Here is a 57,671-nt window from a genome sequence, read left to right on the forward strand (position 1 = left end):
CGGGCACAGCCGCCTGCGGCTCGTCCTCCCAGCGGACGGGGACCGACGTCGACGCCGACGCCGGCAGCGTGCCGGCGTCGACGTCGGTCTGGCGCGGGGCCGGGCTCGCGAAGGCGGCCGGTCAGGCCAGCCGGACGAAGGCGTCTGCCCACGATGTGTGGTTGTAGCTGTTGCCGGAGTCGGCGGCACGCACGACCAGGCGCAGCAGCCGGGCCCCGCGGACATCGACGTCCACCGGTTCGGGGCCGGTGGCCGCCCGCAGCACACCGCTCGTGTGGACGAGCCGGTCGTCGGCCCAGACCTCGGCGATCGTGTTGCCCCGCGAGCTCTGCCGGGCGCTGAAGTCGTCGATCCCGACGACCGCGGTGAACCGGGCGACCCGGCCGCCGAGGTGGTAGGTGACGTCGGAGTACGAGTGGACACCGAGGCCCTTGGCGTGGACGATGCCGCCGAAGGAGATCGGCGTGCCGTCCCCGGCGGCCTGCTTGCCGTTACTGGTGTCCAGCTCCACCGGGCCCCACCCGTTGACCGCGGTGACCCAGGGCAGATTGCTCACATACGAGTCGGTGGTCGGCGGAGGTGGCGGCGGGGTGTGGCGGCGCTCGGCGCGGAAGGTGAGCGGCGCGTCGCGGGCGACGGCGTAGCCCGACACGGTCAGCGGCCATTCGTTCGCGGTGGTCCCCTCGGGCACCTGGACCCGCCACGTGGTGCTCACCCGGGTGCCGGGGGCGAGGCGTCCGAGTCCCCGGCTGGTCGCCGGCTCGACGGTCCAGTCGCCGGGCGCGGAGAGCACCAGCCGAGCGCCGGTCCAGGGCACCGCCGAGCCGTTCGCGAGGGTGGCGGTGATCTCGTAGGTGACGCCGGGGAGCAGCAGGTCCGGGGTGTCGAGCTCGACGCCGTAGCCCTCGCGGGTGACCTCGTCGATCCAGGACTGCCGCAGGAGGCCGACCAGCCGGGCCGCGACGTCCGGGTGGGCGGCTGCCAGGTCGCTCGTCTCGCCGATGTCGCGGGCAAGGTCGTAGAGCTCGACCTGCCACTGGTCGTCCGGGACGGTCCGGTCCGTGCCCGGCGCCCAACGGATCGCCTTCCAGTTGCCCTCGCGTACCGCCTCGGCCGCGCGCTGCAGGCGGCCGGCATCGACCTCGCGGGCCCGCCTGGTGTTGCCGTTGTCGAGCCGCCAGAAATAGAGGTACGGCTGCTCGGCGGCCGCGGTCGGACTCGGCTCGAGCAGGGCGCTGAACGACCGGCCGTCGATGTCGCGCGGCCCGGGAACGCCGGCCAGGTCGGCCAGGGTGGGGAGCAGGTCGGTCTGCTGGGTGAGCCGGTCGGTCACGCCGGGTTGGATCCGACCCGGGGCCCAGGCGATCAACGGCACCCGGACACCACCCTCGTACAGGTTCCGCTTGTATCCGGTGAGGGGGCCGTTCGCGTCGAACCGGTCCGGGTCGAAGCCACCCTCCTCGTGCGGGCCGTTGTCGCTGGTGACCAGGACCACCGTGGACTCGAGCAGTCCCTGCGCGGCGAGTTCGTCGACCAGCTCACCGACGTACGTGTCGACCCGGGTGACCTGGGCCGCGTGGCCGCGGTCCGCCGAGGGCCAGTCCTCGCCGGTGTACGGCTCCTGGCTGGGGACGTCGCTCGGGGCGTGGGGGAGGTTCGGGGTGACCACGAGCAGGAACGGCTCGTCGCGGTGGGCGCGGATGAAGCGGAGGGCGCGGTCCTGGAAGAGGTCGGGGGCGAAGGTGGTCGTGTTGGACCCGGCGTTCTCGGGCAGCTCGAGCCGCTCTCCGTTCTGCCACAGGTACGACGGGTAGTAGTCGTGTGCGTGGCCGTGCGTGATGTAGCCGAGGAACTCGTCGAAGCCTCGGGCGTTGGGGTGGCTCGGCTGGTCGCCCCGCTCGGGGCCGAAGCCCCACTTGCCGAACAGTCCCGTGCGGTAGCCCCGGGCGCGCAGCACCTCGGCGAACGTGGTGTCGCCGTCGGCGAAGGCGATGGAGTCGGGGTCGCCCGCAGGGTTGTTGCGTACCGGCCCGTGACCCGCGTGCAGGCCGGTCAGCAGCGCCGAGCGTGAGGGCGCGCAGACGGCCGCGGCGGAGTACGCGTCGGTGAATCGCAGCCCTTCGGCGGCGAGCCGGTCCAGGCGCGGCGTCGCGATGATGCGCTGCCCGTACGCGCCGAGCTCGCCGTAGCCCAGGTCGTCGGCCAGCACGAGCACGATGTTCGGCCGGGGCCGCCCGGTGGTCCTCGGCTCGGCGGTCGCGACGGACGGGAGCGCCGCGGCTCCGAGGCCGACGGCGGCGCCGGCAAGGAGTTGACGACGGGTGATCATGGGACCTCCGGTACAAGAGAAAGAGAACAGGCAAGGGGACCAGCGCCACCGATCCGGGGGATCTGCGGCGGAAATTGGGCGTTGTTCAGGCGCAGCGGAAGCCGACGTTGGAGGCTGCGGAGTCAGGGGTGTTCCCGGAGCGGGCCGCGACCCGGTACCGGTAGCAGTAGGAGTCGTGGCACAGGAACGACCCGCCGCGCATCACCCGGCGGCCTGTGACGTCCGGTTCCGCCGGCCCGCGGGGGTCGACGACGCGGGTCCCGGCGCGCCGGGCGTAGGTGTCGGCGGCGAACCAGTCCTCGCACCACTCCCACACGTTGCCGACGGTGTTGAAGAGGCCGTAACGGTTGGGGGCGTACTGCTTCACGGGTGCGGTGCCAACGAAGCCGTCGTCCGCGGTGTTGCGGTGGGGGAACTCGCCCTGCCAGATGTTGCAGTTCCACCGGCCGCGCGGGAGCAGCTCGTTCCCCCAGGGGAACCGCGCCCCGTCGAGACCGCCCCGGGCGGCGTACTCCCACTCGGCCTCGGTGGGCAGGCGCTTGCCCGCCCACGCGGCATATGCGCGGGCGTCGTTCCAGGACACCTGGACCACCGGGTGGTTCTGCAGGTCCGCGATCGAGGAGGCCGGCCCGTAGGGGTGGCGCCAGTCGGCACCGCGGACCACGAGCCACCAGGGGGTACCGGTGGCGGCCCCGAGGACGTCGGATCGTTCGGCCTTCACCTGCAGGTGGAAGACGGCGGAGACGCCGAGCGCCTCGGCCTCGGTGACGTAGCCGGTGGCCTTGACGAAGGTCGCGAAGGCGGCGTTGGTGACCGTCGTGGCGTCGATGGTGAAGGCGCTGAGGGTGACCTCGTGCACCGGTCCTTCCCCATCGCTCGGGTAGCCCTCACCGAACGCGTCGCCCATGGCGAAGCTCCCGCCGGGGAGGCTGACCTGGCCGCGGGTGGAGCGCGACCGACCAGCCTCCCGGACGACGGGGTCCGGCTGCTGCGGCCGGCGGGCGATCTGGAGCAGCCCGCCGGCCGCCGCGGTCTGGTGCAGGCCCCCGGGTGTGCAACAGCTCGGTGTGGCGGGCCCGGCGGTGCCGTGATGATGTGCGGAGGTCATCGGATTTGCGGCGTGGAAACCCGGCCGTTTAGGGGCGGGAGGAAACGCCGCCTCCTTCCCTTGGGATGAGTGTCGTACATGGACGGTAAATTGTGAGGTGTGGGTGGGGTGGTGAAGCGGGCGTACAAGTACCGCTTCTATCCGACTCCTGAACAGGCTGAGCTGTTGAACCGGACGTTCGGGTGTGTGCGTGTGGTGTACAACCGGGCGTTGGAGGCGCGGACTCGGGCGTGGGTGGTTGACCGTCAGCGCACCACGTACGTGCAGTCGTCGGGGTGGCTGACGGAGTGGAAACGCACCGATGAGCTGGCGTTCCTGAACGAGGTGTCGTCGGTGCCGTTGCAGCAGACGCTGCGGCATCTGCAGGCCGGGTTCGTGGCGTTCTGGGACAAACGGTCCCGGTACCCGCGCTTCAAGTCCAAGCGCAAGTCGCGCGCGTCGGCGGAGTTCACCCGTTCCGCGTTTCGGTGGCGTGACGGCCGGCTCACCCTGGCCAAGATGACCGCGCCGCTGAACATCGTGTGGTCGCGGCCCCTGCCCGAAGGAGTGGAGCCGTCCACGGTCACGGTGTCTCGGGATGCTGCCGGCCGCTGGTTCGTGTCCCTGCTGGTGGAGGACCCGACGGTGAAGCCGCTGCCGCCGGTCGCGGCCGAGGTCGGTGTGGACGCGGGCATCACCAGTCTGCTCACCCTGTCCCACCCGATCCCCGGATTGAGCGACGAGCACGGCAAGGTGGCCAACCCGCGGTACGGGCAGACCGACCGGCGCAAGCTCGCGAAGGCGCAGCGGAACATGGCCCGCAAACAGAAGGACTCCGCGAACCGGGCCAAGGCCCGAATGAAGGTGGCCCGCATTCACGCCCGGATCGCCGACCGGCGTCGGGACCACCTGCACAAGCTGACCACTCGACTCGTCCGTGAGACCCAAACGGTCGCGATCGAAGACCTCAGCGTGCGCAACATGCTCCGCAACCGGCGTCTGGCCCGTGTCATCTCCGACGCGGCCTGGTCCGAGCTGCGGAGCATGCTGGAGTACAAAGCCCAGTGGTACGGGCGGAAGGTGATCCCCGTCGACCGGTGGCTGCCCACGTCCAAAACCTGCTCGGGGTGCGGTCGGATCAACACCACCCTCGCCCTCAACGAGCGCTCTTGGACGTGCCCGGGTTGCGGGGTCGTGCACGACCGGGACATCAACGCCGCCAAGAACATTCTCGCCGCCGGGCTGGCGGAGAGGTAAAACGCCTGCGGAGCTGACAGAAGACCTCAAGGGAAAAACCTCCCGGAAAGGCAGTCGGCGATGAAACAGGAAACCTCACGGGCGACCGTGAGAATCCCGGCCCTTCAGGGCCGGGAGGATGTCAACGGTCGGTGACGGCCGTGGGCAGCAACGCCGGCACCTCGTCGCCCGGCTGGAGTGTCAGCTGCGTCGGCTCGTCGTAGTGGGTGATCTTCCCGTCGGAGTACGCCGTGCCCTGGAAGGTGACGGTGATCGGTTCCTTGCCCTCGCGCAGCGTGGCCAGCGGGGCGTCGACGTCGTTGAGCCAGCGGATCAGCCGGCTGCCGAGCCGCTGGGTGACGTCCGGGTACGCGGCGGCCAGGTCGGTGGTCTCACCGATGTCGCTGTCCAGGTTGTAGAGGTCCCAGTCCTGGGTCTCGTAGCGGTAGCTGAGCTTCCACGGCCCCGACCGGATCACCGTCTCGGGGCGCTGGTCCCGCGCGCCCTCGATCAGGTATCCGGGCAGGTGCCAGAAAAGGGGCCGCGCGCCGAGCTGCGTGCTGTCGTTGCGCCAGATTCCGCTGAGGTCCACGCCGTCGGGGCGCAGGCTCTTGGGCAGCTGCGCACCGGCCAGCGACGCGAACGTTGGCAGGTAGTCGACCGCGTGGATCGGCGTCGAGTCGACCACGCCGCCGTCGACCAGGTGCGCGTTCTTGCTCCACACGATGGCCGGAACCCGCAGGCCCCCTTCCCGTACTTCACCCTTGTAGCCGCTGAGCCAGCCGTTGTCGGCGTCCGCGGTGCCACCGTTGTCGGAGGTGAACACCACGATGGTGTTGTCCGCCAACGGATGCCTCGGGTTGCGGGGATCCGGGGTGGTCTCGAGGTGGTCCACGATGCGGGTCAGCCCCTGGTCGAGGCCCTCCAGCAGCGCGGAGTACGACGCGTCTGCCGGGTGCCCGGGAACGGCCGGCTTGGCCTGGTACTTCGCGAGCAGGTCGGCGCGTGGCTGCTTGTCGCCGATCGGGGCGTGCACCGCGTAGTCGCTGACCCAGGTGAAGAACGGCTCGTCCTTGTGGCGGTCGATGAAGTCGACGGTCGCGTCCGCCACCGCGTCGGTCACGTGCTTGTCGGTGCCGACGAGGGCGTCCAGGGTCGCGTCGCCCACGCCGTGGGAGTACGGCTTGATGTTCTGGTCGACGTACTCCTGGGTGTAGTCGGCGGCGAACCTGTCCAGCGCCGGGCCGATGCTGTTGTTGAACTTCCCGTTGATGGCGTGGTACTGGCTGGCGTGCCCCGAGTTCGAGCCGCCCAGGTTCTCCTCGAACCCGAAGTCGGTGGTGATCTGTTCAGCGGTCTTGGTCACGTGGAACTTGCCGACGTACCCGGTCGCGTAGCCGGCGTCACGCAGCGCCTCGCCGACGGTGTACGCCTCGCCCGGCAGCGCGTCGTCGCCGTCTGGGAGCCCCTGCGGCGCACCGTCCAGTAGCGTGCCGTCCCCGCCGCGGTCGAGGTCGCCGACCAGGTAGAGGTTGTTCGTCGGCCGGGGCGCGTAGAGCCCGGTGAGGAGGGCGGCTCGGGTCGGCACGCAGTTGGGGCCGCCGTAGGCGTTGTCGAAGGCGACGCCTTCCTCGGCGAGACGGTCGACGGTGCGCGTTTCGTTGTAGGTGTTGCCCGACCCCTTGTTCGTGAGACCGGTGCTGACATCGGCCCACCCCAGGTCGTCGGCCAGCACGAACACGATGTTCGGCTGCCCGGGCCCGGCCTGCGTGGCCGCGGCGCCGAGCGGAGCAGCGGCGGTGCCGGTGGCGGCGAGAGCAGTGCAGCCCAGGGTGGCGGTGGCGGCAACTGCGCCCAGTCTCAGGGTCAACGGTGACATCGGGGGACGTCCTCTCGGTGTGCTGGGTAGCGCTCAGAACTTGACGAATCACCTGCGGGGGTGCGGCGTGGCGAGCGGCCGTTGGCCGGGCCACGGAAACGCCGCCGGTCGTCTCAAGCCGGCGACGCGGCGGCAGACAGATGCGGCGGTAGAGAGAAGTCAGGGACGTGCGGTCAGCGGCAGCAGCCGCACGCGGTGGTCCAGCCACGGCAACATCCCCGCGACACCGCGAGCGCGGTGCCATCGAGCGGGGCATCCTGACCGATCATGACTGCGACGCTAACCCACATCGCCTACCTGGTAAATAGGAGTTCTAACTGCTGAGACGCAAGCCACGGCAGGCGCCTTCCAGGCCCTCGCCAAGCCCGCACGCCGCCCAGGGATCGCGAACAGGACCCGCAGCTGTGGCAGAGGACACGATCGCCTGCTTGCCGCCCCAACTGCGTGATCATGTAGCCTGACCTGCGTGAACACTGCGCCGTCGTTGGACCGGACCCCGCTCGCGGTCCGTGTCGTCGCCGCGCGCCGCATCTGCTGTTGTTGACGGTCTGACACCCCCGACCCGCGCCCGTGGCAGCCACGCCACGCTGCCCGCGCGCCGTCATCAACGTCTGATCTGCCCTCACTTACGCACCTCAATCACCGCGTCCCGCGCTCGCGCGACGCCGGCTTCGTCTGCCTGGAGCAAGGACATGACCATTCACCGCAGGCCCTCGGCTGGCCTACCCTTCGCACGCCGGTTGCGCCCGCTCGGCGCGCTCGCGGCCACCACCACCCTCGCGGTCCTGCTCGCCGCCTGCGGCTCGTCGACGAGCCCCGGGGCGACCGGCGCCGCCGACCCCGACGCGACGATCACCGTCGGTTCGCTGAACGAGCCGACGACGCTCAATACGATCAAGGGCGGCAACACCGGCCACGCCCAGGTGCTGCTGCGCAACGTCGTCGAGGGGCTCACCGTGCTCACCGACGAGGGCAAGGTCGAGCCGCTGCTGGCCAAGTCGTGGGACGTGTCGCCGGACGGCACGGTGTACACGTTCCACCTGCAGCCCGGCGTGACCTTCTCCGACGGCACCCCGCTGAAGGCCAACGACGCGGTGGCCGCACTCAAGCGAGTGACGTCCGACGAGTCGACCAGCGCCCGCAAGAAGAACCTCTCGATCATGAAGACGATCGAGGCGCCGGACGATGGCACCGTCAAGGTCACCCTGTCGACGCGGTCGCAGTCGTTCCTGTTCTACCTCACCAGCACCGGCGCGGCGGTCACCAAGCCCGACGCCGGCAACCCGGAGACGACGGTGATCGGCACCGGCCCCTACACCCTGACCTCCTGGAAACAGGGTGACTCCATCACGCTGACCCGCAACGACAGGTACTGGGGCACGAAGGCCAGCAACAAGCAGGTGGTGTACCGCTTCTTCAAGGACGCCACCGCCGAGAACAACGCGCTGCTCGCCGGCCAACTCGACCTGGTGACCCAGGTGTCCTCGCCCGATGTGCTCACCCAGTTCGACAACCGGCCGCAGTTCTCCATCGTGGAAGGCACCTCGACGACGAAGGAGCTGTTCAACTTCAACGACGCCATCGCCCCGTTCAACAACCCCGACGTACGGCACGCCATCCGGCAGGCCGTCGACCGCAAGGCGCTGCTGACGGCGGTGTGGGCCGACCGGGGCCAGGTCATCGGCTCGATGGTGCCGCCCACGGACCCCTGGTACGAGGACCTGACCAGCATCGACGACCACAACGTGGCCGGCGCCAAGCAGCTGCTGGCCAAGGCCGGGTACGCGAACGGTCTCTCCTTCACCGTCGACTACGTACCGTCGGACGCGGTCACCATCATCGCGCAAGGGCTGAAGAGCCAGCTCGCCCAGGCCGGCATCACCATCACGCTGAACCCCGTCGACGACGCGACCTGGACCGACAAGGTCTACAAGAACCACAACTTCCAGGCCACCATCATGACCCACGTCAACCAGCGCGACCTGGTCTGGTACGGCGATCCGACGTTCTACTGGCAGTACGACAACCCGCAGGTGCAGCAGTGGGTCAAGGACTCCGAGACCGCGGCGACGCCCGACGAGCAGACCGTCCTGCTGAAGAAGGTGGCCCGGCAGATCTCCGAGGACGCGGCGAGCGCCTGGCTGTTCCTCGACCCCGCCATCAAGGTCGCCAGCACCTCGGTCAGCGGCTACCAGAAGAACAACACCACGGACAGCTTCTATGTCGCGTCGATCACCAAACGCTAGGCGATAAGCGGTGCTCAGCTACCTCATCCGTCGGGTCGCCTGGCTGATCGGTTCGCTGTTCGTCGCGGGCTCGGCGGTTTTCTTCCTGCTCCGGGTCCTACCGGGCGACCCGGCCGTCACGCTGCTGGCGGTCGGGTCCTCCCCGGACCAGATCGACGCGATCCGGCACCAGCTCGGCACCGACCGGCCTGTGCTGGCGCAGTACGGCCACTGGCTGGGCGACCTGGTGACCGGGAACCTCGGGGACAGCCTGTTCACCCAGCTGCCGGTGCTCGATCAGATCGCCGGCCGGCTCCCGGTCACCGTACCGCTGGCGCTGAGCGCGTTCGTGCTGTCGATCGTCGTGGCCGTACCGATCGGGGTGTTCGCGGCGGTACGGCGGCGGGGTCTGCTCGGGGTGGCGGTGTCGACGCTGGCGCAGCTGGGGATCGCGCTGCCCATCTTCTGGGTCGGGATCATGGTGGTCTGGCTGGTCGCGGTGCAGTGGCGGGCGCTGCCGCCGGGCGGCTTTCCCCGCACCGGCTGGCAGGACCCGGGAGCCGCGATCCAGTCACTGGTCCTGCCCGTGGCGACGCTGACAATCGCGCAGGGGTCGGTGCTGGTGCGCTACGTACGCTCGGCGACGCTCGACGTGCTGAGCCAGGAGTACGTGCGCACCGCCCGCTCCCTCGGGTACAGCCTGCCGGGCGCGCTGTGGCGGCACGGACCCCGCAACGGCGCCGCAACCGTGGTCCAGATCCTGGGCATCCTGCTGGCCAGCTCACTGCTGGGCACCGTGGTCATCGAGAGCGTCTTCGCCCTGCCCGGCCTGGGCTCGCTGCTGTTGGCCAGCGTGAAGGCCCGCGACCTGCCGATCGTGCAGGGCACCGTCTTCCTCATGACGGCGACCGTGCTGGTGGTGGGGCTCGTCGTCGACGTCGTGCAGCGGCTGGTCGACCCTAGACTGCGAGGTTCGGCATGAGCACACCCCTGGTCGAGGCGGTCGAAACGGTAGAGGCGCTCGACGCCCCCGCCCGCCGACGCCGAGGCTGGCGCTCGCCGTCGTTCCTGGTCGGCGCGGCGCTGCTGCTCGCGGTGCTCGCCCTGGCGCTGGTGTCGCTGGTCTGGTCCCCGTACGGGCTGGACCACACCGACCCGGCGGCCCGGCTGGCCGGCCCGTCCGCACGGCACTGGGCGGGCACCGACCGCCTCGGCCGTGACCAGTTCACCCAGCTGATGCTCGGCGCGCGTACCGCGATGTGGATCGGTCTGGCCTCAGTCGCGGTGGCGTTCGTCATCGGCGTCCCGCTGGGCCTGCTCGCGGCGGCCGCCGGCCGGTTCGCCGAGAACGCCGTCGTCGGAGTGATCGACATAGTGATCGCCTTCCCGACCCTGCTGCTGGCGATGCTGCTGGTCACCGTGTACGGCGCGTCGACCGCAGTCGCGATCAGCGCGATCGGGATCGGCGTCTCCGCCGAGGTGGCCCGGCTGACCCGGATCTCGGCGAGCCGGGTGTTCACCCAGGATTACGTACTCGCAGCGCGTACCTGCGGCACCGGGCCACTGATGATCCTGGTCCGGCACGTCCTGCCCAACATCTGGCACACCCTGCTGGTGCAGGCCGCCCTCGCCTTCGGCGTCGCGGTCATCGCCGAGGCGTCGCTGTCGTACCTCGGGCTCGGCACTCCGCCGCCCGCACCGTCGTGGGGCCGCATGCTCCAAGAGGCGCAGTCGACGGTGAGCGTGGCCCCGTGGAACGTCCTGCTGCCCGGCCTCGCCGTCGCCGTCACGGTCGTCGGGGTCAACCTGCTCGGTGACGGCCTGCGGGAAGTCCTCGATCCGCAGCTACGGCAGGAAAGGCAGGCAGGGGAGCGATGACCGTCCTGGAGACCACCGGGCTGACCATCACGCTCGACGGGCAGCCGCTCGTTCGCGACGTCTCGTTCGGCCTCGCCGCCCGCGACCGGGTCGGCCTCATCGGCGAATCCGGCTCGGGCAAGTCGCTGACCGCGCTGGCGCTGCTGGGACTGCTACCGCCGGGCATGCGCACGAGCGGTCGTATCCTCATCGACGGCGGGGACCACCTCGGCGCGCCGGACCGGCGTTGGCGTCGGGTCCGCGGCCGCACCGTCAGCATCGTGTTCCAGGAGCCCCTGACCGCCCTGGACCCGCTGATGCCGGTCGGCCGCCAGATCGCCGGTCCGCTGCGGCTGCACCAGGGCCTCAACCGCAGCGACGCCGAGCGCCGCGCGATCCAGTGGTGCGATCGGGTGCACCTGCCTGACCCGGGGCGGCTGGTACGGGCCCTGCCGCACGAACTCTCCGGCGGTCAACGACAGCGGGTGGCCCTGGCGATGGCCCTCGCCTGCCGGCCCCGGGTGCTCATCGCCGACGAGCCGACGACCGCGCTGGACGTGACCGTACAGGCGCAGATCCTCACCCTGCTCGACGAGCTGATCGAGGAGACCGGGGTGGGACTGCTGTTCATCAGCCACGACCTGCCGGTCGTCGCCGGACTGGCCCGCCATCTCCTGGTCATGCGCACGGGCCGGTTGGTCGAATCCGGCCCGGTCGACGACGTGCTGCGCCGGCCTCGCTCCGACTACGCCCGGCAGCTCGTCGCGAGCGCCGCCCAGGTCACCCGGCTGGCCCGCCCCAGCCTGCGCGGGGAGGACCGATGAGCGATCCGATTCTCAGCGGGCATCAGCTCACCCGATGGTTCCCGGGCCGCACCCACCCGGCGCTCGACGGGGTGGACGTCACCGTGCGGCCGGGGACCAGTCTCGGGATCGTCGGCGAGTCGGGCGCCGGGAAGTCGACCCTGCTGCGGCAGTTGCTCGGCGTGGACCGCCCGACCTCGGGCGAGATCCGCTTCGCCGGCCAGCCCCTCGACCGGGTCCGACACCGCGCGTTCCGTCGGCAGGTCCAGGTCGTCTTCCAGGGCCCCCGGTCGTCGCTGAACCCCCGCATGTCGGTCGCGTCGATCGTCGCCGAGCCGCTGCGCTCGCTGCGCATCGGTACGGACCGGGCAGCCCGCGCCGAGCGCGTCGCCGAGGTGCTCACCGCGGTAGGGCTGCGCCCGGAAGACGGACGGCGCTACCCGCACGAGTTCTCCGGCGGCCAGCGCCAGCGCATCGCCATCGCGCGGGCGCTCGCACCGGCCCCACGGATCCTGCTCGCCGACGAGCCCGTCAGCGCCCTCGACGTCTCGGTCCGGCTGCAGATCATCGACCTGCTCAAGGATCTCGTTGACCGGCTCGGGCTCACGCTGGTGCTGGTCTCGCATGACCTGGCGATCGTCAGCCAGCTGTGCCAGGAGGTGCTCGTCATGCGCCACGGCCGCGTCGTCGAGCGCGGCCCGGCCGTGGACGTGCTGACCAACCCCGCCGACGAGTACACCCGTGCTCTGCTGGCGGCCATCCCGCAACTGCCGCTCGACCTGGTGGAGGAACCGTGACCTTTGTTGATCAGTGGCGGACCTGGCACGCCGAACGTGAGGCGGCCGTGTCGGCGCCGGGCGGGGACCTCACGCTGACCGGCACGCACTGGCTGGTGGGGCGCACCCGGATCGACGGGATACCCGGCACCTGGTGTACCGACGGACCCGACGTACGGGTGTCCGGCGCCGAAGGCCTGCTCGTCGACGGCGTGCCGATCGCTGAGGGCGTGCTGCGCCCCGACCAGCGGCTCATGGTGGGCGACGTCGAGCTGAAGATCATCCGCCGCGGCGGCGACCTGGCGGTACGGACCTACGACCCGCACGCGCCGGCGGTGCTCCGGTTCGCCGGCATCGACGCGTACGCCCCCGACCCCGCCTGGGTGGTGACCGCCGAGTTCACCCCGGCTGACGCCGACCAGACGGTGCGCACCGAACACAGCCACTCCGACCGGCTGGTGGACTACCCGGTCGTCGGCACGTTCACCTTCACCGTTGACGACCAGCACGCCAAGCTGGTCGCGCTGTACACCGGCCACGAGGGCGAAGCGCACATCACGTTCCGGGACGCCACCAGTGGACGCGAGAGCTACGGCGCGGCCCGGTTCCTGTTTCTGCCCCTGCCGGCAGCGGCGGGCCCGGTGGAGCTGGACTTCAACCGGGTCACCCTGCCGCCGTGTGCGTTCTCCGATGCCTTCATCTGCCCACTGCCGCCCCCGGGGAACGTGCTGCCGTTCGCCGTCCGGGCCGGCGAGAAGGCAGCGCTTGATCAGCCAGCCGATCAGGCGCCGATCCCTTGTGGATAGCTGAAGAAGGCGCTCCACGGCAGGAGATGGAAGGCTCCTCGCCGCAGGTTCGCCAGGTGGCGGCGCCAAGCGTCATTGGGGCCGCGCGGCCACGGCGCCAAAGCCGGGCGGCGTGAGCGCCGCCGGCGAGGAGCCGGCCGAGGTCGTACGCCGCCGGCTCGTCGTCCTGACAGGGCACGACGAGCCGGCGGTGCGGCCACCGCTGGACAACGGGCGCGTCCGCGGTATGGGCGACACGGGGTACGCGAGGGGCGTTCGCCGGCACGCGGAAGGACGCCACGAGGCGAGGCGTGATGCGCGCCCACCCGCTACGACGGCGTGGTCTTCGGCAGGGCCGCTCAGCGAGCCTTCTTCGTCGCCCGCTTGCGGGGCGGCGTCAACAGGTCGGCTATCGCGGCGATCGCGGACGGCACCACGCGGTAGTACGCCCAGACGCCGCGCTTCTCGCGCTCGAGCAGACCGGCCTCGGTGAGGATCCGAAGGTGATGACTCACGGTCGGCTGGGAGAGCTTGAGTGGCGCGGTGAGGTCACTCACGGACGCCTCGCCCTCCGGAGCGGACTGGATCAGACTGAGCAGCCGAAGTCGAGCCGGGTCGGCGAATGCCTTCAGCACTCCCGCGAGCCGCTCGGCATCCGCACGCTTGATTGGCTCGCCGGCCAGCGGCGAGATGGCAGGCATAGCTGTTTTCGCAGTTCCCACGCCTTCCATCGTTACACAACACCATCGGTAGACCGGTGGAACCCGGACCAGTACCCCGATGGGCGATCGCCGATGAGTCGTTTACGCGTTTGCCTTCGGTGAGGGTGACGTGCCGGCAGCCCACGTCAGGGCGCAAGTGTTCCAGGAGATCGCCCCGATACCGCTCTCGTGCGGCGCTGGTCAACGACGACGCCGGCCGCGAGTTGTGCCGCAAGGCCCGGCCTGGCGCTACCGGTGCGTGGGTGCCGCGGCCTCGAGGTCGTCGATGCTGCCGGACATGATCGTGCGGAGGTGCTCGGTGATGTGCTGTGTGGGCCAGTCCCACCAGGCGACCGCCAGAAGGCGGGCGACGTCTTCCTCGCTGTAGCGGCGGCGGATGAGCCTGGCCGGGTTGCCGCCGACGATGCCGTAGGCGGGGACGTCATCGACGACGACGGACCCGGCAGCGATGATCGCGCCGCTGCCGACACGGACGCCGGGCATCACCATGGCCCGGTATCCGAACCAGACGTCGTTGCCGACCACGGTGTCACCCCGTCCGGGCAGGTCGGTGATGAGATCGAAGTGTTCGACCCAGGAACCACCCATGATCGGGAACGGGAAGGTCGACGGGCCGTCCATGCGGTGGTTGGCGCCGTTCATGATGAACCGCACGCCCTCGCCCAGCGCGCAGTACTTCCCGATGATCAGCTTCTCCGGCCCGTAGTGATACAGCACGTTGCGGGTCTCGAAGGCGGTCGGATCATCCGGGTCGTCGTAGTAGGTGAACTCCCCGACCTCGATCAGCGGCGAGGTGACCATCGGCTTCAACAGCACCACGCGCGGCTGTTCGGGCATCGGATGCAGCACACCCGGATCCGCCGGAACACCTGCCATCGTGAACCTCCCTCAACGGGCCCCGGAATGACGTAACCAAGATCGCGAAGCCCGGCGCAGGCTACCACCGGCGAGCACGGACCGCAGCGCTTCCATGCCGGGATCCGGGTCCAGGGTCCTGAGTGAATTCCGCTCGATGAGGACGACTCGAGCCAGGTGACGTTGGAGTGCTAACCGAGAGTTGCGAGGCCTTCTGTCAATCCCGCCTCCCGGAGATCGAGCTCTGGGCGGTGTTCGTGGCGGCTCGGATGCCGAAATAGGCGGTCGTGATGGAGGTTATGGCGGTGAACGCGCTCGTGAGGATCGCGACGACTTGGGAGTCTGCCGACTTTGACCTCAGCGCAACCAAACCCACAATTGACGCGACAACTATGGCGGCATCGCTCAGGACAACCACCAGCAGTCCCGTTACTGCCCGCGTCCGCTGAACCGCTCCGTCAACCTCGACCGCTTTCTGCGGTGAGCCTCTGCCGGCCTGGTCACCCGATGAATTCGGCGACTGATCCGTCGGTTGACTCGGCAATGGAGACGAGCTTTCGGTCATGGCACCTCCAAGCCACCCCTCTCCGGTGCTCGTCTTTGGGCGGTTGTTGACGACGCATGGACCCGTGGCCATCGGCTACGCCGCGGGAAGCAGTGGCTACATGCTTGCGGACACGTCCGGCGCTGTCTGTTGTTCCCCCCGGAGCCCACCCATCCGGGTATCCGAATTTGCCGCCGGCCGAGCCTCACAGGCCGTGCGGCGCGCTCGGGCGCGCGGTCTTGTCGAATACCGGGCGGCCAGGCCAGCTCGGCCGGCGCCATGGGTCCACCTCGTAGGCGGGCAGGACGCGGTTGCCGGTGACCGCGTCCTGCCCGACTCGGGGCCGATCAGGTGATCGGCAGGTTGTAGAAGGTCAGCAGGCCGCTGCCGGTCGCGTTGACGATCCAGGGTCCGGCCCGCAGGTGGCTGAGGTAGCTCACGCCCGTCGCGCCGTCGGCGGGCGCGGAGAGGGTCAGCTTCAGCCGGCCGCCGGCGACGTACTCGACATCGGTCACGGTGACCGCGGTCCCGTTGACCCGGAAGTCCGCCGCGGAACCCGGCTCGACCGTCAGCGGGTCGTCGCTGCGCAGCTGGATGGTGATCTCGGTGCGCTCGGGGTTCGAGAACGCCGCGGTGCTCGGGTTCGGCGGGGCGACCCCCGCACCAGGTCCGTGGTAGAGGTCGCGGGCGACCACCGCGAACGTGTGGTCGCCCATCTCCCGGTAGCCCTGCTCCCATGCGTAGTGGCAGCCGTCGTGGCCCGACAGGCCGTTGGTCGACAGCAGGGTCACGCCGAGCGTGTCGCCCATCTGCCGCTGCGCCTCGCGCAGCGCGCCGGTGGTGCTGTTGCTGCATGGCGAGGTACGCACCTGGTAGACGAAGTACCGGGTCCCCTCGGCGAGGTCGGCGCCCAGCTCGGCTCGCCAGTCGTCGAGCAGCGCGGTGAAGCCGGTGACGTGTACGCCCGCCTGGTCGTTGTCGGACTCGCCCTGATACCAGAGCAGCCCGCGGACGTCGCCCAGCACCCCGGCGCCCACCAGGCGTTGCCGCAGCCGGCCGTAGTTGGTGCTGATGTCGTCCGGGTCCGCGTCGTTGCGTTGGAAGAACGAGATCGGCCGGCCGCCGTGCGCGCCGTTGAGGATGGCCACCGGCACCTGGTAGGTGTCCACGATGCGCCGGGCCATGCGGATGCCCCACTGCCCGATGGAGCCGGGCTGGTTGGTGACCTCGCTGCCGGCGTAGTTCCAGCGCCGGTCCGCCGCCGACAGGACTGGCTCGGCCGTAGGAGACCCGTAGCTGCGGATGTACGGCGACTCCTCGCCGGCCGAGGAACCCTTGTAGGTGGCCGACACGGCGTTGGACTGGCCCTGGATGACGTAGACGTCGCCGGCCAGGATGCCTTCCCATACGTCCACCCGGCGGGTCACCTGGGCGCCCAGCGCGCGTAGCTCGAACCGGTACTCGCGCAACGCGGCGTCGATGCGGGGGCGGAACGAGAAGTCGCGCCGGTCGGTGACCGGGGCCGTGTAGGTCCACTCGTCGTCGCCGCTGGTGACGTGGAGCTGAACCGCCTTGACCCGCGGATCGGTCACTACTCCGGACACCGGCACGGTGGCGCCGTTCGCGGCGTCCCGGGGATACAACTGGCGGTCCTGCGGGTGCTGATCCAGGGTCAGCACGGAGGAACGGGCGTACACGGTCAGCCGTCGTTGGGTGAACGTGCCGGCGTTCCCGGCGAACGTCCAGTCCGGGTGACCGGTTGGCGCGGAGCCGATGCCGAGCGAGAGCGCCGCGCCGGTGGACGTGAAGGTGTTGACCGCCAGTACGGTGCGCGGCGCGTCCGGCGAGGGGCGGTTGGCGCCGACCTGGTGCACCTGGAACGACCCGTACCCGCCGGAGGCGTTGACGGTGTCGTCGGCGTCGTAGCTGGTGGACGAGGCACCGGAGACCTGCCGGGACGAGCCCGTGCCGTAGGTGTTGGGCCACATCTCCAGGTAGCCGGCCAGGCCGGTGCCCGTGGTGACGCTGGAAACATTGGAGGCCACGTCCAGGTCGTTCACCCGCTGGCGGGTGATCTCCCCGGTGCGGGTGGGCAGGCCGAGGCGGTGCGCGTCCGTGGTGAAGGGCTCCATGGCCGTCCAGACCCACTGCGGGCCCGCCGGGCCGTCCAGCTCCAGGCAGTAGCCGACCCGGTCGAAGCCGGCGGCCACCGTGTCGGTGCGGTCGAAGGTGTACGGCGGGGTCTGGTTGAGCCAGGTCGCCCGGGTCGGCAGGTCGAGCGAGAGGACGGGGGTGAACTCGGCTGTGCCGTCGACGTTCGCGGAGCAGGCCGTGTCGTCGACTGCCGGTTCGAGGGTGAGCGCCGGGCTGGCGGCGGCCGCCGGCCCGGACGTTACCGCGATCGAGGACAGCAGGAGCAGGCCGGCCGCAATGAGGGCGACGCCGCGTGGTCGTGGCGCCGCATCGCGGAGCCCGGGGGAGAAGGGTGGACGGGGCATGACTCGTACCTCCAGCAAGGTCGTAGTTCGCGTCCGCCGGAACGACGTGCCCCATGACTAGCAGCGGACATTTACGTACTGCAATGTGATTGCGGTGAATGGTCGGATCCCCGCGACGGGAGCGCGCTCTGGGGCGACGAGCGGGCGACCGGCTGGCGTCCACAGAGGGCCAGGCGCGCGGGGATGACGCTTTCCAGCTTCGCACTGATTGACGACATGCAACAGGCGCATTAACTTCTCACATATCGCAAGCGCACCCCCGAAACCTGCGTGGCAATCGGCATTTCCCGGCAGCTGCTTGCCGTAAGTGGGTCGATCTCGAGCCGTACGACGAACTCCCAGAGCAACCGCCCGCCCACCACGAGGAGGTCTTCTTGACCACACGTACGCGCCGATGGGCCGCCGCGGCCCTGGCGCCGATCCTGGTGGCGTCCGCCGCCCTGTCAGCCGGAACCGCGGCGGCCGCCGCTCCGGACGACGTCGCGGCGGCGGCCCAGCAGCTCTACTTCGACGACTTCACCACGGGCCTCGCCGGCTGGCGCGCCCTGACCGGGTCGCTCGACGAATGGACGACGGGCAGCGGCGAGTTCCCGTACGTCACGGTCGACACCCGCACCCAGACCTCGGGCCGATACATCACCCCGAGCACACCCGTCGGCCTGCCCGCGGCGTACGAGCTGCGGGCCCGCGTCCGCGTCGAGGCGACCGCCAGCTCGCCCACCGTCTCCCTGCTGACCGACTTCCGCGAGCCGTACGCGGTCACCCAGAACAACCTGGCCGCCCAACTCGCCGGCTGGTCCGGCGTGCAGATCGCCCGCCCGGTGACCCGGAACGTGTGCCAAGGCCCGGCACCGGTGCGCCAGGGAGAGTGGCACGACCTGGTCATCCGGCGGGCCAACAACATCTCGGTCGTGGAGATCGACGCGCAACGGGTGGCGGTGGTCGACGCGCCGGCCGCCGGCGGCACCATCGGCCTCGGGGTCTACCACGCCCGGGCGTCCTTCACCGGCGTCGTGGTGAACGCCCTGGACGGCGTACCGGCCGGGCATCCCACCACCGCGGCGGGATGCGACTGGACCCCACCCGGCGAGCCCGACGCCGACCAGCCCGTCTTCGTCAACCAGAGCGGCTACAACCTCGGCCAGGCGAAGCGGTTCACCGCGCCGCGGGCCCTGGACGGCGACCGGTTCCGGGTCACCGACGCGGCCGGGACCGTACGGTACGAGGGCACCCTACGCGGCCAGGTAGGCGACCTCACCGGCTTCGACCCCGCGGACACCGGCCCGTTCACCGTCCTGGTCGACGGATCGGCGGGCACCGGGTCGTCGGTGCCGTTCGGGATCGGGGCGGACTGGATCGAGCGGGTGTCCTACCGCCGCGCCGTCGAGTTCATGACCGACGTCCGGTGCTACTACGGCGACTTCAGCAAGATGGTCTACGGCGGCACGGACGCCCAGAACTGCGCCAACGGCGTCGGCTGGCGGGACTCGCACCAGATGTCGTTCGAGCTTCCCTCGCTGATCGACATGTACCTGGCCAACCCGTCGGCGTTCGCGCAGATCAAGGACCCCGACGCCCGGTACGTCGGGCTGCCGGTGCAACTGCCGCCGGACACGCCCGAGATCGTCCGACTGATCCACTGGGCGGTCGAGGTCTACCTCGGCGGGAAGGTCAACCACACCCTGCTCAAGGAACAACTCGCCGCCTTCCTCTACGCCTACCCCTACCTGCAGGAGTACATCCCGCGGGAGGTCTACGAGCGGGCCCGCGACTACCTGTTCCCGATCTGGGGCGACGAGGCGAAGGACCGGTTCGCCTGGTACGACAACACCCCGCACACCGCCAACCTCTTCCAGATCTACACCCAGGTGGGCACGGGCAAGGGTGAGCTGCCGCCGGGCCACTCGGTCTGGCCGAACGTGATGATGTACGAGGTCGCCAAGCGGGAGGGACGCGACGACGCCGACCGCTACCTCGCGGCGGCTCGCGCCCAGGCGGCCTGGCTCGTCGACCACCTGGACGTCGCCGACCCGACCGTCACCAAGGGCCAGCGGCAGGGGGAGTACCACCTCATCACCGGCCTCGTCCGACTGCTGTCGGCACACCCCGACCAGGCCCCGGCCGGCACCCGGGACTTCATCCGCGACTGGGCCCGGGTGATGATCGAGCGTTCCGACAACCTCTGGGACTTCCGCCGATACTCCGCCGACCGGTGGACCATCCCACCCTTCAGCGGCGGTGGTTCGGCCAGCGACCCGAACGAGACCGGCAACGTCGCCGGCTTCGCCGCGCCGGCGCTCGCCGCCGCCCGGGTGCTCGGCGACGACCCGATGGCCACCCGGCTCCGTCAGATCGCCGTCGCCCACGTCGACGACATCTTCGGCCGCAACCCGACCGGCCGGCACGCGTCCTACCGGGCCGCGACCACCCAGTGGGGATTCGAGGGCGCGGAACGCGGCTGGTACTCGGAGTACCAGGGCGGGGCGGGACGCCTGCAGGGGGCGCGTGGGGTACTCGACGGCAGCCCCAAGAACGCCCACTACCCCTACAACCCGGGCGCCGGGAACATCGGCCACTCCGAGGGCTGGGTCACCTTCAACACCGCGTGGAACGAGGCGCTGGCGTGGCGCGCGGCCGACACCACCGCCGTACGGGTGCTCGACGGAACGAGCGCGGCGCTCGACCGGATGCCCGAGGGAACCCGCGCGACGATCCGCCTGACCGCGCCGCTCAACCTCGACGCGACGGCACTGGACCAGGCCGACGTGTGGGTCCGCGTCAACGACCGGGCCCCGCAGCGGCTCGTCGCCGTGCAGACCGGCCAGAACGCCACCACGTACACCGCCGACCTGGACCTGGCCTCGCTCGGCGCGGCCTTCGGCGACACCGTGACCGTCTCCTACGGCTTCGGCGACTTCACGCACGCGGCCGAGCTGGCCGTCACCGCACCGCTGTGTCTCGGCCGGCCGGCGACCATCGTCGGCACCGACCAGGCCGACCGGCTGACCGGTACGGCCGGCGACGACGTCATCGTCGGCAAGGGCGGCGACGACGTGATCATCGGCCTGGACGGTGACGACGTCATCTGCGGCGGTGGCGGCGCGGATCGGCTGGTCGGCGGCCGGGGCGACAACGTGCTGCTCGGCGGCGCCGGCGACGACGTGGTGACCGGCGGCCCCGGCGACGACCGGCTGTACGGCGGCGCCGGTCACGACGTGCTCAACGGCGCCGGCGGCCAGGACGTGATCGAGCAGGACGGCCCGGACGCGTGAGGCGCCGCGGTGCCGGGTGGCCGCACGCCACCCGGCACCGCGGCCGACGCGCTCCGGCCCGGCTCACCCGGACGGCGGTGCCGAGCCCCCGGACCACCGGCCCCGCACCTCGTCGAGCAGCGCGGCGGCCGACGACCGGTCGGGCAGGCCCGCGGTGTCGCCCGGCGCGGCGACCACCGCGGCAGCGAGCGCGTTGCCCAGTGCGGCGGCGCCGGCCGGCGGGACCCCCCGCAGGCGGCCGGTCAGGTAGCCGCCCGCGAAGGCGTCGCCGGCGCCGACCGGATCCACCACCACCGTGGCGGCGCTCGGCAGATGCACCGCGCCCCGCGTCCCGCCGGCGTGGTAGCAGCCGCCCGCGCCGGCCTTGAGGACGGTTTCCCGTACGCCGGCGGCGGCCGCCGCGGCGAACACCTCGTCCGGGTCGGACGGATCGCGTACGCCGAGGACCGGCCCCGCCTCGTCGGTCCCGAGCAGCAGGACGTCGACCTGCCCGAGCAGCGCTCGCACGTCGGCGGCCTGCCGTTCGACCGCACCGAGGGCGGGGCGCAGGTTCGGGTCGAGTGCCACGGCCGTACCGACCCGCCGGGCATCGCGGACCACCGACGCCACCGCAGCCCGGGGGCCCGGGCCCAGCGCGAGCGTGACGCCGGAGACGGCCACCATCCGGGGTCGGGCGGCGAGCAGTCGGGCCGCGTCGGCCTCGTCGAGATGCGCGGCGGCCGAGCCGCGCCGGTAGTAGTAGACCCTCCGCTGCCCGTCGGGCCGGGCGTCCTTGAGGAACAGACCGGTGGGGTGCTCGGGGTCGACCGCCACCAGCGCGGCGTCCACGTCGGCGGCTTCGGCCTCGGCCAGCACCCGCCTGCCGAGCGGGTCGGCGCCGACCCGGCTGCAGAAACCCGCGCCGATGCCGAGCCGGGCCGCCGCCACACAGAGGTTGAACTCCGCCCCGGCCACGTGGACCTCGACGGCGCCGGTGTCGTGCAGCAGGGCCCCCGGCGGCGGCTGGAAGAGCACCATCGCCTCGCCCAGCCCGACCAGGTCGAGCCGGGCGGGCGCGGCCGGTGTGGTCACTCCAGCCACCTCGCACGCAGGTCGTCGCGGAGGAACGCGGCGGGGGACGCGATGGACAGCCCACCGTCGACCGGCACCACGGCGCCGGTCACGAACCCGGCCCCGGCCAGGAACAGCACCGCCGCCGCCACCTCCTCCGGGGTGCCGGTGCGCCCCAGCGGGTAGCCCGCCGCCGCGTCCGGCAGGTCCGTACCGCCGATCAGGCCCGGCGCGACGGCGTTCACCCGCACCCCGGCCGGCCCGTACTCCAGCGCGAGCTGGCGGATCAGGCCCTCCAGTCCCGCCTTAGCCGCCGCGTACGCGGGTAGCCCCGGCGCGGCCAGGGTGGCGTTGACCGAACTCACCGCCACGATGGCGCCGCCCCTCGGCAGCACCGGCAGCGCCGCGCGGCTGACCGCGAAGGCGGTGCCGAGGGTGGCGTCCAGCGTCGACCGCCACTGCGCGTCGGTGGTGGCGGTGACGGCGGCCACCGGCATGACGGCGGCCGCGAGGACCACGACGTCGAGCCGCCCGGCCGCGTCGACGGTGGCGGCCACCGCCGCCTCGGCCCCGGCGGCGGTCGCGCAGTCCAGCACCAGTTCGACGGCGTACGACGGCTCGCCCGGGCGGTCCAGCGCGGCGCCGACGACGGTGTCCCCGGCGGCAGCGAACGCCCGGCCGATCGCCCGTCCGATCGGGGAACTGGCGCCGACGACGAGTACCCCGCGGCTCACCGGATTCCCAGGTCGTCGAGGATGTCGGCCAGCCCGGCGAGGGTACCCGGATCGGCGTCGACCGCCGGTGGCCGCACGGCCGGGCTGTCGATGACGCCCCGACGGACCAGGACGTGCTTGTGCACCGACCAGGCGATCCCGGGTTGCAGGCCGAAACGCACCAGGGGCAGCAGCCGGTTGAACCCGGCCCGGGCGGACGCGGCGTCCCCGGCCGCCCAGGCGTCCAGCACGGGCCGCAGCAGATCCGGGAACTCGCAGGCGGGCATGGTGCCGGCGGCGCCGAGCCGGTACTCCTCCAGCAGGAACAGGGCGTTCTGCCCGCCGAGGACCAGGAAGTCCGGTGCGACGGCGTCCACCACCGCCCCGAGCTTCGGCGCGGTCGGCGGCGCCTCGACCTTGACCGAGGTGACCCCGTCCAGCTTGGACAGGTCGGCGATCAGCGACACCGGCATGGTGACCCCGGTGGATCCGGGCGCGTCCTGCACCATCACCGGCAGGCCGCCGTCGCGGGCCACCGTGCCGTAGAAGTCCACGATCTGCCCCGGACCGGGCTTGACCATGTGCGGCGGCACGACCATGACGGCGCTGGCCCCGTGGTCGGCCGCGCGCCGCGTCTGCTCCACGGCGTCGGCGGTGCCGGTGGCCGCGACCCCGGCGACGACCGGCAGGTCCGGGCCGACGGCGGCGGTCACCACGTCGAGGATGGTGGCGCGCTCGGCGGCGGTGAGCGCGAACCCCTCGCTGGCGAAACCGAACACCGCGACGCCGTCGACCCCGGAGGTGATCTGGAAGTCGACCAGCCGGCGCAGCGAGTCGAGGTCGAGCTCGCCGCCGGCGGAGAAAGGGGTGGCGAGCACGGGGATCAGGCCGCGTACGTCGGACGATCGGGTCACAGGTCCTCCAGGAGAGAGTGGTCGACATCCACGCCGAGGCCGGGGGAGTCGGGGAGCGGGAAGGAGACCGGGCCTCCGGCCAGCGGGACGGTGAGGATTCGGCTGGCGACCCTCATGGTCCCGGGTTGGAACTCGAACGCCGGCATCGCGTCGATGGCGGCGGCGACATGCAGGCCGGCGGCGACCGCGACGCCGAGGCCGACCGAGTGGTGCGGGGCCACCGGGACGTGGTGAGCGGCGGCGACCTCCGCGATCGCCATCGCCTCGGTGATCCCGGTGCGGGCGACGTCCGGTTGGCACAGGTCGACCGCGCGGGCGGCCAGCCAGGCCCGGAACTCGTACCGGTTGCGCAGGGCCTCACCGACGGCGACCGGGGTGGCGATCGCCGCGGCGAGTTCCCGGTGGCCGTCGACGTCCTCGGGCACCAGGGGCGCCTCCAGGAACCAGGCCCGCCGCTCGTCCAGCGCCCGGCCCAGCCGCAGGGCGTCCGCGGTGTCGTAGGCCCAGTGCGCGTCGACCGCGACACGCAGCTCGGGGTGCGTGGCGGCGACCGCGTCGTAGGTGGCGAGATCGGCGTCCACGCCGTGGCCGAGGTGCAGTTTGATCGCGCGTACGCCCTGTCGGACCCAGTCGGCGGCGAGTTCGACCCGCTCGCTGTCGGTCGGGCGGGGCAACCCGGAGACGTACGTGGGCACCTTGGTGCGGAACGCGCCGCCGAGCAGCGCGTGCACCGGCATCCCGTACGCCTTGCCGGCGAGGTCCCACAGCGCGGTGTCGACGGCGGCCAGCGCGTCGGCCTGGTGCCCGACCAGGTGGCCCCGTTCCCGCATGAGCCCGGTCAGCCGCGTCCACAGCGGGCGTACGCGCCGCGGATCCTGCCCGATCAGCGCGGGGGCGAGCAGCCGGTCGACGATCGCCTGCGGCACCTCGGGCGCCACGGGAGCGAGCGCCTCGCCCCAGCCGTACGTGCCGTCGTCGGCGGTCAGCTTGACCAGCAGCGTCTCGAAACGGTCCGAGTAGAGGCTGCGCCAGGGCGGCCGTAGGTAGTAGTCGTCACCGTGGTCGCCGTCCGGCCGGGCACCGAGGTACGCCTCCGGCGGGCGCAGCTTCACCACGTGAGTCTCGACGCACTCAATCCTCACCATGAACCCCCGGCATACGGTTGACCACATGCAACATGCGGGATATCTTGCCGTATCGCGCAAGCAACTTCCAGAGAGGGTTCCGATGGCAGCGGAAGCGGGCAGCAACCAGAGCGTTGAGCGGGCACTGGGCGTGCTGCGGGCACTGAGCGCCGGGCGATCCGAGTTGCGGGTGTCCGATGTGGCCAAGGCGACGGGGCTGGGCCTGTCCACCGCGTCCCGGCTGCTGGCCACGCTGGAGGCGGCCGGCTTCGTCGACCGGGACCCAGTCAGCGGCCTCTACCGGCTCGGGCTGGACGTGGTCTCACTGGGCGGAACGGTGCTCAACAACCACCCCGTGCACCGGGAGGCGCGCCAAACCGCGCAGAACCTCGCCGCCGAGCTGGGGCTGGGCGCCAACGTGGCGGTACGGCGCGGTGACCGACTGTTCTACCTGCTCAACTTCGAGGGGCGCCAGGCACCCCGGGCATTCGTCCTCGCCGGGCAGTACAACCCCCTGCACGCCACCGGCCTCGGCAAGGCCCTGCTGTCCGGGCTGACCGCCGACGAACGGCGCGACCTGCTGCCCGGCACCACCCTGCACGCCTACACGCACCGCACCATCAACAGCCACGAGCAACTCGACGAGGAGATCGCCCGTACCCTCGCCCGCGGCTACTCCACCGAGATCGAAGAGCTGGCCCTGGGCCGGGCCTGCGTCGCCGCGCCGATCCGCGATGCCTCCGGGGCGGTGGTCGCCGGGCTGTCGGTCTCCGGCCCGCTGTCCGCGATCGACCTGGCAACCCGCGAGGCCGAACTCGCGCGGGCCGTGATCGAGGCCGCCGACTCGGTCAGCATCGGCCTCGGCTACGTCGGCCCCGCCCACGTGACCCCGCAGCAGATCGCGCTGCCCGAGGTGGTGTCGTGACCACCCCGACGGCCCGGCCGCCCGGAGCAGGGCGCGGCCTCTCCGACCGGTCCTTCGGCTTCCTGCTCACCCTGCCGGCGCTGGTGCTGTTCGGGGCGATCGTGCTCTACCCCCTGGTCGGCTCCCTGTCCACCAGCCTGTTCCGGCAGAGCCTGGTGCTGCCCGGGCGCAGCTTCGCCGGGCTGGACAACTTCCGGACGGTGCTCGCCGACGAGTTCTGGCCGGTGCTCCAGCACACCCTCGTGTTCACCGTCGCCTGCACCCTCATCCCATTCGTGATCGGGTTCGCCCTCGCCCTCGCGCTGCACACCCGGCTGCCCGGACGGGGCGTGCTGCGCGGCCTCTTCCTCTTCCCCTGGGTGATCCCCGGAGTGGTGGTCTCGTTCGTCTGGATGTGGATCTTCAACGCCAACTACGGGGTGCTCAACGGGCTGCTGGTGCGGGTCGGGCTGGTCGACGAACCGATCAGCTGGCTCGGGCAGCCCGGCACGGCGATGGCGGCGGTGATCGTGGCCAAGTCCTGGGCCAGCTTTCCCTGGATGATGGTGATGTTGCTGGCCGGGCTGCAGACCGTGCCCCAAGCGCTGCACGAGGCCGCCGCGCTCGACGGGGCCGGCCCGGTCCGCCGATTCTGGCACGTCACCCTGCCGCACCTGCGCGGCATCATCGGCGTGGTCCTGCTGCTGGAGACCATCTGGAACTTCCAGCACTTCGACACCATCTACGTGCTGACCGGCGGCGGTCCGGCGGGAGCCACGACCACCTTCGCCGTCTCCGTCTACGACACCGCGTTCAAGGGCTTCGACCTGGGCCGGGCCGGCGCCCTCGGCGCCCTGTGGATGGTGCTGCTGTCCATCCTCGTCGTGATCTACGTGTGGGCCTCGGAACGGGGAGAGAAGCCGTGACCCTCGCGGAACCTGCCACCATCGCGACGCCGGCTCGCCGCCCGTCGCCGCAACCGTCACCCCGCCGGCGGCGACCGCGACCGCTCGGCGCCGCCGCCACCGTGGCCGCGATCGGGGTGTTCGCCTTCGGCCCGGTCTACTGGCTGCTCGTCACCGCGCTCACCCCGAACGACGACGCATTCGCGTTCCCACCCCGACTGTGGCCGGACACGGTCACCTTCGAGCACTTCACCAACCTGGCCGACAACCCGGCGCTCGCCCGCTACCTCGGCAACAGCCTCATCGTGTCCCTGCTGACCGCGCTGCTCACCGTGATCGTCTCGGCCTACACCGCATACTCCTTCGCGAAGTTCCGATACCGCGGCCGCCGCTCGCTCATGTATCTGGTGCTCGCCTCCCAGATGTTCCCGCAGGCCCTGCTCCTGATCACGCTCTACCTGGTCTTCAGCGCCTACGGGCTGCTCAACACCTACCTCGCGCTGGTCCTGTCGTTCACCACGTTCACCCTCCCGCTGTGCGTCTGGATGCTCAAAGGGTTCTTCGACACGATCCCCGACGAGCTGATCGAGGCAGCCAAGGTGGACGGCGCCGGCCAGGCCGCCATCATCCATCGCATCCTGCTGCCGGTGAGCCTGCCCGGCCTCGTCGCCACCGGGCTGTTCGCGTTCATCCGCGGCTGGAACGACTTCATCTTCGCGCTCACCCTCGCCGGACCCGAGAAGCAGACGCTGCCGCCGGGTCTGGTCAACACCTACCTGGGCGAGTTCCAGGCGGCCTGGCCCGACCTCATGGCCGCCTCGCTCGTCGTGTCGCTGCCCGTCGTCATCGGCTTCATCGTGCTCCAGCGCTACCTCGTCGCCGGTCTCACCAGCGGCGCGGTGAAGGGCTGACCCCCACCCAACCCCGGCCACCGGCCGGAACCACCACAGTCGACAGGGGATTCCAGATGTCAACGCGACCTGTTCTCCGCACCACCCACCTGTCCCGCCGCAACCTGCTCCAGCTCCTCGGCGTCACGGGCGGCGCCATGCTCACCGCGGGTGCCCTGTCCGCGTGCGCCCCGTCCACCGGATCCACCGGCGGCTCCGGCGCGGCGACCGACGACGGCACCAAGGACTTCGCGTTCACCGGCTGGTCGTTGAACGAGGCGTCCACCAAAGACTCGCTCCAGGCGCTGCTCGACAACTACGCCGGAACGAGCGGCGCGAAGATCAGGACCGCCTCGTACCCGTACAACGACTACCTCAACCAAGTGCTGCTGCAGGTACGCGGCGGCACCCTCACCGGTGCCGTGCAGGTCGACGTCGCCTGGCTCGCCACGCTCGCCGCCACCGGAAAGCTGGTCGACCTCGGCGCCCAGGCGGCCAGCGGCGGCTACACCGAGGCCGCGCTGGGCATCGCCAAGGTGAAAGGCACCCAGTACGGACTGCCCTGGACCACCGCCGGAATCGGCCTGATCGGCAACTCCGAACTGCTCGGCAAGGCCGGCGTCACCGCCCCACCCAAGACGATCGAGGAGTTCGAGCAGGCGCTGCGGGCGCTCAAGGGCCTCGGCGGCGGCGTCGTGCCGTGGGCGGCCATGACCAAGGTGGACCAGCTCAAGGACTTCATCGCCTGGATGTGGGCCTTCGGCTCGCCAGTGGTGCAGGACGGAAAGATCATCGTCGGCGACGACGCCAGCGTCGCGGCGCTCACCTGGTACAAGAAGCTCTACGACGAGAAGCTCATCGCGCCGGACATGAACCGGTTCGACGCCCGTGCCCTCTTCGCCCAGGGCAAGGTCGGCTACTACGAGGACGCCGTCGCCGGCCGGGGCGCGGTCACCAAGACCGCACCCGACAAACAACTCGCGGAGAAGCTGCAGCCGATCGCCCGCCCCGTGCGTACGGCGGGCGACAAGCCCCGCAACCTGGCCTGGGGCCACGCGATCGCGGTCGTGCAGGGCAACGGCGCCGGGGCCGCCGCGAAGTTCGCCGCCACCATCACCAGCGACCCGAAATACACCGGCGAGTGGTTCACCAAGGCCGGCCTCCCGCCCGCCACCACCAGCGGCCTGGCCACCAGCGAGGTGCAGGCCGACAAGTTCACCAAGGACTTCACCACCGCCATCGGCGCCTACGCCGAGCCCGACCCGTTCTGGACCTACCCCCAGTTCGCCCAGATCGAGCAGGCCCTCGCCACCCAGGTGCAGGCCGCGCTGGTCGGGAAGGCGTCGCCCAAGGACGCCCTCACGACCGCGCGGGAACAGATGCAGGCGCTGGCGAAGTGACCGGGCTGCGCGGGGCGCGGGTGATCGCAATCGTGCGGTTGCCCGCCCCCGACGCGGTGCTCCGCACCGGCCGAGAACTGGCCGAGGCCGGGCTGGGCGCCGTGGAGGTCACCCTCACCACCCCCGGAGCCCTCGACGCCGTCACGGCGCTCCGCGCCGAGTTCGGCGAATCGTGCGCCATCGGCGCCGGCAGCGTACGCACCGTGGCGGACGTGACGCGGGCCCGCGACGCCGGCGCCCAGTTCCTGGTGACGCCGACCACCCGGGAGGACGTGCTCACCAAGGCCGCCGCGGCCCGGCTCCCCGTCGTCTGCGGCGCACTCACCCCGACCGAGGTCGACCTCGCCTGGTCCGCCGGCGCCAGCCTCGTCAAGCTCTTCCCCGCCAGCCTCGGCGGCCCCGCGTACCTGCGTGAGCTGCGCGCGCCCCTGCCCGACGTACCCCTGGCGCCCACCGGAAGGGTGACCGTCGAGTCGGTGCCCGGCTGGGCCGCAGCGGGGGCGGTCGCCGTCGGGGTGGGCAGTTCCCTCGCCAACGGCACGGAGATCGCCGCCGGCGACTGGGCGGCGCTGCGCCGACGCGCGCGGGCCTTCCTGGCCGCGGCCGGGTCAGCCCCCTGGCCCGAACAGCCCCCTCTCTCCCCAGCTCTCTGACCTCACCCGGACGCTGCTTCAGGATGGAGTGCAGTTGATGGCTGCTCGTCCCAGACCCAGACTCCTTCTCGCCTTCATCACGGCGCTGCTGGTGCCGTTGACGATTCTCACCGCACCGTCCCCGGCGGCCGCGGCCGAGACGCTGATCGTCACCCCGTCGACGCCCGGCGCCTACGCCGAGACCGGCACCTGGGCGAACGCCCGGGACCCGGGATACGCCGGATCGCTGTCCCGCTACAGCCGCACGCCCGGCTCGACCGCCACCTGGACCGCCGTGGCGCCCGCCTCCGCCCGGTACGACCTCGCCGTCTACTACGCGGCGAGCGTCGACAACGCCAAGGCGGAGTACGCCTGGACCGGGGGGCCGGACACTCCCACCGTGGTCAACCAGGCCACCGGGGGCAACGGCTGGCGCACGATCGGGTCGACCTACCTCGACCAGGGACAGACCTTCAGCCTGACCGTCACCGCCACCGCGGGCCCGGCGGTGACCACCCCGAACCTCAACGTCATCACCCGGGCCAACGCCGTACGGCTGCTCCAGGTGGCCGGCGACGGAGGCGAACCCGCCGCCGACTGCGGTACCGACGACTCGGTGGCACCGAACGTCGACGCGCCGGAGCAGCGGTTCCCCGCCTACCGGCTGGCGCAGCACGACACCATCGTGTCGGTGGCCGGTGACCACTGGAGCATGTCGATCAACCGCCGAGGCTTCCGGTACGGCTTCGACGTCGACGGCGCGCCGGCCGCCGCACCGCACCCCACGGCCGGGCTGCAACTGGCCGCGACGGACGGATCCGTGTGCGACGCCGTGGCGGCGACGCTCACCGCGGCGGACGAGTCGAGCGTGCGGTTCGCCGTGACCTTCTCCAACGGCCGCACGGCCGATGTCGCCGTGGCGCCCGCGGAGCACTCCGTGAACCTGCGGATCACCGCCGGCGACCCGCGCACCGGCACCGTCCGGGCCCAACTCGCCGGCGGCATGAACCCCGCCTACGGCCTCGGTGACCTGGGCGGATACCGCACCGACCTGAACGCCTACGGCATCAAGAACCTCGACTACTACGCCCAGAACAGCGCGGGCACCACAAACCAACGGTTCGTCTCCACCTTCACGGTCTTTCCTGGCCGCAAGCTCGCCCAGGTCGCGCTGTCGAACGGACGGCTGGCCGTCGAGGTCGACGACGCCGCCACCCTGCTCGGGGTCAACGGCCCGGCGATGTCCGGACTGCACTACTTCTTCGGGGACATGCCGACGATCTACCAGCGCTACGCCGAGGTCCGGCGCAGCGCCGGCTACCACGACGCGAAGCCGGACTACACCCTCTTCGGCGTCGGATACGAGTCGTACGGCGCCCTCGGCTACAACACCAACCAGCGGACCATCACCGACTCGGTGACCACATACCTGGACAAGGGCTTCCCGCTCAGCTGGGTCGTCACCGGTTCCGGCTTCTGGCCCTATGGCTCCGGCAGCGCCCAGGGCACAACCTCCAGCTTCGGCCTCTGGGGCGCCAAGTATCCAGATCCCGACGCGTACAAGAAGTTCTTCCACGACCACGGCATCAGCCTGCTGCTCGGCGCCCGCCAGTCCTTCCGGGCGCTGCCCGCCGACGGCGGAACGTACGACCCGGCCCTGGACGGCGACGGCACCGCCGTGGGCATCGAACGCGGCTACTTCATCAAGGACGCGAACGGCAAGCCACGCGTCTTCCGGCCGGTGTCCTTCCCCAACACCGCGATGTACCTGATCGACCCGGACAACACGGAGGCCGTCAAGTGGTTCGTGGCACGCAGCCGGGAATGGGGCGCTGACGGCTACAAGGAAGACCACATGTACGACGCCACAGCGAACGGTTACGCCAACAACGCGCTGGTCAACCCGATCAACGAAGGCCTGAACGACGACGGCGCACTCATGATGGTGCGCAACAGCGCCTTCTCCGTGGCCGGATCGATCCTCCGGATCAACGACACGGACTACAACCAGGGGCCGAAGGACCGCGACCGTACGGTAGTCAACGGGCTGGCCTACGCGGCCAGCGGACAACCCAACTTCTATCCGGACATCGTGGGTGGCCGAATCATCAGCGACCTGGAAACCAACACCTCCAAGCAGCGGTATCTGACCCGCAACGCCATGATGGCGGCCATGTCGCCGGCGATGTCCTTCGGCAACGAACCGTGGCGGATGAACGACCCGGTCCTGGTCGAGGCGACGCTGAAGGCCGCGCAGTGGCACGCCGAATACCAGCCCTACATCTACTCGGCGGCCGTCACCGCGTACGAGACGGGTTATCCGTCGACGGCCACGCCGCTCCCGGTGGCGTTCCCCGAAGACCCCCAGGTCCGCGACCTCGCATCCGCCGCGACCAAGCAGTACGAGTGGATGCTGGGGCCGTCGCTCCTCGTCGCCCCGCTGTACGGCAGCGACACGGACACGGCGATGGCCCGGGACGTCTACCTCCCGGCCGGCGAATGGATGGACATCGAGACCGGCAAGCGGTTCTCCGGGCCCACCACCCTGACCGGCTACCAGCAGCCGTTCGGCAAGATCCCGGCCTTCGTCGGCGGCACGGGCATCCTCGTCCACGACCCAGGGGCCCGCGACCCAGGCGACGACGTCGCCGCCGGCGGCGTGCGGGCCACTGTCTACCCGGTTGCCGCGCCAGGCGCCACGCTCTCCTACACCGCGAGCGACGGCACCACCCGAAGCCGGATCACCGCGAAGAACACCACCTGGTCCGCTGACGACATCGTGGTACGCGACTCGTCAGGAGCCGACGTCGCCTTCACGACGGACCCGGTCACCGGAGCGATCCAGTTCCCGATCAAGGCCGGGCTGGACTACGTCGTCTCGGATGCCGGCGCCCCCGAATGGGGGGTCACGGTCGTCGACCTCAAGACGGCGGGGCCGATGGCGACGGACCGCGCACTGCCGGTGCGGTTCACGCTGGTCGACGGGACGGGCACGCCGGCGTCGGACCACATCGCCAGCCTGACCCAGCGGACACCGGACGGCACCGAGCGGGAGCTGCCATTCGAGCTGGACGACCAGCACCGGGTCCACACCGTACTCACCACGCAGGCCGGGGTGCCCGGCACCTACGTACTCGTGATGAAGGCCGCCGACGGTCGCCGGCTGGCCCACCTCAACCTGCGCGTCACCTGACGCGTCTGCCCGGCGGCTCCGCCTCCCGAATCGGAGGGGAGCCGCCGAGCACTCCGAGCGAGTCACGCAGGTTCCCGGCCACGCGCAGCTGCAGGGGAGGCCTGGCCAAGGCCAAGGGCGAGTACACCCGTGCCGCGTCTTTGGACGATTGGGCCGTCGTGGCCGGCAAGGCGTTGCGGCGGGCGCTGCACGCGCTATCGGTAACCCCGCTTGAGTAGGTACTTGGCTCCTGCCTCGAAGCCCTCGGAGCTGAGCACTTCGAAGCCGAAGGCGTCGCTGAGCCGGTCGGTCGTGTTGAACGCGACGCAGACCGCCAGCGCGTCCTTGACCTGCTGGCGTGAGACGCCGGCGGATAGCACTTCCCGCATGTCCTCGGCGCTGAGCCTTCCTTCGGCGGTCAGCTTGCCGAGCATCCGCAGCGTTGCCCGCAGTGGCTCCTGCACTGGGGCCGATTCCAGGTCGGCCAGCACCGCTGCGACCATTGGCCCGTCCTGGTATGCCCGCCGAGCGATCGCGGTGTGCGCGGCTATGCAGAACGCTGACCCGTTTACCTTGGATACGTAGGCCGCCATCAGCTCCCGGTCGCCTACCGACCAGGCGGACGGCCCGCGCATCGCCTCGTGGGTGAACTCCTTTGCCCGGGCGCCGTAGAAATCGGGCCGGTAGAAGACCAGCTTGGCGGCGTCTGGTACCGGGTGCCCGGAGAACAGCCGGATCAGCGCGAACAGCAACCTGGTTGCGGGGCTGTAGCCGCGGTTGAGGATGTCAAGGCGCATTATCCGGCCTCTCCGGTGACGGTTGCTTCGGCCAGGGCCGCCAGTCCCGCTTCGTACAGCCGGGCGGACTGGCCGACCGCAGCGCATATCACCAGCTCGAATAGCTGGTCCTCGGTGAAGCCCGACGCCTTCGCCGCGGCGAAGTCCGCCTCGGTGACCTGCGCCGGCGTCGTGACGACCTTGCCCATCAGCGTGTCCAACGGCGGAGACTGGCCTTCGTTGCCGAAGGCACGAGCTCGCTGCTCCGCGGATGCCCTGCCCTCTCCGTTCAGGATCCGATCCACCAGCGCTCGGTGCGCTGCTCGCTTCTTGTCCTCGTCCGGCATCGCGTCCTCCGCCTCCTCATCAACCCGGCTATCTGCCCTCATGTATACGACGATCGGCGCGCCGCCGAACCCGACACCCGGCCGAAGAAGGCCTGTCCGCCTACGCGGTTTCATGAGAGCCAGACGATGGCGGCGATGATGACGAGGCTAATCCGGTACAGGGGTGGTCGTTTGGCGTAGCGGGTGGCCAGGTCACGCCACTGCTTGAGGTTCCCCCGATAACGCGGAGGGCAGGGGTGCGACGAATGGCTGCTGCTCGCCGCCACCCGCCATGGTGTTCGAGGTGGTGACCGTCGGGTCGGCAGGCAAGGCGCTACGGCCGCGGGCTTTGGTCCCCGACATGGCAGGGGCCCGGCGACCTGGGCGGTCGTACACCTGACAACAATGCCGCCGGAACCCGGTTAGCGTCGCGCCAGTTGTCCCCGATGCACACGACATGATTCGGAAATAAGGAGCAGCGACTGGTGGTTGCTTCCCTTTCTAGAGCTGTCGACAATGGACTATTGTGGGTACTGTGTATCGGATCGGCGTGTTTGCTAAGCGGGTGGGCCGCTCGGTCGTGCACACCTTCTCTGGCCGGCTGGACGGTCTGCGCCGCTACGAGAAGGAACTCAGAGGGGCGGACCTGACCGTGGGGGATAATCGGTGAAGGTCACCCGCATCTCCTACTCGGCCCGGCTGAATCCGGGCAAGTACGCCGCCCTGGTGGAGCAGGCCCGCCGGTTGGGTCGGGTACGTAGTGAGGTGTGGCAGCGCTACGGCTCGATCACAGGCGTGGGGTCGGGGTTGCGGGATCGGCAGGTGCGGGACCGGTGGCTGGCCGACGGCACGCACATGCAGTTCGCCGTGTTGGCGAATGCGTGGAAGGAAACCGTCCGCGACGCCATGGCCGACATCGCCGCGAACCGCGAGGCGGCCAAAGTGCAGGTCCGGCGGGCGATCAGCCGACGCACGAGCAATCCGGCCGAGCGTAAGCGGATGTTCGGCGCGTTGAAGGCTGACCAGTGGGCTGACGATCCGTTCCTGGCTCGGCAGATGCGCCAGCATTGGAAACGCGGCCGCAACCGCACGCACGATCAGATCGTGGTGCGCGCCGACAATTACAACACGATCGTTGATGGGCGGGGCCGGTTGTGGCTGGCGATCCCCGGTCTCGAGCCCCGCAAGATGGTCAAGATCCCGTTGTCGACGACGGTCGCGCCGACGGGGACGTTGCGGCTGATCCTGCGCGGGGGTCGGGTCGAGGTGCACTACCAGATCGACGCGGCGGGGATGCGGTCGTCGCAGCGGCCGTGCGGCGACCGGAGGGTCGGTGTGGACAAGGGCTACACCGAAGCCCTCACCGACTCCGACGGGCAGCCCCACGGTCAACAACTCGGCGACCTGCTGACCGCCGAGTCGGACCGGTTGAAGGAACGTAACCGGCGGCGGGCGAAGCTGCGCTCAATCGCCAACACCGCCACCCTGCGCGGTGATCACGCGAAAGCGCACCGGATCAAGGTCAACAACCTTGGCATGGTGAAGCGGGACCGGCAGGCCGCTCGGCATCGGGCGCGGGTGCGTACGGAGATCTTCACCGCCGTGCACGAGATCGTCGACAAAGCGGGCACCGTGATCGCCGAGGACCTCACCAAAGCCTTCACCGGGCGTAAGAAGCTACCCAAGCACATCAACCGGCGTCTCGCCGCGTGGACCAAGGGAGTCACCGCCGAGGCGCTGAAGAGCGTGTCGGAGCGCAGAGGTTCTGCGCTCGTTCCCGTCAACGCCGCCTACACCTCACAAACCTGCCACCGCTGCGGCGCCTTTGGTCGGCGTAGCGGGGACAGGTTTCACTGCACCCTGTGCGGGGTGGTGTGGCAGGCAGACGTGAACGCCGCGATCAACATCCTGCAAAGAGCCGGCGACCCCGACATCGCCCTGCACACCCCACACCAGCGGGTGAAGCAGATCCTGCAGGAACGGACCGATCGCCACCGGACCAGACTGCCGGTCCAGGACTCCAGCCCAGCCACCGCTGAGCGGAGAGCGAACCATCCGAACCGCTCAGCAATGAGCAAGAAGTAGGAAGCAGACCCAATGGTGAGGCTAAAGCTCCGGTCTGCCGGCGTTGCCGTCGCAGTCGCCGGTCTCGTGATCGCGTCGGCACCCCACGCGGCGACCGCGGCCACCAGCAAGATCCACGCCAACCGGATGACGGTGATCGCCACCGGACTCGACAACCCCCGCGGCCTCGCCGTGACACCCGGGGGAGTGGTGCTCGTCGCCGAGGCCGGCAGAGGCGGCCAGGGGCCATGCCTCACTGGCGCCGGTAACCAGCAGTTCTGCCTCGGCGCCACGGGCGCGATCACCGCAGTTCGAGGGCGCCAGCAGAAGCGGGTGGTCACCGGACTCGCGTCACTGGGCACGCCGACCCAGTCCGAAGTCCTTGGACCGCACGACATCGCGCTGACCAAGGCCGGGCCGCTGGTCACCATCGGCCTCGGCACGGACCCGCAGCGTCGGGCCCAGTTGGGTGTCGCCGGTGCGCTCATCGGGCAGACCGTGCGGATCGGACCGGCAGGTGCCAGCTCGTTCGCCGACCTGGCCGCGTGGGAGGGGATGAACAACCCGGACGGCGACCAGCCCGGCGCCGGGCCCGACAGCAACCCGTACGGCCTCGTGCCGTACCGGGACGAGGCAGTGGCGACCGATGCCGGCGGCAACACCCTGCTGCGGCTCGACCGCAGGGGCCGCATCTCCCCGCTCGCCGTCTTCCCGACCACCCCGACGCCGAACCCGGCCGGCGGGCCGACCATCCCGATGCAGTTCGTGCCGACCACGGTGACGACGGGGCCGGGCGGTGCGTTCTACGTCGGCCAGTTGACCGGATTCCCGTTCCCCGTCGGCGCGGCAAAGGTGTGGCGTGTCGTGCCTGGCCAGGCGCCCACCGTCTACGCCGACGGCTTCACGAACATCGCCGACATCGCCTTCGACCACAAGGGCCGGCTGCTGGTCCTCGAGATCTTCGCCAACGGCCTGCTCAGCGGCGACCCGACCGGCGCGTTGATCCGAGTGGAGCGCGACGGCTCGCGCAGCGAACTCGCCCGGGCCGGTCTCGTCACGCCCACCGGTCTGGCGGTCGACCGCGACGGCACCATCTACATCTCGAACAAGGGCACGATGGTCGGCCAGGGCGAGGTCCTGCGGCTGCGTGTGAGTCACTGACCGATCAGGCACCTGTGCCGAAGCGACGCGCGCCGGCCAACGCGCCGTTCGTTTCAGCGGGGATGGCATGGCCGGGCGCGTCACACAGTCACGCGCCCGGCCACCTCACTCACACCAGGCTTGCGGCGGACCGCTGGCCGTCGAACTCGCGACCGACGCAGCGCCGGGGCCCGGCCGGACATCACGCCGAGGGCGATAACACCGGTGGCTGTGTTCAGCAGGGCTGACTAACCCAGGTCGGTCGCCTTGTCCAGCGCCGCCAGGAAGTCGTCCACCAGGTCGGCGGTGTCCTCGATGCCGGTGGAGACGCGGACCAGCCCGTCCCCGATGCCGCTGGCGGCCAGCTGCTCGGCGTCCACGATCCCCGCCCACATCGACCGGGGGTGCACCACCAGGGTGCTGACGCTGCCCAGGCTGGCCGCCCGCTTGGCCAGCCCCAGCCCGGCCAGCAGCGCCGCGGCCCCCGCCCGGCCCGCCTTCAGGTCGACGCTGAGCACCCCGCCGAAGCCGCTCATCTGCTGGCGGGCGAGCGCGTGCTGGGGATGCGACGGCAGCCCCGGGTAGCGGACCCGGGCCACCGCCGGGTGCCCCTCCAGGGCCCGGGCCAGGGCGAGGGCGTTGGCGTTGTGCCGCTCCACGCGCAGCGGCAGCGTACGGATGCCGCGCAGCAGCAGCCAGGCGTCCACCGGGCCGAGGGTGCTGCCCGTGACGATCGCCGTCTGCCACACCCGCTCGATCAGCTCCGCGGAACCGACGACCACCCCCGCCGACACGTCGGAGTGGCCGCCGAGGAACTTGGTGCCGCTGTGCCAGACCAGGTCCGCCCCGGCGCTCATCGGACGTTGGTTCACCGGCGTGGCGAAGGTGTTGTCGACCACCACCAGCGCACCCGCCGGGTGGGCCAACTCGACCACGGCCGCCAGGTCGGTCAGCTCCAGCAGCGGATTGCTCGGCGTCTCCACCAGCACCAGCCGGGTCCGTGGGCGCAACGCCTGGGCGAACGCCCCGATGTCGGTCTGGTCGACCTGGGTGCAGGAGACCCCGAAGCGCGACAGCAGGCCGGTGGCGAGCGAGGTGGTGCCCCCGTACGTGCTGCGCTGCACCACCACGTGGTCGCCGGCGGAGAGCAGGGCCAGCGCGATCGTGCTGATCGCGCCCATCCCCGAGGCGGTGACCAGACCGGTCTCCGCGCCTTCCAGTTCGGCGACCACGGCGGCCACTTGGGCGTGGTTGGGGTTGCCGTAGCGGGTGTAGAAGGTGCTGCCCCGGGTTTCGGTGGCGATGGCGGTGAACCGTTCGTCGGACTCGGCGCTGAAGGTCGCGCTCTGCACGATCGGGGGCGCCACCGCCCCGCCGGGGTTCAGGCCGTCGTCGCCGTGCACGGCGCTGGTGCTGGGGCCGGTCAACAGTGCTCCTCTCGAAAGACGGGACGGCCGACCGGGCCGGCGTGGGCCGGCCCGGTCGGCTGCTGGTCAGGGGTCAGGCGGAACGGGTCACCCGGTCCACCAGCGCGCCGTAGCTGCCCAGCGTCACGAACTCGGGCAGCGTGAGGTCGCTGCCGTGGCGCTGCCGCAGCACGGTGACCAGCCGCAGGGCGCGCAGCGAGTCCCCGCCGGCGGCCTGGAAGTCCGTCGCCTGGTCGCCGGGCGCGACGCCGAGCACCTCCTGCCAGGCCGCCGCCACCTGGGCCGCCCACCGGGTCCGCGCGTCGTCGCCGGCGGCGGCCGGCCCGCCGGTGGCGACGGCGGGTAGCGGCGCGGTCGGGTCGGTGGCCAGCAGCCGGCGGAATCCGTCGGCGAAGGTGTCGACCCGGTCCGCGGCGACGTGCCGGTGGTCGTACTGGACGGTGAGGGCGAGGCGGCCGGTGTCGGCGTCCAGTTCGGCGTCGACGGCGAGGCTGAACGCGACGTCCACGGTGATGCCCCGGCTGTCCACGATGCGGCTGCCGCAGTCGGCCGGCCCGTTCGGGAAGTGGGTCCAGTTGAAGAAGTGGTCGAAGCGGGGGCCGGCACCGCCGGCGCGGACGATCTCGGCGAGCGGGAACCGGTGGTGTCCCATCAGCTCCCGCTCGGCCCGCCACACCTCGGCGGCCAACTCGGCCAGGGACCGGGTGCCCAGCCGCACGCTCACCGGCAGGGTGTTGAGGAACAGGCCGAGGGTGGTGTCGCTGCCGTCCCCCTCCGGCCGGCCGCCGACCACCAGGCCGCTGACCACGTCGTCGCGGCCGGAGAGCTCGCCGATCAGCCGCAGGTGGATGGCGAGCAGCCATGACTTGGCCGGCACCCCGGCGGTGCGGGCCGCCTCGGTGACCACGTCGGTCGTGTCCGCCTTCAGCGGCACCCGCTGGGTGGTGGTGGTCCGCGGGTCCGGCCCGCCGAGCAGCAGCGGCGGCACCGCGCCCGGGCCGTCCAACCAGAACCGGCGGGTGACCGGGTCGGCGAGGGCGTCCCGTTCGGCCGCCACGTACTCCCGGAACGGCAGGCCGGGGCGGGCCGGGCGCGGGCTGCCGGCCCGTTCCCGGTCGTACGCGGCGAGCAGGTCGGTGAGGAACAGGTGCAGGCTCCAGCCGTCGAGGATGCCGTGGTACTCGGCGACGATCAGGGTGAACGCGTCGGCGTCCTCCCGGACGGCGTGCAGCCGCAGCAGCGGCGGGCGGGCCCAGTCGAAGGGGCGTACCCGCTCCTGCGCGACGAGGTCGTCGACCCGCGCCCGGCGGGTCTGCGGGTCGGTGTCGGTCAGGTCCGTCACCGGCACCTCGACCGGGACGTCCGCGTGCACGAGCTGCAACGGCTCGGAGTACGCGCCCAGCGCGAACCCGGTCCGCAGCACCGGGTGGGCGGCCACCAGACCGGCCAGCGCGGCACGTAGCGCGGCGGCGTCCAGCGGCGCGCTGATCCGGTGCGCGGTGACGTTGTGGTACATCGCCGGGTCGCCGGTCAGCTCGCAGTGGTAGACCATGCCCTGCTGCAGGGCGGTCATCGGGTACGCGTCGGCGAGCCCTTCGGGCAGCAGCTCCCGGTCGGCTGCGGCGACCAGCGCGAACCGCTCGTCCGGCTCGGTACCGGCGGGCGCGGCGGAAGCCCCGTCGAGGGTGATCTGCCCGTGCGTGACGAGTTCCCGGATCGACTGGTAGGTGAAGATGTCGCCGAGCCGGAAGGACAGCCCCCGCTTGTTCGCCGCGACCTGCATCTGGATGCTGCGGATGGAGTCGCCGCCGAGGGCGAAGAAGCTGTCGGTCACGCCGAAGGTCGCCACCCCGAGGACCTCCCGCCACGCCTCCACCAGGATCTCCTCGGCCCGGTTGGCGGGCGTCACCGCCGCGCTGTCCCGGGGCCGGTCGAGGCGGGGCGCGGGCAGCGCCGCCCGGTCGAGCTTGCCGTTGCGGGTCAGCGGCAGCTCGTCGAGGAGCACCACCGCGGCCGGGACCAGGTGGGCCGGCAGCCGGTCGGCCAGCCAGCCGGTCAGCCGCTCCTCCAGCGGTCCGGTCGCCGGCCCGGCCGGGACGACCACCGCCGGACGCGGGTCGGCGGCGTACTCAGGGCGTACGGCGTGCAGGGTGTGCCGATCGGTGCCGACGAGCAGGTCGTCCTGTCGGGTAACCACGTCGAAGCCGTGGCCCTCGAACAACGCGACCAGCTCGACCAGCCGGCCCTCGGTGTCGGTGCCGGGCGCGTCGTGGACCTCCATGGCGACCTGCTGGATCAGCGGCCAGTGCCGTTCCGCCAGCCCGGCGAGCACGTCGGCCTCGGCGCGCTGCACGTCGATCTTCAGCAGGTCGATCCGCTGCGGCGCGAGCTCATCGAGCACGGCCGACAGCGGCCGGACCGGCACGGTGAGCTCCCGGCCGGCGAAGCGTTCCGTGAGCAGCTCGTCGACCCGGTCGAGCAGGACGTCCCGCTCGTCCGCGCCGGCGTCCCGCTCGTTGGCGAGGTACCGCTTGATCACCGACACCTCGGCATCGGGGTCGGCGTACGCGGCGTGGCCGGACATCATCGAGTAACCCGGGTAGTAGGTGAAGGACACCTCCCCGTCGGCCCGGGACAGCCCGATCCCGTGCACCGTGGCCGGTACGCCGAACTCGGCGACGTTGCGTCGCAGCACGTCGGTCACCGACGGCACCGGCTCGAACGCGTGGATCGTCGCGTCCGGGCAGGCGGTGTGGACGAACAGCGAGAACATGCCGATGTTCGCGCCCACGTCGAGCACGGTCGCCCCGGGCCGCAGCACGATGCCGTCGCGCAGGTAGACCTGCTGGACGAAGATCTCGTCGTACAGGTAACGGGTCTCGTGCGGGTTGATCCCGGCGATCCGCTCGACGTCAACGGCGGGTGCCGGGCGGCCCGGCCGGACGTAGGCGACGAGCCGGTCGCCGTGGCCGTCGTCGTCGCGGGCCACCACGGCGGCGTCGGCGACCTCCGGGAGCTCGCGCAGGACCGCGGCGACCTCGCCCGGTTCCACCCGGAAGCCGTGGATCTTCACCTGGTCGTCCAAGCGGCCCAGGTAGCGCAGCCGCCGGTCGGCGTCGAAGCGGACCCGGTCGCCGGTGCGGTACACCCGTTCGGTGCGGCCGGACGGCAAGGACACCGGCAGGAACCGCCGCGCGGTGGTCTCCGGGTCGCCGAGGTACCCGTCGGCGAGCTGCGGCCCGCTGACGCAGAGTTCCCCGGCCACGCCCGGTGGCACCGGTCGCAGGTGCTCGTCGAGCACCCAGACCGCCACGCCCGGCAGGGGCCGGCCGATGCTCGGGGCGTCCCCGGCGCGCACCTGCGCCGCGCTGGTGTCCACGGTGCACTCGGTCGGACCGTACAGGTTGACCGCGCGGACGCCGGGCAGCGCCGCCACGGCCTCCCACAGGTCCGGCGCGATGGCCTCCCCGCCGAGCAGCAGCAGGCCGGGCAGCCGCGTGTCGCCCGCCCCGGCGAGCAGGATGCGCAGCTGGGAGGGGGTCAGGTCGAGCACGTCGACCTGGTGGTCGGCCAGCGCGGCGGCCAGCGCCACCCCGTCCCGGCGAACCTGTTCGGGCACCAGGTAGAGGCTGCGGCCGTGACCGAGCTGCACGAGCTGCTTCATCGAGGCGTCGAAGGTGAGCGGGGCGTTCACCGCCACCCGCAGCCCGGGCCGGCTGCCCGCGTAGACGGTGCGCTCCAGGGCGTCGGCCAGGTGCGCGGCGGCGCCGTGCGACACCTGCACCGGGCGGGGCGTGCCCGTGGACCCGGAGGTGAAGATCACGTACGCCGGGCCGGTCGGGGCCGGTACCGCGGCGGGCGGCTGGCCACCGGCCGCGACGAGGTCGTCGACCATCACGGTCGCCGGGCCGCCGACACCGACGACGACCTCCGCGCCGACCGCGTGGATCTGGGCGGCGAGGCGCTGCGCCGGGGCGTCCGGGTCCAGCGGGACGAACACCGCCCCGGCCCGCAGCACCCCGAGGAACGCCACGACGGTGTCCCGGGACCGGGTGGCCAGCACCCCGACTGGAGCGCCGGACAGTCCGCGCCCGGCCAGCGCGCCGGCCACCCGCGCGGCCCGTTCGCGCAGCTCACCGACGGTGTACGCGCCGTCCGCCGCGACCACCGCCACGGCGTCGGGCTCCATGCCGCCGAGGCCCGCGTCGAGCAGGTCGACGAGGGTACGCTCCGGCGCCTCGGCGGCGGTCCCGGCCGCGTCGGCCAGCCAGCGGGCCTCCCCGTCGCCGAGCACCGCCAGTGGGACGGCGGCGGTGAGCGCGGCGGGCAGGGTCCGCAGGACCGCCAGCAGCGCGTCGAGCAACCACTGCCCGCCGACCACCCGCAGGGTGACCTGCTCGCCGTCGATCAGCGCGGTGAGCTGCGGGCCGGCGGCCGGCGGCGGGTCGGCGACCGCCACCGCGGCACCGTCGAGGCCGGCCACGGTGACCGGATCCACGGTGGGCAGCACGGCGAACCCGGCGACCGCCTCGGACTGCTCGTCCACCGGATCGACCAGGTGGAACGTGTCGTCCGCGGCCACCTCGACGGCGCGGACGGAGGCCAGCAGGTCGGCGGGGGCGACGGGCAACGGCAGGGCCAGCCGGAGCGGCCCGTAGCCGCCCAGCGGGCCCACCACGCCGGCGGTGCCGTCGGCCTGCCGGCCGTCGCTCCACCGGGCCAGCACCAGGTCCGCCTCGTCGGCCCCGGCCGGCGCCTCGGCCCGGCGGGAGACCGCCAGCGCCCAGGCGGCGAGGAGCACGGTGGCCGGCTCGACCTCGGCGGTGCGGGCGGCGTCGGCCAGCGCGGCAGCGGGCACGGTCGCGGTGACCACCGCGGTCGGGTCGTCGGCGTGCGGGGTGACCAGCCGCGCGGCCGGGGCGGCCGGGGCTGGGACCTTGTTCTGCTCCCGTTCCTCGTGCTGCCACTCGGCGACGTCGAGGAACTGCAGCGCCTCCGGGTCGTCCGGCAACGCCTCACCGGCGTAGGCCCGGGCCAGGTCGGCGAGGACCAGGCGCAGGCTGGCCGGGTCGGCGATCAGCGGGGTGGCGGCCAGCTCCAGGGCTTCGTCGGTGAGGGTGACCGACAGGTCGCCCTGCGCGCCGACCACCACGGCGCGGCTGTCGTCGACGTCCTGCAACGGCACCCGCAGGCCGGGGTGGTGCACCAGGGTCAGCCGCAGCGCCTCGTGCCGGGCCACCACCGTGTCGACGGCGGCCTGCAGCCGCGCCCGGTCCAGCGGCCGGTCCAGGCGGACCCGGGCCCTGACCAGGTCCTGCTTCCCGGACCAGGCCAGGCGCTGGATCGGCGACAGACGGTACCCGTTCACATCACACTCCGGTTGACGTAGAGGTCGGACATGGCAACGAGGATCTCCCGGTCGCCGCTGAAGGGTTCCCGCCCGTGGGTGGCCAGGAAGTTGTCCACGACCAGCACGTCGCCGCGCTGCCAGGGCACCGAGACGGCGTGCTGCCGGTACAGCTCGCGGATGCCGGTGACCACCTCGTCGGGGATCGGCTCGCCGTCGCCGTAGTACGCGTTGCGGGGCAGCCCCTCCGGGCCGTACTCGCGCAGCAGCGCGCCGGACACCTCGGCCGGCATGTTGGACACGTGGAACAGGTGGGCGTGGTTGAACCAGACGGTTTCCCCGGTACGCGGGTGCGTGGCGACCGCCTGCCGCCGGGCGCGGGTGCGCAGCCCGTCGTCACCGAGCCAGGTGAACTCGGTCGCCGAGGCGGCGCAGTACGCCTCCACCTCCGCCCGGTCGGTGGTCTGGAACGCCTCCTGCCAGGGCAGGTCCAGGTGCGGGCCGTAGTTGCGCACGTAGCTGACGCCGGAGCGCAGGAACCGCTCCCGCACGTCGGCGGGGATCAGCGGCGTGATCACCCGCTCGCTGGCCAGCGGGGTCGCCCCGCCGCTGCCGGTCGCCGGCTGCGCGCACCAGAAGTAGAGGTAGGTGGGCCAGTTGTGCGAGTACGACATCTCGTGGTGCAGCGGGATCCACTGCTCGGCGTTGAACTCGGTGGAGGTGAACACCCGGTCGGCCACCTCGTGGCGGGGCGCGGCCCGTTCGAGGTAGCCGAGCAGGTCCGGGCTGACCGCCCGGGCGGCCTGGCTGAAGTCGTCGGCGGTGCCCACCTCGAAGCCGCGGAAGAACACCGCGCCGTACTGGTCCAGGTCCCGCAGCAGCTCCTCGCGGCGGCCGGCGAGCCAGCCGGCCAGGTCGAGGTCGGGTACGGCGGCCTCGACGAGCAGCACGAAGGTGTCGTCCACGAGCACCCGCCGGGACACCGGCGAGGCGACCGTGCTGGTACCGCGACGACGCGGCCCCGGCCCGCTCATGCCCGGCCTCCCGTCGCGACCGTGCCGGAGCGAAGCGCGTCGGTCAGCTCGGGCGCGGCGACCGGGTCGGACATCGCGGTGAGGATCCGCCGGGGCGGGGTGAACGGCTCGCGGGCGTGCGCGGCGAGCATGTTCTCCACCAGCAGCACGTCGCCGCGCCGCCACTCGAAGGAACGGGTTTCCGCGACGTACGCCGCCCGCAGCTCGGCCAGCACCTCGTCGGGGATGGGCGTGCCGTCCCCGTACGCGGTCTGGTAGGGCAGGTCCTCCTCGTCGAGGGCGGCCCGCAGGCCGGCGCTGACGTCCTCGGGCAGGGAGGTGACGTGGAAGAACAGCGCGTGGTTGAACCAGGTCGGCTCCCCGGTGACGGGGTGGCGGCGCACCGCCGGGCGGACCTGCCGGGTGCGTAGCTGCTGGTCGCCGACCCATTCCACGTCGATCAGCGCCCGGGCGCAGTACGCTTCGACGTCCTCGCGGCGTTCGGTCTGGAACGCGGTCTGCCAGGAGAGGCTGATGCCGGGCAGGTAGTTGCGCCGGTAGAGCACCCCGCGCCGCTCGAACTCGGCGACGGTCTCCGGGCGGAGCCGGGCGAGCACCCGGCGGCTGTCCGCGAGCGGGGTACGCCCTCCGGCGGCCGGCGCCACCTCGCAGTGGAAGACGATGCGCAGCGGCCAGTTCACCGTGTAGGACTGCTCGTTGTGCAGCACGATCGGCTGGTCGGCGGGGTGCTCGGTGGACGTGTAGACGCCCTCGGTGACCTTGCTGCGCGGTGAGGAGCGTTCGCCGTAGGAGAGCACGTCGTCGGAGAGGGCGGCCATGACGGTGCGGAAGTCGTCCGGGCCGGCCACGGCGAAGCCGCGGAACAGCACGGCACCGGCGCGCCGGGCCAGCTCGTCGACCTCGTCGCGGTGGCCGGCCAGCCAGCCGGGCAGGTCGACGTCGGGCACGTTGGCCTGCACCAGCGCCGGCAGCGGTCCGCCGGGCCAGTCGGGGCGCACGTCCACCAGGTTCCGTTCGCGGCCGCGTCGGGGGATGGTCCGCGCGACGCGGGTCTGCTCACTCATCTTTCGCTCCCAAGGTGTCGGCGCAGTCGGCCAGACTGCGCCGGGGGTCGGCGGCGGCGGTACGCAGCAGCGCCGTGAGGCGGCGGTGCCACGTGACCACCCCGTCGTGGTCGAACAGGTCGGTGCGGTAGGTCCAGAGCGCCTCCAGCCCGTCCCGCCGCTCGTCGAGCCAGAGGGTCAGGTCGAGCCGGGCGGTGTCCGGGGTCAGCTCGACGCCGGTGAACTCCACACCGATCGCGCCGCGGTGGCGGGCCGGCGGGGCGTTCTGCACGCCGAAGGCGACCTGGACGAGGGGGTTGCGGTGCGGCCGGCGGGTGGGTCGGAGTCGCTCCACGAGCAGGTCGAAGGGGACGTCCTGGTGGGCCGCGGCGAACAGGGTGACCCGGCGGGCCTCGTCGAGCAGGTCGGCGAAGCGGCGATCGGGGGCCGGACGCAGCCGCAGCGGCAGGGTGTTGACGTAGCAGCCGACGCTCTGCTCGGCGGCGACGCTGGTCCGGCCGGCGAAGGCGACCCCGATCAGCAGGTCGTGACGGCCGGTGGCGGCGCCGAGCAGGGTGGCGAAGGCGGCCAGCCCGACCATGTGCAGGCTGACCCGCTCGGCCCGAGCCAGGTCCCGCACCGCTCGGGCGGTGGCGGTGTCCACGGTGGTCCGCAACGCGGCGCCCGACGGTGGGCCGTCGCCGGGCCGCGCGGCCGGCGGCGGCAGATCCGGCCGGGCCGGGACGGCGGATGGGGCGAGCCGGCCCCGGCGGGGCGGGGCGGTGGGCAGGTCGAGGAAGTCCGGAGCGCCGCGTAGTTCGTCCAGCACGTCGGCCACCGCCTGCCGCCCGGCCGGCCCGGCCAGCCAGTCCCGCTGCGCCAGGGCGAGCGCCGCGGGGCCGACCGCCGGGGATTCGGTCGCCGTCGCCGGGTTCACCCCGGTGTCGTACGCCTCCGCGAGGTCCCGCACGATGACGCCGAACGACCAGTCGTCGCAGACGATGTGGTGGACGACCAGCAGCAGCGCCACCGCGCGGCCGGTGTCGTCCGGTACCAGGTGGGCGCGCAGCAGCGGGCCGGCGGCCAGGTCCATGGGTGCGCGGGTGGCGTCGGCGGCGAGCCGGGTGAGCCGCTTGTCGAGCGGCGTGCCCGCCTCCTGCGGCGCGACGACGGGCGTCACCTCGGTGCCGGGGTGGACGTGCTGCATCGGCCCGTCCGGCCCGGTGGGGAACACGGTGCGCAGGGCCGGATGCCGGTCGACCACCTGGCGCAGCGCCCGGGCGAGCCGGTCCGGGTCCAGCGGCGTGGCGAACCGGATCGCGAAGGCCAGCAGGTAGGAGGTGTCGGCCGGGTTGAGCTGGTGCAGGAACCAGAGCCGGGTCTGCGCGGCGGACAGCGGGGCGGGCCCGGCCGGCGCCGGGCCGGCCGGATCGCCGGCCAGCGCCGCGTCGGCGGTCAGCCCGTCGAGGTGGGTGGTCAACGCGGCGACGGTCGGGTGGGCGAAGAGGTCGCCCGGTCGGACCGGCCGGCCGGTCGCGGCGGCCAGCCGGGTGGCGCAGCGGACCGCGAGTAGCGAGTCGCCGCCGAGGGCGAGGAAGTCGCTGTCGGCGTCGGTGACCGGGACGCCGAGGACCTCCCACCAGACCGCCGCCACCGTCCCGGCCGTCCCGGGCGGCGGTCCGGCGTCGGGCCCGGCGTCGTCGCCGAGAGTGGGGGCGGGCAGCGCGGACCGGTCAACCTTGCCGTTGGGCAGGGTGGGCAGCCGGTCCAGCCACACCACGGTCGCGGGGACCAGCGGCGCGGGCAGCACCTCGGCGAGCCGGGCCCGCACGTCGTCGCGTCGCTCGCCGACCAGGTAGCCGACCAGCAGCGGATCGCCGCTCGGTCCTTCCCGGACGGCGGCGGTCGCTTCGCGGACTCCGGGCAGGGCGGCGAGGCGGGCGGAGACCTCACCCAGCTCGATCCGGTAGCCGCGCAGTTTCACCTGGTCGTCGAGGCGGCCCAGGTAGGCCAGTTGCCCGTCCGGGCGCAGCCGGACCCGGTCGCCGGTGCGGTACATCCGCTCGCCGGGCCGGAACGGGTCGGGCCGGAACCGGACCTGGGTCTCCTCCGGCCGGTCGAGGTAGCCGCGGGCCAGGCCCGCGCCGGCCAGGTGGAGCTCGCCCGGCTCGCCGGGCGGGACGGGCTGCCCGTCGGGGTCGAGGACGTAGGCGCGGGTCTGCGGCAGGGGGCGGCCGATCGGCGGGTCCCCGCTGTCCGGCGGCACCTCCGCCCAGGTGGAGTAGGTGGTGTCCTCGGACGGGCCGTAGAGGTTGCACAGCCGGCGTACGTGGGGGCGGGACCACACCCGGGCGGCCAGCGCGGCGGTGAGCGGCTCGCCGGCCAGGCAGACGGTGCGGACGCTCTCCGGCAGGGCGCCGGCGGTGAGCAGTTCTCCCATCGCGGAGGGAACGGTGTTGACCAGGGTGACGGGCAACCCATCCGCGGCGGGGGCCGCGAGGGCCAGCACATTGTCGACGAGCAGCACCCGGCCGCCCCAGCACAGCGGGGCGAAGATCTCGAAGACGGACAGGTCGAAGCAGACGGAGGTGGCGGCGAGCATGCCACCCAGTTCGGTGTCGTCGAAGGTCTGCCGGGCCCAGTGCATGAGCACCGACGCCGAGCGGTGTTCGATGGCGACGCCCTTGGGCCGGCCGGTGGAGCCGGAGGTGTAGATGACGTACGCCAGGTCCGCGGGCGTGACCGGTACCGCGGGGTCGGTGCCGTCTCCCGCCGGGTCGAGCCGGTCGACCGGGATGGCCGTGTCGGGGAACCGGTCGGCGAGGTCGGCGCGGGTCAGCACCTGCCGTACGCCGGAGTCAGCGGTCATGAAGGCCACCCGGGCCTGCGGGTAGGCCGGGTCCAGCGGGACGTAGCAGGCGCCGGCCTTGAGCACGGCGAGCAGGGCGACCACCAGCTCGGGTGTGCGCGGCAGGCAGACGCCGACGCGGTCCTCCCGGGTCACCCCGCGCCGGAGCAGCACCCGGGCCAGCCGGTTCGCGGCCTCGTCGAGCTCCCGGTAGGACAGGGCGCGGTCGGCGTGCCGTACCGCCTCCGCGTCGGGGGTGCGGGCGGCCTGCGCGGCCACCATCCGGTGCAGGCAGTCCACGGCGGGCGTGGCGCTGGTCGGGCGCCGGCCGCCGGCCCGGCGGGTGGGGCCGGCGGATCGGGTGGGCGCGCTCATCGCTGACCGGCCCGGTGCAGCGCGAGCTGGCGGTCGGCCGCCTCCTGCAGGCGGTCCTTGTCGGCGAGGATGACGCTGCCGGGGTCGTTGTCCGGTAGCTCGTCCTCGACCTTGCGGATCGGTCGGTAGGCGATGCCGACGGCGGCGAGGGCGAGGGAGAAGAGTCCGGCCACGATCGCCGCGAGGGCCATGCCGCGGCCCGCTCCGGTGCCGACAATGGCGGCCAGCACGCCGTCGGGCGACACCATCGGGGCGAACACGTGCTCGGCGAGCGGGCCGGCGGTGAGGAAGCCGGCCGGCACCATCAGCCAGGACAGCATCTGGCCCATGGACAGCACCCGTCCCTGCAGGTCGAGGCCCACCTTGGCCTGCACGATGGCCAGCCAGTGGGTGTTCACCAGCGCGGCGGCCAGGCCCATGCCGAACAGGCCGAGGGTGGGGAACAGCGGGCTCGGGTGCAGGCCGACGGTGAGCAGCGACGCGCCGAGGAGCACGACGCTGCCCAGGATGCCGGTGGTACGCCGGGCCGTGCCGCCCCACACGCCCATGAGGACCGAGCCGACGAGCATGCCGACCCCGCTGGCGGCGAGCACCCGGCCGAGCACCGCCGGGTCGCCGAAGGACAGGGTCAGCGGGGTGACCAGGACCTCGACCATGGAGAAGAAGTAGTTCAGCGACGCGGTCAGCACGACCAACGCGACCAGGCCGTGCCGGCGGGTGATGAACCGCCAGCCGCCCAGTACCTCCTGCAGGAACGGCTCCTCCCGCTTGACGAACAGGGTGTCCGGGAAGCGGACCGACAGGGTGACGGCGACGGCGAAGGCGAAGGTGAGCAGGTCGATGACGACGATCCCGCGCAGCCCGACCGCGATCACCAGGGCACCGCCGACCAGCGGCGCCAGCACGGTGCTCGTCGCCGTGCCGAGGGAGACGATGCCGTTGGCGCGCCCGTAGTACCGCTTCGGTACCAGTTGCGTGACGGCCGCCAGGTAGGCGGGTTGCTGGAAGGCGGTCGCCACTGCGGTGACGGTGATGGCGGTGAACACGTGCCAGAGCTGGAGTTGGCCCAGCCACAGCAGGAGGGCGAGGCTCACCGTCCCGGTGGCCGCCAGGGAGTCCGCGAGGATCATGATCAGCCGTCGGTTCCACCGGTCGGCCAGTGCGCCGGCGATGGGGGAGAGGACGACGGCGGGCAGCAGCGCCAGGACGGTGGCCGTGGCGAACAGCGACACCGACCGGGTCTGCTGGTAGACCCACAGGCTCATGCCGAAGCCGGTCAGTCCGCTGCCGATGAGCGAGACGAGCTGCCCGATCGCGATCAGGTAGAACACGGTCAGGCTGGGCATGGAGCGGCGGGCGGCGGGTGGGGCCGCGACGCGCTCCGGTTCCTCACGGGGCGGTGCCGGGGCGGGGTCCGGCTTCGGCAGTGCCTCGCCGGCCGGCTGCTGCCGCTCCGCGGGCACCGTCGGGCCGCAGGTCGCCAGGATGATTTTCGCCAGCTCGGCCGGCTGGTGCTTGGCGAAGTAGTGGCCGGCGCCCTCGATGACCTCCAGCGACACCCGATCGGAGAAGAACTCCCACTCCAGGTACCGCTCCTGGTACAGCTCCGTGGCGCGGTCACCGCTGCCGACGACGCAGACGAGCGGGGCCGCCAACTTCCGGGGCAGGCCGTTGGCGTAGACGTCGGTGTAGTAGTCCTCGCCGGCCGCGGAGTCGGCCAGGACCACCCGCATGACGAAGTCCTTCTCGTTCTCGTCGAAGACCTCGGTGAAGAAGCCCATCGCGCGCAGCGCTTCCAGCGTCCGCCGTTTCGACGTCCAGCGCTCCATCGGGAACCAGCGCCGCAGCCAGCTGAACACCCGGCCGGGCAGTCGCGGGGCGGGGAAGTGGGCGCCGATGACCACTCCGGTCAGCTCGACACCGGCCGCCTCCAGCCGGCGTCCCAGCTCCACCGCGGTGGCGCCGCCCACGCAGTGCCCGTACACGGCCACCGGGCCTTCGATGCCCTCGAGGACCTCGGCCACGCAGCGGTCCACCAGTTCGTCCGTGTCCAGCAGTGGTTCGTCCGGGCGGTTCAGGTCATGACCGGGCCGCTCCAGGGCGTACAGGGACACCCCCGGTGGGAGGGCGTCGGCGAGCGGCTGGAAGGTGATTGCGCTGCCGCCGCCGAACGGTACGCACAGCAGCGTCAGCTGCGTCGGCGTCGCCGGCCGCGACGGGGTCAGCTCGTGCAGCAGGCGTCCGGCACTGCCGCCGGTGGCGTCCAGGTGTTCGGTCAGCGACCGGATGGTCGGGTAGCGGAACAGGTCGAGGACGCTGATCGCCGGGTCGTTGCCCGCCAGTGCCTTGATGGCCTTGAACGAGTCGCCGCCCAGGTCGAAGAAGTCGTCGTCGATGCCGACGGTGTCGTAGCCGAGGACCGCCGCCCACCGCTCGGCCAGGGCCTTGCGCAGCGGGGTGTCCGGTGGGGTCGCGCCGACGGTGGCGCCGCCGCGGCGGGGTGCGGGCAGGGCCGCGCGGTCGACCTTGCGGTTGGCGTTGAGCGGCATGCGGTCGAGCACCACGAAGGCGGACGGCACCATGTAGTCCGGCAGGTAGGTGCGGGCGAAGGACCGCCACGGCGCGGGGTCGACGTCGAAGTCGGCGGTCACGTCCGGCGTCGCCCCCTGATCCGCGTCCGCGTCGGGTTCCGTCCCGGTGGCCAGCGTCAGGTAGGCCACGATCGCCTTCTCGCCCTCGTCCTCGCGCACCACCACGGCGGTGTCGCGGATCGACGGGTGGCGGCGCAGCACCGCTTCGATCTCGCCGAGTTCGATGCGGAATCCGCGCACCTTCACCTGCGAGTCGCTGCGGCCGACGAACTCGATGCGGCCGTCGGCCAGGTAGCGGCCGAGGTCGCCGGTGCGGTACAGCCGGCCGCCGCCGTTCGGGTCCGGCACGAACCGCTGCGCGGTCAGCGCCGGGTCGCCGTGGTAGTCGCGGGCCAGCCCCGCGCCGCCGAGGTGCAGCTCACCGAGTACGCCCACGGGGGCGGGGGACAGCTGCGGGTCGAGCACGTGGACGCGCATGTTGCCGATCGGGCGGCCGATGGTGAGGTACGTGAAGCCGGGCTCGACGCGTTCCATCGTGGACCAGACGGCGGCCTCGGTGGGGCCGTACAGGTTCCACAGCGCGCCGACCCGCTCCGCCAGCTGTCGGGCCAACGGCGCGGACACCGCTTCGCCGCCGCACACGGCCGTCAGGCCGGGCAGGCCGGTCCACCCGGATTCGATCAGCAGCCGCCAGGTCGCCGGGGTGCCCTGGGCCAGGGTGACCTCTTCCGCGGCGAGCAGTTCGGCCAGCCGGGTCGCGTCGTAGGCGACGTCGCGGCCCACCAGCAGCATCCGGGCGCCGACCACGAGGGGCAGGAAGAGCTCCGGCACGGACATGTCGAAGGCGAAGCTGGCCATCGCGAGCATGGTGCCGTCGCTGGTCAGACCCGGCCGTTCCCGCATCGCGGCCAGGGTGTTGACGACCGCGCCGTGGCTCACCCGTACGCCCTTGGGGCGTCCGGTCGAACCGGAGGTGTAGATCACGTACGCGAGATGCTCCGGCCCGGCGAGGGGCTCCGGGTCGCTGTCCGGCTCGGTGACCAGCGACGCTTCGCCGCTGTGCACCACCTCGCCGGCGTACCCGGCGAACCGGTCGGCGAGGTCCGCCTCGGTGACCAGGACCGCCGCGCCGCTGTGCGCCAGCACGTACCGTTGCCGCTCCATCGGGTAGTCGGGGTCCACGGGGACGTACGCGCCGCCCGCCTTGAGCACGCCGACCAGGGTGACCGGGAGTTCGTGCGAGCGGTGGAGGCAGACGGCGACGGTGACGTCCGGGCCGACGCCGGCCCGGCGGAGCCGGTGGGCGAGCTGGTTGGCGCGGGCGTTGAGCTCGGCGTAGGTGAGCGTGGTCGCCCCGAACGTCACGGCGGGCCGGTCGGGGTTCGCCGCGGCCTGGTGTTCGATCAGCTCGACGAGGGTCGGTGTCTGCCCGTCCCGGCCCTGCGTGGCCCAGCCGAGCGGGGTGGCGGTGTCGTTCCATTCGGCGACGCGGGCCAGTTCGGCGGGGGTGAGGACGTTCACGTCCGCCAGCCGGACGCCGGGGTCGGCGACGGCGGCGGCGAGCAGCGTCTCCAGGTGGCCCATCATCCGCTCGGCGGTCGCCGCGTCGAACAGGTCGGTGTTGTACTCCAGCCGGAACCGCAGCCCCTCGTCCGCCTCGTACGCGTACAGGGCCAGGTCCTGCTGGGCGATGCCCGGCTCGACGGCGAACTGGACCATCCGCAGCCCGCTCGTCCGCAGGTCCTGTTCGGGCACGTTCAGCATGTTGAACATCACCTGGAACAGGGGGTTGCGGCTGAGGTCGCGGGGCGCGTCGACGAGGTCGACGAGGCGTTCGAACGGCACCTCCTGGTGGTCGTACGCCCCCAGCGCCGTGCGCCGCACCTGGCCGAGCAGCTCCTCGAAGGTCCAGTCGCCGTCGATGACGGTCCGCAACGGCAGCATGTTGACGAAGAAGCCGACCATCGGTTCGAGCTCGGCGCGGACCCGTCCGGCGACCGGGGTGCCGACGCAGATGTCGGCCTGCCCGGTGTAACGCCAGAGCAGGGCCTTCAGCGAGGCCAGCACCGTCATGGCCAGGGTGGCGCCCCGGGCCTGGCTGAAACGGCGCAGTTCGTCGGCCGTCCGCGGGGGCAGGATCCGGGTGCTCACCGCGCCGTCGAACGTCTGCACGGGCGGCCGTGGCCGGTCGGTGGGCACCTCCAGGACGCTGGCCACGCCGTCGAGTTGCCGGCGCCAGTACCGCATGTCGTCGCTGTCGGTGTCGGCCATCCGGCTGCGCTGCCAGCGCGCGTAGTCGCCGTACTGGACGGCCAGGTCGGGCAGCGGCGAGGGGCGGCCGTCGAGGACGGCGTCGTAGAGCGTGGCCAGCTCGCCGGCGATGATGCCGAGGGACCACCCGTCGGAGACGTTGTGGTGCATGGTCAGCGACAGCACGTGCCGGTCGTCGGCGATCCGGAGCAGCACGGCCCGGAACAGCGGCCCGCGGGCCAGGTCGAACGGGCGGCGGACGTCGGCGGCCAGGGCGGCGTGGACCCACTGCGGCACCGCGTCGGCGACCGCGGACTCGACGATGCTGCGCCCACCGGCCGCGTCCGGCTCCGCGTCCGCCGGCGCGGACGTGACCGGCAGGTCGACCGGGCCCGGCGGCAGCACCTGCTGGACGGGGTCGCCGTCGGGGCCGAGCGGGAAGACGGTACGCAGCGACTCGTGCCGCCGGACCAGCTCCCCGAGGGCGCCGCGCAGGGCGTCGACGTCGAGGGCGCCGTCCAGCAGCAGGGTGGTGCTGACGGTGTACGCGTTCTGGCGGTACGCCTGGTCGAGGAACCACAACCGGTGCTGCCCGGAGGACAGCGGCGCCGGACCGGCGTCGGACTCGGCGCGGGGGATGGCCGGCTGGGCGGGCGCGGCGGTGGGCTGCTCGGCGACGGCCTCCGCGGGGCGGGTGGCTGCGGGACCGCTCGCGGGCAGCGCCGCCGCGATCTGCGCGACGGTCGGCTGCGCGAAGACCGTCTCGAGCGGCAGCGCCACGCCGAGCCGGGCACGCAGCCGCACGACGAGCTGGGTGGCGAGCAGCGAGTGCCCGCCCAGCTCGAAGAAGCTGTCGAGCGCCCCGATCGGTCGGATGCCGAGCAGTTCGCTCCAGATCTCCGCCACGCACTCCTGCTCAGGCGTGCTGGGGGCGACGTAGGCCGTGCTGAGGGCCGGCCGGTTGCCGGCGTCGACGGGCTCCGGCGCGTCCGGGGAGGCCGGAAGAGCCGCCGGCGGGGCGGGTACGGGGGCCGCGGCGACGGCGCGCGGCGCCGCGTCCACCCAGTACCGGTGCTGCTCGAACGGGTAGCCGGGCAGCGCCAGGCGCCGGCGGCGGCCACCGTGGAAGCGGGCCCAGTCGACCGGCACCCCGGACAGCCACATCCGGCCGGCCGCGTCGAGCATCGTGGCGAGGTCGTCGGCGTCGCTGCGCGGATGCCGCATCGCCGCCACCACCTGGCCGGGCCGCAGACCGGCCAATCGCGCCAGGCCGCCGAGGGCGTGCCCGGGGCCCAGCTCCGCGAGGACCACGTCCTGCTCGGCGAGCAGCGCGGCCGACTCGGCGAACCGCACCGGCTCGCGCATGTGCCGCACCCAGTAGCCGGGATCGGTGACCTGGCCGGGGGTGACGGGGCCGCCGGTGAGGTTGGTCAGGTAGGGGCGTTCGGGTTCGCGGTAGGTGACCTGGCGGGCGTGGTCGGCGAACTCGTCGAGCACCGGGTCGAGAAGCGCCGAGTGGTAGCCGCGGGTGACCCGCAGCGGCCGGCAGTCGACCCCGTCGCCGGTCAGCCGCCGGCGAAGCTCCCCGATCGCCTCCGGGTCGCCGGACAGCACGCACAGCTCCGGGGCGTTCACGGCGGCCAGCGACACCCGGTCGTCGAGCAGCCCGGCCACGGCCGTCTCGGGCAGGCTCACCGCGAGCATCGCCCCGGCCGGGGTCCGCTCGACCAGCTCGCCGCGGGCGCACACCAGGCGCAGCGCGTCGGGCAGGGAGAACACGCCGGCGAGGCACGCGGCGACGTACTCGCCGAGGCTGTGCCCCACCATCAGGTCCGGGGTCACGCCCCGGGCGAGCAGCGACCGGGCGAGGGCGTACTCGGTGACGAACAGCGCCGGCTGGATCAGCCGGGGCTGCGTGAGCAGCTGCTCGGCCCGCTCGTGTCCGTCGGGCGTGGGGCAGAGCAGCGTACGCAGGTCGAGCCGCAGGTCGTCGCGGAGCAGTTCGGCGCACTCGTCCACCACGGCCCGGTAGGTCGGCTCGGCGCGGTACAGGCCGGCGCCCATCGCGACGTGCTGGGCGCCGTGCCCGGGGAAGGCGAACACCAGCGCCCGCCGGCCGCCGGGGTGGGTGCCGGTGAACTGCCGCTGCGGCGAGTCGAGGGCGGCCAGCGCGTCGGCGTGATCCGCCGCGACGAGGAACCGCCGGTGGGTCATCGACTGGCGCCGGCCCAGGTTGGCCGCGACGTCGGCGAGGTCCACCTCGGGACGGGCGGCCAGCCAGTCGCGGACCTGCCGCGTCTGCAGGTCCAGCGACTCGACCGTACGGGCCGACACGACCAGCAGCTGCGGCCCCGCGGCCGGCGCGGGCGGCGGCGGGGCGGGCGCCGTGGCCGGCGGCTCCTCCAGCACGACGTGGGCGTTCGTGCCGCCCATGCCGAACGAGCTGACCCCCGCCCGGCGCGGGCCGTCGCCCGGCCAGGGGCGGGCGGAGTCGTTGAGATAGAACGGGCTGCCCGCGAAGTCGATCGCCGGGTTGGGCCGGCTGACGTTGATCGTCGGGGGCAGCGTACGGCTGTGCAGCGCCATGACCGTCTTGATCAGTCCGGCGACACCGGCGGCGGCGTCGGTGTGCCCGATGTTGGCCTTGACCGAACCGAGGGCGCAGAAGCCCTGGTCGTCGGTGCCACGCCGGAACGCCTCGGTCAGCGCGGTCACCTCGATGGGGTCGCCGAGGCTGGTGCCCGTCCCGTGGGCCTCCACGTAGCTCACCGAACGGGGGTCCACGCCGGCCGTCGTCAGCGCGTTGCTGATCACCTCGACCTGGCCGTCGACGCCCGGTGCGGTGTACCCGGTGCGGCGGGCCCCGTCGTTGTTGACGGCAGACCCGCGGATCACGGCGTAGATGGTGTCGTTGTCCGCGACGGCGTCCTCGAGCCGCTTGAGCGCGACGATGCCGACCCCGCTGGATTCGATGCTGCCGCGGGCGTCCGCGCTGAACGGGCGGCAGTGCCCGTCGGGGGAGTAGATGCCGCCGTCGTGGTAGAGGTAGCCGCGCCGCTGCGCCGGGAAGATGCTGACGCCGCCGGCCAGGACCAGGTCGGACTCGCCGGCCAGCAGGCTCTGCCGGCCGAGGTGCACGGCCACCAGCGAGGTCGAGCAGGCGGTGGCGACGGTGACGGCGGGACCGGTCAGGTCGAGCTTGTAGGCGACCCGGCTGAGCAGGAAGTCCTTGTCGTTGCCGATGGACAGCTGGTGCTCGCCGAGGGCGCTCATCAGCTCCGGATCGCTGCTGAGGTGGTCGAGCAGGTAGCTGCTGCGACCCGACCCGGCGAACAGGCCGATCCGCCCGGGGTGGCCGGACGGGTCGTAGCCGGCGTGCTCCAGCGCGTGCCAGGCGCATTCCAGCAGGAGCCGGTGCTGGGGGTCGAGGGTCTGCGCCTCGCGAGGCGTGATGCCGAAGAAGGCCGCGTCGAACTCGTCGATGCCGGGCAGGTAGGTGCCGGCCCGGACGTACGCCGGGTCGTCGAGCCGGCTCGGGTCCGCGCCGTCGGCCAGCATCTCCTCGACCGTGAACTCCTGCACCGACTCCACGCCGGCGCGGATGTTGTGCCAGTACTCGTCGAGGGTCCGCGCGCCGGGGAAGCGGCAGGCCATGCCGACCACGGCGATCAGGCCGCTGGGCTGGCCGGTGTCGTAGCTCGCGCCGGCGGACGGCCGGGCGGTGCGGGCCGGTCCGGGACGCGGGGCGGCCGCCGTCCCGGTGGTGGCGGTGGCGAGGAACGCCGCCAGGGATTCGACCGTGGGGTTGCGGAACAGGTCGGTGACCGTGACGACGTCGCCGACCTGCGCGCGCAGCTGGTCGAGGACGGCCAGCAGGC

The 57,671-nt window shown here is 72.2% G+C and carries 35 protein-coding genes and 1 pseudogene (1 of these 36 running past the window's edge); 17 read left to right on the forward strand and 19 right to left on the reverse strand.

Translation table 11 applies throughout. The features are described 5' to 3' along the window. Positions 1–121 precede the first annotated feature (121 nt). Both ACY34I_RS21650 and ACY34I_RS21655 read right to left on the reverse strand, forming a co-directional pair. The gene (locus ACY34I_RS21650; protein ID WP_462756864.1) at positions 122–2,329 is read right to left on the reverse strand and encodes a sulfatase-like hydrolase/transferase; all 2,208 of its coding nucleotides are present in this window, start codon (positions 2,327–2,329) and stop codon (positions 122–124) included. An 85-nt stretch (positions 2,330–2,414) separates the two neighbouring features. Next, on the reverse strand, positions 2,415–3,437 hold the full coding sequence (locus ACY34I_RS21655) for a formylglycine-generating enzyme family protein (protein ID WP_462756866.1): 1,023 nt from the start codon (positions 3,435–3,437) through the stop codon (positions 2,415–2,417). A 99-nt stretch (positions 3,438–3,536) separates the two neighbouring features. On the opposite strand from ACY34I_RS21655, the gene ACY34I_RS21660 reads away from it, so the two are divergent. Next, positions 3,537–4,673: an RNA-guided endonuclease InsQ/TnpB family protein gene (locus ACY34I_RS21660; RefSeq protein ID WP_462756868.1), complete on the forward strand. Its 1,137-nt coding sequence runs from the start codon at positions 3,537–3,539 to the stop codon at positions 4,671–4,673. A 121-nt stretch (positions 4,674–4,794) separates the two neighbouring features. Here ACY34I_RS21660 and ACY34I_RS21665 read toward each other — a convergent pair whose 3' ends face one another. Further along, positions 4,795–6,522 (reverse strand): sulfatase, encoded by a 1,728-nt coding sequence (locus ACY34I_RS21665; protein WP_462756870.1) that lies wholly within the window; start codon positions 6,520–6,522, stop codon positions 4,795–4,797. A gap of 701 nt (positions 6,523–7,223) precedes the next feature. Between ACY34I_RS21665 and ACY34I_RS21670 the strand changes: the two genes are divergently transcribed. The 6 genes from ACY34I_RS21670 to ACY34I_RS21695 are packed head-to-tail and all read left to right on the forward strand — an operon-like array spanning position 7,224 to position 12,998. Then, positions 7,224–8,777: an ABC transporter substrate-binding protein gene (locus ACY34I_RS21670; RefSeq protein ID WP_462756872.1), complete on the forward strand. Its 1,554-nt coding sequence runs from the start codon at positions 7,224–7,226 to the stop codon at positions 8,775–8,777. Between the two features lie 10 nt (positions 8,778–8,787). Beyond that, positions 8,788–9,738 (forward strand): ABC transporter permease, encoded by a 951-nt coding sequence (locus tag ACY34I_RS21675; protein ID WP_462756874.1) that lies wholly within the window; start codon positions 8,788–8,790, stop codon positions 9,736–9,738. Beyond that, positions 9,735–10,634, forward strand: coding sequence for an ABC transporter permease (locus ACY34I_RS21680; RefSeq protein WP_462756876.1), 900 nt, complete (start codon positions 9,735–9,737; stop codon positions 10,632–10,634). The genes ACY34I_RS21675 and ACY34I_RS21680 overlap by 4 nt, the downstream gene beginning before the upstream one ends. Then, a complete protein-coding gene (locus ACY34I_RS21685) occupies positions 10,631–11,437 on the forward strand; it encodes an ATP-binding cassette domain-containing protein (RefSeq protein WP_462756878.1) in 807 nt (268 codons plus the stop codon). Before ACY34I_RS21680 ends, ACY34I_RS21685 begins: the two co-directional genes overlap by 4 nt. Further along, complete coding sequence (locus ACY34I_RS21690) at positions 11,434–12,213, forward strand: ATP-binding cassette domain-containing protein (RefSeq protein WP_462756880.1); 780 nt, start codon at positions 11,434–11,436, stop codon at positions 12,211–12,213. The genes ACY34I_RS21685 and ACY34I_RS21690 overlap by 4 nt, the downstream gene beginning before the upstream one ends. Next, positions 12,210–12,998 (forward strand): DUF1684 domain-containing protein, encoded by a 789-nt coding sequence (locus tag ACY34I_RS21695; protein WP_462756882.1) that lies wholly within the window; start codon positions 12,210–12,212, stop codon positions 12,996–12,998. The genes ACY34I_RS21690 and ACY34I_RS21695 overlap by 4 nt, the downstream gene beginning before the upstream one ends. Before the next feature lie 338 nt (positions 12,999–13,336). Here the strand turns inward: ACY34I_RS21695 and ACY34I_RS21700 are convergent, their stop codons facing one another. From ACY34I_RS21700 to ACY34I_RS21710, 3 genes are all read right to left on the reverse strand, one after another. After that, complete coding sequence (locus tag ACY34I_RS21700; RefSeq protein ID WP_462756884.1) at positions 13,337–13,708, reverse strand: ArsR/SmtB family transcription factor; 372 nt, start codon at positions 13,706–13,708, stop codon at positions 13,337–13,339. A gap of 219 nt (positions 13,709–13,927) precedes the next feature. Then, positions 13,928–14,575 carry a CatB-related O-acetyltransferase gene (locus ACY34I_RS21705; RefSeq protein WP_462756886.1) on the reverse strand — a complete coding sequence of 216 codons (648 nt, stop codon included), beginning with the start codon at positions 14,573–14,575 and terminating at the stop codon, positions 13,928–13,930. Positions 14,576–15,445: 870 nt separating this feature from the next. Beyond that, entirely contained in the window at positions 15,446–17,596 is a 2,151-nt protein-coding gene (locus ACY34I_RS21710; RefSeq protein WP_462756888.1) for a sialate O-acetylesterase, read from the reverse strand. Positions 17,597–17,970: 374 nt separating this feature from the next. Here ACY34I_RS21710 and ACY34I_RS21715 point away from each other — a divergent pair, with 374 nt between their 5' ends. Continuing rightward, a complete protein-coding gene (locus ACY34I_RS21715) occupies positions 17,971–20,868 on the forward strand; it encodes a hypothetical protein (RefSeq protein ID WP_462756890.1) in 2,898 nt (965 codons plus the stop codon). A 63-nt stretch (positions 20,869–20,931) separates the two neighbouring features. Here ACY34I_RS21715 and ACY34I_RS21720 read toward each other — a convergent pair whose 3' ends face one another. From ACY34I_RS21720 to ACY34I_RS21735, 4 genes are read right to left on the reverse strand one after another with little or no spacing between them, the layout of a single operon-like run. Then, positions 20,932–21,939: a sugar kinase gene (locus ACY34I_RS21720; RefSeq protein WP_462756892.1), complete on the reverse strand. Its 1,008-nt coding sequence runs from the start codon at positions 21,937–21,939 to the stop codon at positions 20,932–20,934. After that, entirely contained in the window at positions 21,936–22,652 is a 717-nt protein-coding gene (locus tag ACY34I_RS21725) for an SDR family NAD(P)-dependent oxidoreductase (protein ID WP_462756894.1), read from the reverse strand. The genes ACY34I_RS21720 and ACY34I_RS21725 overlap by 4 nt, the downstream gene beginning before the upstream one ends. Continuing rightward, the gene (locus ACY34I_RS21730; RefSeq protein ID WP_462756896.1) at positions 22,649–23,545 is read right to left on the reverse strand and encodes a dihydrodipicolinate synthase family protein; all 897 of its coding nucleotides are present in this window, start codon (positions 23,543–23,545) and stop codon (positions 22,649–22,651) included. The genes ACY34I_RS21725 and ACY34I_RS21730 overlap by 4 nt, the downstream gene beginning before the upstream one ends. After that, complete coding sequence (locus tag ACY34I_RS21735) at positions 23,542–24,690, reverse strand: mandelate racemase/muconate lactonizing enzyme family protein (protein WP_462756898.1); 1,149 nt, start codon at positions 24,688–24,690, stop codon at positions 23,542–23,544. The genes ACY34I_RS21730 and ACY34I_RS21735 overlap by 4 nt, the downstream gene beginning before the upstream one ends. A gap of 82 nt (positions 24,691–24,772) precedes the next feature. Here ACY34I_RS21735 and ACY34I_RS21740 point away from each other — a divergent pair, with 82 nt between their 5' ends. The 6 genes from ACY34I_RS21740 to ACY34I_RS21765 are packed head-to-tail and all read left to right on the forward strand — an operon-like array spanning position 24,773 to position 32,593. Next, the gene (locus tag ACY34I_RS21740; RefSeq protein WP_462756900.1) at positions 24,773–25,594 is read left to right on the forward strand and encodes an IclR family transcriptional regulator; all 822 of its coding nucleotides are present in this window, start codon (positions 24,773–24,775) and stop codon (positions 25,592–25,594) included. Then, a complete protein-coding gene (locus ACY34I_RS21745) occupies positions 25,591–26,499 on the forward strand; it encodes a carbohydrate ABC transporter permease (protein ID WP_462756902.1) in 909 nt (302 codons plus the stop codon). The genes ACY34I_RS21740 and ACY34I_RS21745 overlap by 4 nt, the downstream gene beginning before the upstream one ends. Next, positions 26,496–27,389 carry a carbohydrate ABC transporter permease gene (locus ACY34I_RS21750; protein WP_462756904.1) on the forward strand — a complete coding sequence of 298 codons (894 nt, stop codon included), beginning with the start codon at positions 26,496–26,498 and terminating at the stop codon, positions 27,387–27,389. The genes ACY34I_RS21745 and ACY34I_RS21750 overlap by 4 nt, the downstream gene beginning before the upstream one ends. A 56-nt stretch (positions 27,390–27,445) precedes the next feature. Next, entirely contained in the window at positions 27,446–28,768 is a 1,323-nt protein-coding gene (locus tag ACY34I_RS21755) for an ABC transporter substrate-binding protein (RefSeq protein WP_462756906.1), read from the forward strand. Next, on the forward strand, positions 28,765–29,421 hold the full coding sequence (locus ACY34I_RS21760; protein ID WP_462756908.1) for a bifunctional 4-hydroxy-2-oxoglutarate aldolase/2-dehydro-3-deoxy-phosphogluconate aldolase: 657 nt from the start codon (positions 28,765–28,767) through the stop codon (positions 29,419–29,421). The genes ACY34I_RS21755 and ACY34I_RS21760 overlap by 4 nt, the downstream gene beginning before the upstream one ends. Positions 29,422–29,458: 37 nt before the next feature. Then, positions 29,459–32,593 carry a golvesin C-terminal-like domain-containing protein gene (locus tag ACY34I_RS21765; protein WP_462756910.1) on the forward strand — a complete coding sequence of 1,045 codons (3,135 nt, stop codon included), beginning with the start codon at positions 29,459–29,461 and terminating at the stop codon, positions 32,591–32,593. Positions 32,594–32,787: 194 nt separating this feature from the next. Here ACY34I_RS21765 and ACY34I_RS21770 read toward each other — a convergent pair whose 3' ends face one another. From ACY34I_RS21770 to ACY34I_RS21780, 3 genes and pseudogenes are all read right to left on the reverse strand, one after another. Beyond that, positions 32,788–33,369: a carboxymuconolactone decarboxylase family protein gene (locus tag ACY34I_RS21770; RefSeq protein ID WP_462756912.1), complete on the reverse strand. Its 582-nt coding sequence runs from the start codon at positions 33,367–33,369 to the stop codon at positions 32,788–32,790. Continuing rightward, positions 33,369–33,695 (reverse strand): carboxymuconolactone decarboxylase family protein, encoded by a 327-nt coding sequence (locus tag ACY34I_RS21775; protein WP_462756914.1) that lies wholly within the window; start codon positions 33,693–33,695, stop codon positions 33,369–33,371. Before ACY34I_RS21775 ends, ACY34I_RS21770 begins: the two co-directional genes overlap by 1 nt. A gap of 110 nt (positions 33,696–33,805) precedes the next feature. Further along, positions 33,806–33,904: pseudogene (locus ACY34I_RS21780) on the reverse strand (IS5/IS1182 family transposase); the annotation flags it as partial. A gap of 296 nt (positions 33,905–34,200) precedes the next feature. Between ACY34I_RS21780 and ACY34I_RS21785 the strand changes: the two are divergent. The 3 genes from ACY34I_RS21785 to ACY34I_RS21795 are packed head-to-tail and all read left to right on the forward strand — an operon-like array spanning position 34,201 to position 36,899. Continuing rightward, positions 34,201–34,344 carry a hypothetical protein gene (locus ACY34I_RS21785; RefSeq protein WP_462756916.1) on the forward strand — a complete coding sequence of 48 codons (144 nt, stop codon included), beginning with the start codon at positions 34,201–34,203 and terminating at the stop codon, positions 34,342–34,344. Next, positions 34,341–35,759, forward strand: a complete 1,419-nt coding sequence (locus ACY34I_RS21790) for an RNA-guided endonuclease TnpB family protein (RefSeq protein ID WP_462756918.1) — start codon at positions 34,341–34,343, stop codon at positions 35,757–35,759. The genes ACY34I_RS21785 and ACY34I_RS21790 overlap by 4 nt, the downstream gene beginning before the upstream one ends. A gap of 12 nt (positions 35,760–35,771) precedes the next feature. Then, positions 35,772–36,899 carry a ScyD/ScyE family protein gene (locus ACY34I_RS21795; protein ID WP_462756920.1) on the forward strand — a complete coding sequence of 376 codons (1,128 nt, stop codon included), beginning with the start codon at positions 35,772–35,774 and terminating at the stop codon, positions 36,897–36,899. A 227-nt stretch (positions 36,900–37,126) separates the two neighbouring features. Here ACY34I_RS21795 and ACY34I_RS21800 read toward each other — a convergent pair whose 3' ends face one another. The 6 genes from ACY34I_RS21800 to ACY34I_RS21825 form a co-directional block, all read right to left on the reverse strand. Then, a complete protein-coding gene (locus ACY34I_RS21800; protein ID WP_462756922.1) occupies positions 37,127–38,305 on the reverse strand; it encodes a trans-sulfuration enzyme family protein in 1,179 nt (392 codons plus the stop codon). 73 nt (positions 38,306–38,378) lie between these two features. Then, positions 38,379–43,673 (reverse strand): amino acid adenylation domain-containing protein, encoded by a 5,295-nt coding sequence (locus tag ACY34I_RS21805; RefSeq protein ID WP_462756924.1) that lies wholly within the window; start codon positions 43,671–43,673, stop codon positions 38,379–38,381. After that, entirely contained in the window at positions 43,670–44,686 is a 1,017-nt protein-coding gene (locus ACY34I_RS21810; RefSeq protein ID WP_462756926.1) for a TauD/TfdA family dioxygenase, read from the reverse strand. Before ACY34I_RS21810 ends, ACY34I_RS21805 begins: the two co-directional genes overlap by 4 nt. Beyond that, a complete protein-coding gene (locus ACY34I_RS21815; protein WP_462756928.1) occupies positions 44,683–45,750 on the reverse strand; it encodes a TauD/TfdA family dioxygenase in 1,068 nt (355 codons plus the stop codon). The genes ACY34I_RS21810 and ACY34I_RS21815 overlap by 4 nt, the downstream gene beginning before the upstream one ends. Further along, positions 45,743–48,952 carry an amino acid adenylation domain-containing protein gene (locus ACY34I_RS21820; RefSeq protein WP_462756929.1) on the reverse strand — a complete coding sequence of 1,070 codons (3,210 nt, stop codon included), beginning with the start codon at positions 48,950–48,952 and terminating at the stop codon, positions 45,743–45,745. Before ACY34I_RS21820 ends, ACY34I_RS21815 begins: the two co-directional genes overlap by 8 nt. After that, positions 48,949–57,671, reverse strand: the 3' portion of a protein-coding gene (locus ACY34I_RS21825) for an amino acid adenylation domain-containing protein (RefSeq protein ID WP_462756930.1). It continues 3,247 nt past the right edge of the window; only the last 8,723 of its 11,970 coding nucleotides appear in the window; the start codon falls outside the window, past its right edge; its stop codon occupies positions 48,949–48,951. The genes ACY34I_RS21820 and ACY34I_RS21825 overlap by 4 nt, the downstream gene beginning before the upstream one ends.

The sequence above is a fragment of the Micromonospora sp. RTBAU3-60 genome (genome assembly GCF_054963695.1).

Coding starts and splice junctions, on each gene's coding strand:
- ACY34I_RS21770 (WP_462756912.1), bottom strand. CDS start 33,369: ATGCGCCTTGACATCCTCAACCGCGGCTACAGCCCCGCAACCAGGTTG.
- ACY34I_RS21705 (WP_462756886.1), bottom strand. CDS start 14,575: ATGGCAGGTGTTCCGGCGGATCCGGGTGTGCTGCATCCGATGCCCGAA.
- ACY34I_RS21810 (WP_462756926.1), bottom strand. CDS start 44,686: ATGAGCGGGCCGGGGCCGCGTCGTCGCGGTACCAGCACGGTCGCCTCG.
- ACY34I_RS21815 (WP_462756928.1), bottom strand. CDS start 45,750: ATGAGTGAGCAGACCCGCGTCGCGCGGACCATCCCCCGACGCGGCCGC.
- ACY34I_RS21685 (WP_462756878.1), top strand. CDS start 10,631: ATGACCGTCCTGGAGACCACCGGGCTGACCATCACGCTCGACGGGCAG.
- ACY34I_RS21820 (WP_462756929.1), bottom strand. CDS start 48,952: ATGAGCGCGCCCACCCGATCCGCCGGCCCCACCCGCCGGGCCGGCGGC.
- ACY34I_RS21650 (WP_462756864.1), bottom strand. CDS start 2,329: ATGATCACCCGTCGTCAACTCCTTGCCGGCGCCGCCGTCGGCCTCGGA.
- ACY34I_RS21735 (WP_462756898.1), bottom strand. CDS start 24,690: ATGGTGAGGATTGAGTGCGTCGAGACTCACGTGGTGAAGCTGCGCCCG.
- ACY34I_RS21740 (WP_462756900.1), top strand. CDS start 24,773: ATGGCAGCGGAAGCGGGCAGCAACCAGAGCGTTGAGCGGGCACTGGGC.
- ACY34I_RS21795 (WP_462756920.1), top strand. CDS start 35,772: ATGGTGAGGCTAAAGCTCCGGTCTGCCGGCGTTGCCGTCGCAGTCGCC.
- ACY34I_RS21755 (WP_462756906.1), top strand. CDS start 27,446: ATGTCAACGCGACCTGTTCTCCGCACCACCCACCTGTCCCGCCGCAAC.
- ACY34I_RS21680 (WP_462756876.1), top strand. CDS start 9,735: ATGAGCACACCCCTGGTCGAGGCGGTCGAAACGGTAGAGGCGCTCGAC.
- ACY34I_RS21775 (WP_462756914.1), bottom strand. CDS start 33,695: ATGCCGGACGAGGACAAGAAGCGAGCAGCGCACCGAGCGCTGGTGGAT.
- ACY34I_RS21765 (WP_462756910.1), top strand. CDS start 29,459: ATGGCTGCTCGTCCCAGACCCAGACTCCTTCTCGCCTTCATCACGGCG.
- ACY34I_RS21670 (WP_462756872.1), top strand. CDS start 7,224: ATGACCATTCACCGCAGGCCCTCGGCTGGCCTACCCTTCGCACGCCGG.
- ACY34I_RS21655 (WP_462756866.1), bottom strand. CDS start 3,437: ATGACCTCCGCACATCATCACGGCACCGCCGGGCCCGCCACACCGAGC.
- ACY34I_RS21710 (WP_462756888.1), bottom strand. CDS start 17,596: ATGCCCCGTCCACCCTTCTCCCCCGGGCTCCGCGATGCGGCGCCACGA.
- ACY34I_RS21690 (WP_462756880.1), top strand. CDS start 11,434: ATGAGCGATCCGATTCTCAGCGGGCATCAGCTCACCCGATGGTTCCCG.
- ACY34I_RS21700 (WP_462756884.1), bottom strand. CDS start 13,708: ATGGAAGGCGTGGGAACTGCGAAAACAGCTATGCCTGCCATCTCGCCG.